Consider the following 57671-nt stretch of genomic DNA (forward strand, 5'->3'; position numbering starts at 1 on the left):
GTGGACGACGGTGCCCGCGGGTACGGTCGCGCCGGGCGGCGGGTTGTCGCTGTCGTAGGCGGCGGGGGCGCCGCCGCTCTCGACAACGAGGTCCTCGCCGAGGGTGGCGAACTGCCTCTCGACGACCAGTTCCGGACGATCGGCGGAGGTCCGGCGAGCGGCTGAGAGATCGCCGGGGACGGTCTCGTCGCCGACGTCGCCGAGAAGGTCGACGCCGTCGGCCGCTGCGATGCGGGTGTCGTAGTCGGCGCCCTCGCGGCTGGCCGCGGTGTCCACCTCGTACCAGGTCGTGATCTCGTCGAGAAGCGAGGTGAAGATGGCCTGGATCTCTGGCGACTTCGAGTCGACATCGGCGTTGGTGGCTACCGGGGTCTGTTCGCGGGGGTCTTCGAGCAGGTCGTAGAGCTCCCATTCCCGGCCGCTGGTCACCGAGATCAGCTTGTAGCGGTCGTCGAGGATGGAGCGCCCGCCGCCCACCGTCATTAGTCCCCGGCCGCCGCGGCCCCGGCCGGCGCTGTCGCAGTCCTCGGGCTCGCCGGCGGCGCGTTCCGGAACCGGGTCGTCGCAGTCGTCGAAACGGAGACGGCCCAGGCGCGGCGCCGAGCGATCACCAAAGATGACTTCGGACATCGACTCGCCGTCGAGCGGCCGCGAGTCGGGCAGGTCGACTTCCCAGATGTCGAGGAGCGTCGGCAGGTAGTCGCTCGTGATCATCGGGGTGGAGGTCTCGCCGGGAGCGATCCGCCCCGGCCACTCGACGATGCCCGGTACCCGGACCCCGCCCTCCCATATGGAGCCCTTGAATCCGCGCAGACCGGCCTTCGCCTCGTCCCGGTCGTCGAGTCTCACGGACCCCGAAAGCCCGTTGTCGGAGGTGAAGGCCACCAGCGTGTCGTCTTCGATGCCGAGCGTTCGCAGGTGGGCGCGCAGGCGGCCGATCTCCCTGTCCATCGCCGTGATGCCGGAGTAGTAGGCCTTCTCGTAGTCGTTCATCTGGCTCTGCTCTTCGGAGGAGTAGAACTGGTCGAGAGTCGCCTGGTCGAGGCGATGCGGGCTGTGCGGCGGATGGAACCAGACGACGGCGAAGAAGGGGCGCTCGGCGGCAACGGCGTCGTCGATGAACCGCATCGTCTCCCGGACCAGGATCGCGGAGGCGTCGCCGGCGAGGGTGGGGGAGTCGATGTCGATGTGCTGCTCGTGGCCGGTCCAGTAGTGCGCCCCGATGTGGTTGCCTTCGCTGGGGAGAGGCCCCGCGGGGTCGATGCGCATCGGCTCGAAGGTCGGCAGCGCCTGCGGGGACGCCCAGGTCCGCTCGTAGCCGTGATGCCACGGCGCCGAATAGAAGTCGCCGCCGCTCCGGCCGAAGCAACGGCCGCCGCAGCGCGCGAGATCGTCCGCGTCGGGTTCGGGTGTCCGGTTCAGGTTGCCGATGTGCCACTTGCCGAAGTGTCCGGTCATGTAGCCCTGGGTCTGGGCCAGTTCGGCGATCGTCAGTTCCAGGTTGCGGAGACCGTCGTTGTAGGCCATGTCGACGTGGTTGCGCCGCGGCGAGCGGCCGGTGACGAAGGACGACCGGGTCGGACTGCAGTTCGAACCGTGCGAGTACATGCGGTGAAACTGGAGGCCGGCCGCCGCCATCGCGCGCAGCTCGGGCGTCTTGACCTCGCTGTGGCCCGGAAAGACGTCGCCGGGGGCGAGCTGCTGGGAGTACTCGACGTCGCCCCAGCCTTGGTCGTCGCTCATCATGAGAATGATGTTCGGCCGCGGCGGAGTCGGCGCCGGTCCTGCCTCCTCGCCCGAGGGAGCGGCGCAACCGCAGGCTGCGAGGCCGAGGACGAGCGCGCCCGGCCGGTGGGAGAAGGAGCGTGCGACGTTCCTGATCATCTCGCGGACCTCCTTATCCCGCCGCGTGCGGTCGTCAGTCCTCTCGGGGCAGGGCGAAGGCCACCAGCTCCGCCGTCGCCGCCTGGACGTTCGCGTTCCTGCCGACGGCCCGGCCGCCCGGCCTGCCGCCTGCCGGGACCACGATGTACTGGCGCCCCTGGTGGCGGTAGGTGATCGGCACCCCGTGCAGTGCGGTGTCGGTCTCGACCTGGGCAAGCACCTTGCCGGTGGCCTTGTCGTAGGCGGTGAGGTAGCTGGCTGTCGCCGTCGGAGCGTCCCAGCTCTCCCGCTTCGGTGAATGGGTGATCAGCAGCGTCCTGGTGACCAGAAGCCCGCCTTCGCGGGTGCCGCTCGAAGGGCGGCTGCCCAGTGGGCCGAGGTCGAGATGGTGGATCGCGGGGTGATCCGTCGGGCCTTCTCCCAGCGGCACCTGCCAGGCGTGCTCGCCGGTCTTCAGATCGATCGCCGTGATGCGCCGGTAGGGCGGCTTCGTCAGGGGCAGCCCCTGGGGGATCTTGAGTCCTCCCGCTCCTCCCGTCGACTTCTTCACGTAGCGGAACTCGCTGCGGGCGGGGTCCGGCTTCGCCAGTCCCCAGGCGCCGAGCTGGGTCGTCGACTGGACGTAGACGATTCCGGTCAGGGGATCGAACGAGGCGCCGGGATGATTGGCCCCGCCGCCTGGGCCTGGCGAAACGATCGTGCCGAGCTTGCCTCCTTCGCCGGCGACGATGGAGGGCGTGAAGATCGGTCCGGTGACAAACGACTCGATGACCTCGACCGCCTCCTGGCGCAGCTCCGGCGTGAAGTCGACCAGATCGTCGACGGTCAGGCCCTGAAGATCGAATGCCGGCGGTTTGGTCGGAAACGGCTGGGTCGGCGAGAGTCGCTCGCCGGGCACCGTGGACGCGGGAACCGGCCGCTCCTCGATCGGCCACAGCGGCTCGCCGGTGACCCGATCGAAGACGTAGATGAAGGCGGTCTTCGACGCCATGGCCACGGCCTTGCGCAGCCGGCCTTCGACGACCACGTCGACCAGGTTCGGGGCCGAGGCGTTGTCGTAGTCCCAGATGCCGTGATGCACGGTCTGGAAATGCCAGACGCGTTCGCCGGTCTCGATGTCCACGCATACCAGGCTCTCGCCGTACACGTTGTCGCCGTGGCGGTCGCCGCCGTAGTAGTCGCTCGACGGTGTCGAGGTGGCGAAGTAGACGTAGCCGAGCTCCTCGTCGGCGGCGAGCGGCGCCCACACGTTCGTGTTGCCCATCCACTCCCAGGAGTCGTTTTCCCAGGTCTCGGTGAAGTCGTCGCCTTCCTGCGGGATCGTGTGGAAGCGCCACTTCTGCTCGCCGGTGCGCACGTCGTAGGCGCGTACGTGGCCCGGCGGAATGCCCGTCTTCTTCGACGGTACGTCGAAGATCCGCGAGCCGACGATGTACGTGTTGCCGACGACGATCCCGGGCGAGCCGGCGCTGATGTCGCGCAGCCGGATCCCCGGGCGGCCGAGGTCGTCGAGGGCCATGTGGACGAAGCCCTCCTCGCCGAAGTCGGGATCGGGTTGGCCGGTCGCAAGGTCGATCGAGATCAGCAGCTTGCCCGAGGTGGCGAACAGGATGCGCTCCTCCTCGCCGTCGGTCCAGTACTCGATTCCCCTGGGACCCGAGTACGCGGCTCTGGGTGCCTCGTACGCCTCGGAGTCGAACACCCAGATCTCTTCGCCGGTGGCGGCATCGAGTGCCGCAAGTTGCCACAGCGTGGTCATCATGTAGACCCGGCCGCCGATCATGAGCGCCGAGCCGGAGAAGGCGCCCGGTACCTCTCTCACGCGGTGGTCGGCGGACTTCCAGCGCCAGGCCACCTCAAGCTGGGAGAAGTTCTCGCCGTCGATGTCCGCTAGCGGCGAGTAGCGGCTGAAAGCGTGGTCGCGGCCGTGATGCCGCCACTCGACGTCCGGGGCGCCGGACTCGGCGAAGGCGATGGGGCCTGCCAGGGGGGCCGCCACTGCCGCCAGTAGCGTGTACGCAGCCCTCATCGGTTCGACGGCTCCGACGGGTCGGCCGAATCTCTCGGCGCGCCGGTGCCGGAAGAGCCCAGGAACAGCCTCTCGCCGTTGGTGTAGGTCACGGTGCGTCCCGCACACTTGTTCGAGCGGTCCTTGGCCTGGAAGCCGTCGACGACGATCTCGGTGCCCGGCATCAGCGAGTCCTTGGTGAAGCCCCGGCGAAACAGGCTCGGGGGACTGCCGCTCTCGACCATCCAGATCTCGGTCGAGCCATCTTCCTTCGCGACCTCCATGTGGATCCACGCATGCGGGTTGATCCACTCCATCCGGGTCACCTTCCCGGTGAGCTTGACCGGACTGTCGGCATCGAACTCGGCAGCGAAGGCGTGGTGCCCCATCGCCGGTGCGGCGCCCACGGCGAGAGTGAACGCGACTGCGGCCATGAGGACTTTGGTGGGCACCATGTTGACCTCCTTCCGGGTCATTCGGGCTCTTCGGCCTTCCAGACACCCTTGCTCAGGTGGCGGTACATCAGCTCTTCCGCGAACACCACGCACTTGAAGTCGAGGAGCTGCATGTTCGTCTCGATCCGTCGATAGAGGGGAAAGCTCACTTTCCACGGGCGGGTGTAGGTCCTGGGGTCGGTGATCGTCGCCTCGTAGTGGAGATGGTCCGGTCCGGTCGCCGTGTAGCGCTCGAGGACGTGGATCTCCCCGCTGTGGTGATTACCGGAACTGTCGAGCCACGTGTCGGGAACCTGGGCCGAGACATCGATCACCAGGGTCTCACCCTCCCAGTGTCCGCGGGAGTGCCCCATCCAGTTGTCGCCGGGACTGTCGAAGTCGGGCCGGTTCATGTAGACGATCCGGCTCGCGCTGGCGAACTCGTAGGCGAAGATGACGTTCTCGGGAGTCTGGATGATCTGGAAGGGGAAGGGCATGTAGTTGGCGCGGGGGATGCCGGGCATGAAGCACTTGATCGCCGGGTCCAGCTCCCACCACCGCGCGAGGTTCTCCTCCTGCTTCGCCCTCGCCGCCTGGGTGTAGGGGATCTCGCCGCCTTCGACGATGCCCAGGCCGCCCGGAACGGCGCCGAGCGCACCGAGTTCGACGATCGGGCCGCTGCGGGCGGCGTGGGCCTCGATGTCCCAGTGCGCCGTGGTCAGGGCCTGCCAGATGCCGTTCAGATCCGGCTCGCCATCGCTGGTGCGCGGGGCTAGGTAGTCCTGCCCATGGACCGGCGCTGCCGCCGACACTGCAACGACTGCCGCGACGATGGCGGAAAGCCCTGCGCGCCGCATTCGGTTTCGCACGCTCCCGCCTCTCACTCGGGGTCCGCCGCGGCGGCCGCCGCGGCCTCCTCCTCGCTGACGCGAGCGCCGCGCAGGATGTTCGCCATGTTGTAGTTGCCCTCGTGGCAGGCGAACTCGAAGAGCGGCTCGTTGCGCTTGCCCATCGGCATCCTCACCGTCCACGGCCTGACCCAGATCGGTGGATCGTCGATCGTCACCTCGTAGAGCATCACCTCAGGGCCGACTCGGGTGAAGCGCTCGGTCACCACCAGCTCTTCCGAGTTGAGGGAGTGAAACCAGGTCTGCGGGGTCCCTCGCTGGTGGGTGCCGGCGTACCCCTTGGGCAGGTAGTTCGCCGTTTCGACCACCAGGGAGTCGCCGTCCCAGCGGCCGCGCGAGTCGCCGAGCCATAGTCCGATCCGGCGATCCGGGTGGGGTGAACCGTCTAGGGGAATGACGCGCGCCTCGTGGTACCACTCCATGACGATGACGACGTGGTCCCGGTTCTGGACGAACTTGTAGTACTGGTTGAAGTTCGCGCGCACGGGCACGCCCAGGGTCACGCAGCGCTCGCCCAGGGAGCGGTCCTTCCAGGTGTCGGCCGGATGCTCCTCAAGGTACTGCTGGAGTTCGTCCCAGTCCTTCTGCGCCTGCTCGGTCAGAGCCGGAATCCCGCCTTCGGGCGGGTCGATGACCAAGTCGGACAGCCTCGCGCCGCCGCGGGTGCCGCCGATCTCCACCCACACCCCGCGCAGGTCGGGGTGGCCGTCCACGGTGCGGGGAACGGTCCAGCCCGCTGGTGTTTCGGGAACCTCCACGGGCCCGCGAGCTCTCCTTTGAGCCGCACCGAGGCCTGGCAACAGCAGCGCTAGCACGACTCCAGCCGCCAGGCGTCGCGAAGACGATCTGCGCATCAGTAGCCTCCTGCGGGTTCTCGGCCGGTGCTGCCCGTTGTAGGCGCACTCGAAGAACGGCGGTTCGGTTCCGCGGAGCTGCGCCCTGGCAGTGCGCCCTTGGTGCAGCCGACCAGCTATTGGATGGCGGTGGTTCTGCCCTTGAGGCTATGGGAAGTTCCGGTATTTTGTCAAACGCCGTGTGGAGAACGTCAGGTTTCGTTCTGCGACGTCAGTTCGATCTGCTTGTAGCCGCCTGCCCGCCTGAAGTGAATGATCAGGTAGAGGAAGCCGAGCGCCATGAACACCGGTATCGCCGCGGTGATCTTCAGAGCGGTCTGGCCGCCGTGGAACGACGCGTCGCGCACCGCCTGTTCGTCCGCGGGCAGTTCAATGCTGAAGTCCTTGGCCTTTTCCATGACCGGGCCGGCCTTGGAGCCGTCGAGGCCCTGGACGGGGGCGAAGAACAGGAAGCTGTTCGTGCCCTGGGCCTTGTACTCCTCGTAGACGTCGGCGTGGTCTGTCTGCAGGTCATGCGAGGCGTGCCGATCCTGCAGGTAGCCGATGCCCGGGCCGCCGAGCAATCCGGCCGAGAGCATGCCGACGCCTCCGACGGCGCCCAGCGTCAGGGCGCCGCCGCGCGGGAAGCGCTCCGAGACGACGGCCAGCATCGTCGGCCAGAAGAAGGCCTTGCCGGCGCCGTAGATCGTGGCGGCGATCATGACGGTCACCGCGCCGGCCAAGGAGCCTAGCGAGTAGAGGCCGATGGCCGCGACGGCAGAGCTGACGAAGAGCAGGCCCAGCGGGTTGATCCGGTGGACGATCGGCCCGGCGAAGAAGCGCAGCACGAACATCAGGATGGATGTGTAGAGCAGGATGAACAGTCCCTTGCCGCCGAGCACGGTGTCCATGATGTTGACGATCCAGCTGTCCGTTCCGAGCTCGACGTAGCCGATGCAGACGTGGAGCACGAGCAGGAAGAGCAGCATCGGCGCGGCGAATTCCTTGACCATGTCGACGAACTTGACGCCGGCGGCGGCCGCTTCGGACGTGGGGAACTTCTCCTTGACCATCATCAGGACGTAGATGAGGGTCGGAATGAGGTAGAGCGCGAGGACGATCTCCCAGCGCACGCGGCCGATCAGGCCGATACCCAGAAGAGAGCCGCAGATCAGGCCGGCGGGCCAGCCGGCGTGCAGGATGTTCAGGTAGTGGGTCTTCTCCTTGCGGTACAGGGTCGCGACCAGCGGGTTGATGACCGCTTCGCAGATGCCGTTCGCGACCGCGAAGATGAAGACGCCCCAGAACAGGCAGAAGTAGGCCCCGGCGCGGGCGAAGTCCGGGTTCGTGTCGATCGATCCGTTGTAGATGACGGTGGCTGCAACAGCCACGATGACGGAGAGCACGTGCAGGACGCCCGCGCCCATCAGGAACGGCTTGTAGCCGTAGCGGTCGAGGAAGGCGCTGGCCACGAGGATGACGAGTCCGAAGCCGACGAAGCCGCCGCCGGTGATCTGTCCGAGTTCCGTCTGCGTGAAGCCGAACGCCGTGCCCCACTCCAGGAGAAGGCCGCCGCGGACCGCCGTGCCAAGGCCGGCAACCAGGATGGTGAGGAAGCTCGCGATCAGTAGCTTGGTCTTGTTCATTGGCCCTCCTGAAGCCGGGGTTATGGAGTCGGGTCCTACGTTCTGAGCGTGAAGCCGGGCAGATGGACGATCTCGCCGCCGTTCAGGGCGGATTCGTGGGCGCAGATGCCGACGCACGTCCAGTTGGCGCTCGTGACCGCGTTCGGCCAGGGATCGCGGTCGTCCTGCAGTGCGCTCAGGAACTCGTGCACGAGGTGGGGGTGGGAGCCGCCGTGGCCGCCGCCCTGGATGAAGGAGAGGTGCTCCGCGTCATGGATCTCCTGGGGCAGGGTGAAGTGGCGGATCGCTTCCGGCAGCAGGTGCGCATAGTCCGGCACCTCGATCTTCTCCGGGATCTCGTGCTCGGGCTTCTTCGCCGTGTGCAGGACGTGGGGCTCGTCCTCGATCAGGGTCCACTCGAAGCTCTTCTTCGTGCCGTAGACGTCGAAGCTTTCGCGGTACTGCCGTGCGACGTCGTAGAGGAAGCGCCAGATGTGGGCGACCAGGTCGCTGTCTTTGACCTTGATGTGGCAGGTCTCGACGGCGAAGCGGTTGCCGGACTTCTCGGCGATGTCGTCGCGGACGACGCCTGAACCGAAGCAGCTCACGTACTCAGCCAGCCCGTCGACCAGGCCCAGGCAGGGACTGACGACGTGGGTCGCGTAGTGCATCGGGATCATGCGCTCCCAGTAGGACGGCCAGCCGTCCATGTCCTGGGGGTGCGAGGCCGCCAGGTGCTGGATGTCGCCGAGCTCGCCCTTGTCGTAGAGCTCCTTGATGAACAGGAACTCGCGGCTGTAGACGACCGTCTCGGCCATCATGTACCTGAGGCCCGTCTCCGCGACCTTCTCGACGATCTTGCGGCAGTCGTCTACGGTCGTCGCCATCGGCACGGTGCACATGACGTGCTTGCCGGCGTCGAGCGCGGCGAGCGACATCCAGGCGTGGTCCGGGATCGGCGTGTTGATGTGGACGTAGTCGACGTCCGGATCGGCGAGCACGTCGTCGTAGTCCGTGTAGCGCCGCTCGATCCCGAACTGGTCGCCGACCTTGTTCAGTTCCGCTTCGTCGCGGCGGCAGATCGCGTGGACGTTGGCGCCGGGACAGGCCTGGTAGATGGGGATGAACTCGGCGCCGAAGCCGAGGCCGATCATGGCGACGTTCGTCATGCGCCTTGATTCCTACGAGCCCTGTGAGCCCGCCTCGTCGGCGGTCATCAGATACGCGACCAGGTCCGCCACCTCGTCGTCTCCGTACCCATCGAGCAGCCCCTCCGGCATCATCGAGAGCGGGAAGTAGTCGAACGACTGAATGTCCGACTGCGGGATGACGACCTCGTCCTGACCGACGACCCGGAGCGTCATGGAGCGGGGACTCTTGGTGGCCACGGTGCCCGAGTAGGTGCGGCCGTCCCGGGTGGTCACCATCAAGGTCTGGTAGACGTCCTGGATGTCGCCGCTCGGGTCGATGATGTTCGTCAGCAGGTAGTCCAGCTCCGTTCGGTTGGAACCGGTGAGGTCGGGGCCGATGAGGCCGCCCTCGCCGAACATCTGATGGCAGACGCCGCAGAGCTCGGTGAACATCTGCTCGCCGTGGGCGGCGTCGGCCGCCGCGATCGCGTCGTCGCTCAGGATCGTCGTGTACTTCGCGATCGCTGCGGTCTTCTCGCTCGAGACCCGCGTGATGGGCCCCCAGACCTCGAGGAAGCCGCTGCCGACGACCCGGTGGAGCTGGCGGGCGACGTAGGCCGGCACGTCGCGCCGCGGCACGCTTCCCTCCTTGATCGCGCCCATCAGCACTCGCCCGTAGATGGGGCGGGACGCGAGCGTCTGGACGGCGGCGAGCTTCTCGTCCGCGTTGAAGGAGTCGTAGCGCCCGAGCAGCAGGAATCCCGTTTGCCAGCGGCCGTCGAACGCGGCGTAGGCGCGGAGCGCGGCGATCCGCACCTCGGGTTCGTCGAGCAGGGCCGGAAGCCGCTCGAAGAGGGCCTGGTGCTGCTGATCGGCGAGGCCCCGGATGGCCCGCCGCCGGTCTTCGGCCGGTGCGCTCTCGTCGTCGAGGGTTGCGAGGAACTGCCGCGCGACCTCGACGCCGCCGAACTGCTGTTCGACCTCGAGAGCGAGGTCGGCGACGCTGCGGTCGCGCTTCAGCCGGGCGTAGACCCGATCCCAGTTCTCCGGGGGCTCGGCGAAGACGTGCCCCTCGAGTCCGGCGCGCATTCCCCGGAGCAGGGCCGGACGGGCCTCTGACCGGTCGTCGAGCGAGGTGACGAGGAACTCGAGCTCGTTCGCGTCGACGGCTCGGCGCGCGATGTTCTCCGTGAGCATCGGGATTCGGGAGGTCCTGGCCAGTCGGAGCGCTCGCATCGGATCCTCGGGAACCAGCGGCTCGATACCGAACCAGATCATCTTCGGGATGTTGTGGTCGTCCGCGTCGTCGCCTTTCAACACCAGGTGCTCGGCGATCGACCAGCGGACGTCGTGCTCGACGCGCTGGAGAGCCGCCGCGAGGTAGAGGCGCACGACCGGCGAGGTGTCGCGGTCCGCCAACTGGATGAACTTCTCCGTTGCGGCAGCCGGCGCGTCGTGGTCCTCCGTGAGGAGTTGGATCGCCCAGGCGCGGACGTGCTCGTCCTCGTCGTCCAGAGCGGTCATGAACTCGTCGGACGTGAAGCCGCCGGTGACGTGGAGCGCCCACATGGCCCGCAGGCGCAGGTCGCCGTCCGGGTTCGACGCGAACATCTCGTGCAGCGCCTCGTGCACCGAAGCGTCGACTTCGCCCTTCGCCGCCCGGCCCTGCAGGACGACCCGGGCCCGGCGCGCGTGCCAGGCGCTCTTCGAGAGTTGCAGCTCGACGAGTTTCTCGTTCGACATCGACTTGACGTCGTCGTAGCGGCCCTCCCAGTCGTCCGCCAGGGACTGCTCGGGCGTGATGCGGAAGATACGCCCGGTCTCCTTGTGCTGGACGTCGTTGCCGCAGATGTCGGCGTCGTGCCAGTCGAGGACGTAGACGTCGCCGCCCGGTCCGATCTCCATGCTGAAGCCGACCCACTGCTTGTTGTTGGCGAGCAGGAAGTCCTCGCCGTGGTGGGCGACGAAGCTGGATCCCTTCGGTTCGAGTTCGTCGGTCAGCACCGCGTGCTCGTGGATGTTCGCCATGAACAGCCGGCCGTGCTGCTCCTCGGGGAACGCGTCCGACAGGTAGACGCGGGCGCCGCCGTGTGCGGAGCGGTGCCGGTGGTTGACGATCGTGCGGATGTCGCCGTAGACGTACGGATTGAAGTGCGAGCCGCCCTGGCGGTGGTAGATGCCGCCGGGGACGACGTGGAACAGGTGGGGGATCACGCAGGCGGTGATGAAGATCTGTCCCTTCGCGTCGTAGTCGATGCCCCAGGGGTTGCTGAAGCCGTGGGCCACGACCTCGAAGCGGTCCTTCGTCGGGTGGTAGCGCCAGACGCCGCCGTTGATGTCGACCCCATCCGCTTCGAGCAGGTCCGCGGGGAAGGGATCGTTGTGGCCGTAGATCGTCTCTTCCGGGCCCGGCTTGCGGATCACGGAGGGCGTCGCGAAGCCTTCGAGACCGTAGAGCCAGCCGTCGGGCCCCCAGTGGAAGCTGTTGATCGTCTCGTGACGGTCGCGGATGCCCCAGCCGGTCAGCAGGATCTCGGCGTCGTCCATGTCGGCAACGTCGTCGCCGTCGCGGTCGGGGAGGTAGAGGAGGTGGGGCGGCGCGCCGACGAAGACGCCGTCGAAGCCGACCGCCAGCGCCGCCGGGAACGGGATGCCCTCAGCGAAGACCTTCCTGCTGTCGGCCGTGCCGTCGCGATCCGTGTCCTCAAGGATCAGGATCTTGCTGTCGCCCGAGCCGGAGAAGCCGCGGCCGCGGGTCTCGTAGTCGCGGTTCTCGGCGATCCACATGCGGCCGCGGTCGTCCCAGGCGAAGGCCATGGGCTGGGTGATCATCGGCTCCGAGGCCCAGGCGTTCACCTTGAATCCCTCGCGCACGGTCATCGCATCGACCGCCTCTTCCGGGGTCAGGAACTTCTCCTGCTTCGCTTCCCGCTGGGCGATGCCCCATAGCGATGACGTCGAGTAGGAGCCCTCGGCAGCCCCGGTGTACTCCTCCCAGTCCTCCGTCAGTTCGAGGTCGTTCAGCTCGCCGGTGTAGACGATGAGCCGGTGTCGTATGACCTCGGTGGCGCCCTCCGGGATGTGCCAGTCGCCCATACGCGCCCGCGTGGGTCCGACACCGAGCTGGCCGTCGACACGCCAGGTCTGGGGGTAGCCGGCATTCATCGGGTGATCGAAGATCGCGACGTGCAGGAAGTCGTCGCGGCCCTCGACCTGCATGCCGACATCGACCCACATCGCCCGCTGGCCCTCGGCTTGCCGGTTGCGCTGCCGCGCCGCGTTGACCGCCTCGCCGGGGATGTCCCTGGTCCAGGGCATGCGCAGGAACATGCCGCCGTAGGACATCTCGTTGATCGAGACGTCGGTGTGCGCCTCGCCGGCCCATTCGAGATCGAGGATGAAGCGGTCTTCCTCGGCCCGCATGGACCAGTTCTGGGTCTCGGTCATGAAGGCCTTGCCTTCGGCGTCCAGCATGCCGTAGACCGTCTGCCACTGCACCTCGGTCCCGGCCTCCGTCACCACGGAGGACGACTCGCGGCGCCAGTAGTCGCCGCCCGGGTTGTGGAAGTAGTCGCGGCCGACGGCCTTGGCGATCTCCTCTGGCTTGTCGCGGCGGTAGAACCACTGCCGGAGCGTGTCTTCGTCCATCGGCTCGCCGTTGACCCGGGTGAAGCCCCAGTAGAGCCCGGTCTGGTGAGGGTGATGGCCTGGGCTGTACTGCGTCGCCAGGCCCTTGCCGTCCGGAGCGACGATCGGGTGCAGGAACGGCCGGTGCTCCGCGCCGGCGTTCTGGGTGACGATCGGTTCCTCTTCTCCCTCCCGGTAGATCGAGATCGAGCCGGTTTCTTCGTCCTGAACTGCTCGTAGCGGAACAGCTTGCACCGCTTCCTCCGCGGTCGCTTCCCCGGCGCCGGTGCCCCGCGTGCAGCCGGCGACGAGCGCCGCCAGAATCAGTAGAACGATCGGTACCCATGCCGGCGCGGCCGGAACTCTCATCCGCCTTCCTCCCTCGATCCCTGAAACCCGTCTTGGAGACAAGGGCGCATCCTATCGTCCCGCCAGGAGGTGGCGCCGTGCGAAGCACAGCGGGGGCAGTTCGCAAGATCGGTCAGGTCCGGCCGCAGCTTCGGTCAGGCGCGGACGCTCCATCGGTTCCAGACTTCAGGTGTGGGGACCACACCTGACCGGGTAAATCCGGCCATCCGGCTCTTGCAGCACCGGCGGTTGCCGGTGGCGGCAGGAGTGCTGGCCGCTCTGCTGTTGCTGCCCGCGCTCTGGGGCGGCTTCCAGCTCGACGACCACCTCCAGCGCTTCCGGCTCCTGGGGCTCGGCGACCCGTCGATCCAGCTCTTCGTCTTTTACGACGGCGATGTGGCGGCCAATCGAGGCCAGATGGAAGAGGGCACGCTGCCGTGGTGGGCTAGTCCCGATCTACGGCATGCGAACTTCCGCTATCTGAGCGTGCTTTCAATGCAGCTCGACTACCTGCTGTGGCCGAACTCGCCGGCACTCATGCACCTGCACAGCCTGGTGTGGCTGGGGCTCTGCGTGGGAGTTGCGGCGGCGCTCTACCGCCGCCTGTTCCGGCGGGAGGCTTCTCGCGCGATATGGGCGGCCGGCCTGGCCGCCCTTCTCTACGCATTGGACGACGCCCACTCCCTGCCCGCGGCGTACATCGCCAACCGGAACGCCCTGCTGGCCACGTTCTTCGGTCTCCTGTGCCTGGAGTGCCATGCGAGATGGCGGGATGATGGGTGGCAAGCCGGTGGCGTGCTGGCCCCGTTCTGTCTCGCCCTCTCGCTGCTGTCCGCCGAGCTCGGTGTGTCGACGCTTGCGCTTCTCGGCGCCTGGGCACTGGTCCTCGACCGTGGCCCGTGGCGGGTGCGGCTCCTTTCCCTGCTGCCGCATGCCGGCGTGGCGTTCGGCTGGTTCCTTTCCTACCGAATCGGCGGTTTCGGCGCGCAGGGATCGGGCGTCTACGTCGATCCTCTTGGCGATCCGGCGCGCTTTGTCGCCCTTCTCGCCGATCGGACCTCGGCGCTGATTCTGGGGCAGTGGACTCCCTTCCCCGCGGATTGGGCGTTTGTCATCGACTCCGGAACGAGTGCGGCGTGGGGCCTTCGGTTCGCGACGCTGACCCTGGTCGTCGGTATCGGCTGGCTCTTCTTCAAGATCCTGCGCCGGAGCCCCCTTGCTCGCTTCTTCCTGGTCGGGGCGGTCCTATCGCTGGTCCCGATCAGCGCGGTTGGTCCACAGAACCGCCTTCTGTTTTTCGTCGGCTTCTGCTCGATGGGGCTTCTGGGTTGCCTTGCCGCTGGTCCTCTCGACGCGTCGCGGCGGCTGGCCTTCGGTGGGCTCCTGGTGTTTCATCTCTTGGCGGCGCCGGTGGCGGCTTACGTGTTTCTGGACGTCCAGAATCGGGCGGCAAGGCGGATGGAGGCCGCGTCGGAGAGCGTGCCGGACGATGTCGGGCTCGACCGGCACGACGTGATCCTGGTCAATCCGACGGACTCCGTGTACCTCACGACTTCGATCGTCACCATGCGCTGGGCCGATGGGCGCGCGGCGCCGCGCCGGCTCCGGGTGCTGTCGAACGGCTTGACCGATGTGCGGGTCGTGCGGGTGGGTGAGACGGAGCTTCTCGTCGAACCCGCGGCGGGTCTGTTTCCCGACCCCTTCAGCCGCTATCACCGGTCGAGCGAACGGCCTTTCCGGGCAGGAGACGTGAAGGAACTGAGCGACCTCCGGGTCGAAGTCCTCGAAGTGGATCCGGAGGGCGGAGGACCGTCGTCGATCCGGTACGACTTCGCCGAGCCACTGGAGGTTGAGCGCTACCTCTGGATGGTCTGGAACGGCGATCGCTACGAGGAATGGTCGCCGCCGGCCGTCGGTAAGGAGGTCGTCCTGCGTTCACGGCCGGGTATCTTCGAATGACGCGAGATGAGAGCTTCCACGGACAGCCGACATCGTCTCTTCGTCCAGGCGGCGATCGACTACATCGCGGATCGTCCGGCCGAAACGGTTCGGCTTGAGGACCTGGCCCGCCATATCGGGCTGTCCCCGGCCTACTTGCAGCGACTATTCGTCACGCACGTGGGGGAGTCGCCGGCCCAGTACGCACGGCGCCTGCGGCTCGAGCGGGCCGCATGGCTGTTGCGCCGGCCAGGTGCGACCGTCACGGAGGTGGCGCTCGAATCGGGCTGGGGAGCGCCCGAGGCGTTCACTCGCGCTTTTCGCTCGCGGTTCGGCGTCTCACCCAGCGGGTACCGCCAGGGCTTGAGGGCGCGGATGCGCGAGCGCACCGAGCCCTTGGACGTGGTGCGACGGCCACCCTCCCGGGTTGCCTGCGTCCGCGTCGTGGGGCACTACGACGAAGCGGACGACGCCTACGACCATCTTAGGCACTGGGCTGAGCCACTCGGCCTTCTCAAGCGCGGGAACTTCCTGGGCATCTACTGGGACGACCAGACGATCACCGATTCGGGGAACACGCGGTGGGACGCGGCGATCGAAGTGCCGGACGAGCTGGGGCGAGTGGTCGGCCCGGGCATCCAGGAGCGCCACCTTCCCGGTGGCGCCTATGCCGTGGTGCACCACCGCGGCCCGGCCTCGGTGCGAGAGACCTACGAGGCACACTTTCGCGACTGGTTTCCCCGCTATGGCTGGAAGCCGGACGCCCGACCGATGATTGTCGAGTTCAGCCGCGCAGGAGACTCTTCGGAGGCGTCTCTCTACGTCGCCGTGACGCGGTAGGCGTTGTCGGATCGTCTAAAGCCGCCGTCCGGGTTGTACGATTGGGGGCCTATGGAGAAACACCGACTCGCCAGTGGAGAGTCCACCTACACGGCCGTCGTAGAACGCTGTCCCGAGACCGGTCTCTACGTTGGCTACGTGCCTGGCCTGTCCGGGGCCCACAGTCAGGCCGAGACCCTTGAGGAACTCAACGCGAATCTGCGCGAGGTCATCAGTTTGATCCTCGAGGACGGACCTCCTCCCATCACGGGCGAGTTTGTCGGGACGCAGGTGGTCGTGGTCGCGTAAGAGCTGCGTGCCGTCGATCCCCGTACTGAAGGCGCGCGAGACAATCCGTATCGCTGCTACTCGGCGCTAGGGCGCCGTTCGGCCTTGCTTAGCAGCTTCTACGAGCCCTCGCCGGGGAAGTAGTACTTCATCCTGTCGAAGTCGATCGTCCACGACCCCTTCGGCCAGAGGTACTGGTGCGAGATCAGGACGTCCGCCATGAAGCCGAACCGCCAGAAGAAGTCGTTTTCGACGAAGACGTTGCCCAATGCTTGCGCCGGACCGCTGGGCAGACCGTCCAGGCCGTGGGACTCGATCGGGGACCAGTAGTAGGGCGTTCCCTCGATCTCGGTCTTCTCTAGCTCGAGGAACTCGACGGTTTCCTCGACGATGACGAGGGGCATGCTCGCGGCCAGGCCGGAATCCAGGAAGTAGTTCATTCCCGGGTGGCCGTTCAGGCTGCCTCTCGCGAACATCAGGTGGGTGCTGGTCATGTAGAAGGGAACTTCGACGGGCGGCATGTCGCCGAAGGTCTCCATCACTTCGGCAAGGGTCTCGGCGTTTCGCTCGCGGAAGGTGATGCGGCGGTTGTCGTAGTCGACGGTGGTCAGGAACTGCTTGATGATCTGCGTGGTGAGGACGCCGTCGGAGGTCTGGCCGAGGGCCTTCCAGGTCGCGCCGATAACCGGCACGTTCGAGAGCGTCACATCGCCCATCGTGACGGTCGCGGCGACGCCCAACGGTTCCTCGACCGTTTCGCCCCCTGTGTAGGCGTAGCGGGCTTCGCGGTTGGCGAGGGTCGGAAGGCCGATGCGCTCGTAGATGCCCTTGTCGAGGTAGAGCCGGTCGCCGCCCGTGTCGAGGATCAGGTTGACCGCCTCGCCGTTGATCTCGAGGGTCACCTGGGGCAGGGCCCCGGGCTGGGTGATGTCGTTCGTCATCGGCAGGTGGGCGATTCGCTCGTCGCCGGTCCATTCGATGGCGTACGGCTCGCCCTCGAAGGCCTTCATGAACGTGAGCAGGCTTGCCGACGCTTCCGCCGTGTCCGGTGCGGGCAGCTCCCGGGCCCTCGCGAAGTCGTTGGTCTGGTAGTGCGCCAGGGTCAGTCCGCGGAGGGCCTGGGCATGGAGGTCCGAGCCGTTGTCGGCGAGTTCGAGAAGCGGTTTGTACAGCCTCACGGCCCGTTCGTAGTCACCCAGCAGGTATGCCGTTCCGGCCGCGAGCCGCAGGTCGCCCGCGTGGCACGTCGCTGCTGTGCCCAGGGGTGCGATGACGTCGTCGGCTTCCCAGATGTCGCCCAGCTTGAACAGGACCTCGGCGTAGGCACGGCGGGCTTCGTCGTTGTCGGGTTCGGCCTCGAGGGCCTGGCGCCGTGCTTCCAGGGCCGCTTCGACGTCGCCCCGGAGCCTCGGGTTCCACTCCTCCGCTTCGGTACCTGTCAGCTCGCCGCAGGGAGCGGAGTCGCCGCGACAGCTCCAGGTGGTCAACCCGATGGCCAACGCGACCAGCGTGACGACGAGCGGCGTAACGTTCCTCATGGGCTACATTCTCCCGGTCGGTGTCGTCCCGATTCTACGAACCGTCCCAACCAGGGGAGCCGCGCATGACCGACGTCGCCATAGCCGATCCGGAGTTGCACACGGGCGAGGAGCCGATCCTCCGCGAGGCGACCTTCAACCCGAAGGTGCGCAACTACTGGTTGCTGACGGGCGCGTTCGTGCTGACCGTCAGCATCGTCGGGATCCCCCTTCTCATCTTCTGGTTTCCCATCGGCTACGTCCTGACGGGTCGTTACCTGGAGCGCGTTCGCTGCGTGCTGACCGAGAAGAACCTCCACGTCGCGAGGGGCGTCCTGGTGCGGCAAGAGAAGACGGTTCCGCTCGACAAGATCACGGACCTGGCGATGTCGCACGGCCCGATCATGCGGCAGCTCGGCCTGCGCGGTCTGTCGGTGGAGACGGCGGGCCAGTCCGGTCCCGGCAGTCTGATCAAGCTGGTCGGCATCGAGGGGACCGAGGAGTTCCGTGCGGCCGTGCTGGCCCAGCGCGAGCGGGTCGGGGCAGCAGGCGGAAGGTCGACCGCACTCGGGGTAGCCGTAGGCGGAGAGGGTGATGCGAGCGCGGAATCGACGGAGCTGCTGAGCGAGATCAGGGACTCGCTGCTGCGGATCGAGAAGCGGTTGGGCGACGGCGGCGGAGGATAGGGTGCCGCGACCGGCGCGCGGCCGGTGCAACCCACGATCCCCCGGAGCCAGCCATGACCGAGAACCGCCAGATCATCATCGACTCCTTGCCGATGGACCGGCTAGAGCCCGGCAACTACGCGCTGCGGACCGTCGAGGCGCCCGCGCCGGGCGACGGGGAAGTGCTGTGCCGTACTCTGGCGATCACGATCGGCGCCGGTCAACGGGCGGGTCTCCAGGGCAGCGCGAGCTACGCCGGCGCGCCTCGTGCGGGCATCGTGATGAGCGGCACCGCAGTGGCTCGCGTCGAGGCGTCCAGCGACGATGCGGTTCCTGTCGGCTCGCTCGTCGTCTGTCGGGCCGGCTGGCAGGACTACTCGGTGCACGCGGCGTCGAAGGTGCGCGTCGTCGATGATGGCAGCAGCGGCGGCGATCCGGCGCACCATCTCGGTGTCTACGGCACGAACGGGCTGACGGCGTACTTCGGGCTTTTCGACGTCGGCGAGCCGAAGGAAGGGCAGACCGTCCTCGTCTCGGCAGCCGCCGGTTCGGTCGGCCACCTGGTCGGGCAGATGGCGAAGATCGTCGGCTGCCGCGTCGTCGGCGTTGCCGGCGGCGAGGCGAAGTGCCGGCTTCTCACGGAGGAACTCGGCTTCGACGCCGCCGTCGATTACAAGAGCCCGAGCTTCCGGAACGACTTCAAGGAGGCGACGCCCGATCGCATCGACATCTACTTCGACAACACCGGCGGCGAGGTCCTTGGCAGCGCGCTGCGGCGGATGAAGGTCGGCGGCCGCATCGTCTGCTGCGGCGTCGTCTCCCAGTACGACACCTCGAAGCCGGCGCCGGGGCCGTTCGGCGTCCCTGGTCTGCTGATCAACTTCCGCGTCCGCATGGAGGGCTTCCTCGTCTTCGACTACGCGAAGCGCTATCCCGAGGCCTGGACCCGGATGCGCGAGTGGGTCGAGGCCGGCAAACTGGTCCCGAGGCAGGATGTCTTCGAAGGTCTGGAGAGAGCGCCGGAGGCGTTCGTCGACCTGCTGGCGGGCGGCAACGTGGGGACGCGGATCGTGCGTGTCGCGTCGTGATGGGAGGAAGGAAAACCATGGATCCAAGGGCACTCCTGACCGTCGCGCTCGTCGGTGCTCTGGCGCTCGGGTGCGCCGCCGGTCCTCCAGGTGAGAACGGTGTGGACGCCGACCCATCGACCGAGGCGCTTCTCGAGCAGGCTCGCGCCATTCATGACCGCGTGCTGGTCCTCGACGCCCATGCGGACACCGAGCTTCCGGACGCGCCGTCTCCCTACGTTGGCGACGATGGACTGTCTCAGGTCGATCCGGCCAAGCTCCACGCGGGCGGCGTCGACGCGGTCGTCATGTCCGTCGCGGTCGGTTCGGGACCTCGCACGGCGGACGGCTACGCCGCGGCCCGGTCGAGAGCCGTCGAGGAGGTCGTGGCCGTTCTCGAGCTGGCGGCGGACCCGGCGAACAACGCGACAGTTGTCCGGTCGGCCGACGAGATCGTCGCTGCCCATGAGCAGGGCAAGGCGGCGCTCATTCTCGGCTTCCAGAACGCCATGATCCTCGGCACGGAAGTCTCGGCGCTGGACGACTTCTACGACGCCGGAGCGCGCGTGTTTGCGCTCACGCATCTGGGGAACAACGACTTCGCCGACTCGTCGCGGCCGGTCTTCAACGCGGCGACGGGGACGCACGAAGGGGCCGAGCACGGCGGGTTGTCCGACCTTGGAGTTGCGGCCATCGAGCGGATCAACGCTCTCGGCGGAGTCGTCGACGTGTCCCAGTTGTCCCGGGACGCGGTGCTGCAGGTGCTGGAGGTCTCGAACGCTCCCGTGATTGCCAGTCACTCGAACGCCAGGCAGCTCACCGACGTCAGTCGCAACCTGAGCGACGAGGAGATCGACGGAATCGGCGCGATCGGCGGTGTCATCCACGTCTGCCCGTTCCGGGGCTACCTCTACGATTCGAACGATGCTGCGCTGGACGAGGCGATCCGGGAGGCGCGGCGCGGTGCCGGGGTGCTCGAGGACTACCTCTATCCCTTCGAGCTGTACTGGGAGATCGACGATCCCGCTGCCAGGTCCGCCTTCACGCAGTCGATCAGCGACCTCCTTGGTCCGGGCAGCGTCGACTCCATGCTCGACCACCTCGATTACATCGTCGACCGCATCGGCGTGGACCACGTCGGCATCGGAACGGATTTCAACCACGGTGGCGGCGTCGAAGGCTTCGCCGATGCCAGCGAGGCCCTGGGCGTGACGGTCGGGCTGCTCGAGCGCGGCTACAGCGAGGAGGACATCGGGAAGATCTGGGGCGGCAACTTCCTGCGGGTCCTGCGGGCGGCGGAGGCTGCGAAGAGATCGGTTGAGTAGGTGGCCGTGCCGCCGGGTGTGGCGTACACTAGAGACATCGATCTCAATCTGAATCGGAGGTCCTGAGAATGAAGCGCACCGCGAGCTTGCTGTCGGCAGCCGTCCTCCTTCTCGTCCTTGTCCCGGCCCTTGCGGCCCAGGACGACGGGATTCCACGAACGGCGAGCGGCCGGCCGGATCTGAACGGAACCTACGACGCCGCCACGCTGACACCGCTCGAGCGGCCGGTGCATCTCGGCGAGCGGGCGTACCTGACGCCGGAGGAAGCCGCGGAGATCGCCGAGGAGGAGCGCGCGATCCAGGAAGGCGCGGTGGCGAGGTCGGACGCGAACCGCGAGGCGCCGCCCGAGGGTGGCGCCAAGGTGGTCGGTCTGGAACACACCGCCGGTGGCGGCAACGAGTTCGGCGCAGGCAACGTGGGCGGCTACAACCTGTTCTGGATCGACCGGGGAACCGACACCTACCGCGTGGACGGCCAGATCCCGACCTCGATCATCATCGATCCGCCGAACGGTCGGATGCCTCCCATGACGGAGGCGGCACAGGCGCAGTTGAGGGCGGCTCTCGCCGGCATCATTCGCGCCAATGACGGCACCGCCTGGTGGGTAGAGCACGACGGCCCCGGCCCCTACGACGACCCCGAGTCGCTGCCGACGAGTGAGCGCTGCCTCGCCGGCTTCACCGGCGCCGCACCGACGCTCCCGAGCCTGTACAACAACTACAAGCGAATCGCGCAGACCGAGACGCACGTCGTCATCCTTCTCGAGATGATCCATGACGCCCGCATCGTCCGCCTCGACTCCGAGCATCCGGGCCCCGAGGTCACCAAGTGGCTCGGCGACTCGATCGGCTGGTGGGAAGGCGACACCCTCGTCGTCGACACGACGAACTTCCGTGTCGGCGGCCGCGGATTCCGCGGCGGCTCGGAGAACACCCACGTCGTCGAGCGCTTCTCCGTGCAGCACGATGGCAACGTCATCTACAACTTCACCGTCGAGGACGACACGGTCTGGACCGCCCCGTGGACCGGCGAGTACCTGTGGAAGGCCGCTGATGGCCTCGTCTACGAGTACGCCTGCCACGAAGGCAACTACTCGATGGGCGGCACCCTCCGCGGGGCGCGACTCCTCGAGTCGGAGGCCCTGAGCGGAGCGAGCACCGGCGCCGAGTAGGCGCAGCTTCAGGCTGCGCCGCGTCGCGTCGCGTCACCCTGGGGTCCCACCCGCCTGCGTCGCTGCCGGAGGGGAGGGTCCCAGGGGACGCTCGCGCCTTCTTGGTTGAAGGGGAGGTAGGGCGCTCGCTGTTGTCGGCTGCGCTCCGCTACGGAGTCGGTGGAGGGAGCGGCGTCGGAAGTCGCTGGCCTCCGACCCCCTGGGACCCTCCCCTCCGGCACCGCCGCAGGCTGGACGACGCCGTGTCGCGGCACGATGGCGTCGCTCTGGGTGCGCGGGTCTTCCGACCCGCACGCGGCGGCTACTTCGCCTCGATTTCGACACATGGTCCGCCGGACCGAGCTGTCGGTGCGCCGGCCTTCTGGCCGGCATCAAGTGAGTCGCAAGAGCAGCGAAGCCTAAGTTGACGGCTGGACCAACTGGCTTGGACCAAGGGAGACGATGACTCTGCGCGTGCATCGCGGAGGGACCGTGACCAAGGGAGGAGAAGGCGATGGCGAAGTCCACACTAGAGAAGTTCGCCGCAAGACAGCGGCACTCGACGTGTTCATGGCTGGTTGACGATGAGTGTGGCTACGACGGGAAGCCTGCGTGCCCGTGTCACTCGGAAGGGGCTGCAGGTGACGGCCTCATGGACGGCCCGCTCGGATCGAAGATCAAGCCCAACAAGAAGGTTCTGAAGACGCTCGACGAATTCGGCCGGATTCGCCTCTCTGAGCACTACTTCATGCGGGACTTCCTGCACTCCGAGATCGCTGCGATTCACGGCATTGCCAACGTGCCGTGCGACGTCGGACTTGCCGTCGAAGCCGGCAAGGGACTATGCGAGAACCTGCTTGAACCGCTCCACAGCATCTTCGGGCACATCACGATCCGCTCGGCCTTCCGGAGCGTGAGTGTGAACGGCTTCGGCAACTGCCACAAGATGAACTGTTCTTCCAACAAGGCGAGCTACGCAAACCACATCTGGGACCACGAGGACAAGCACGGCTACATCGGCGCCACGGCCTGCATCGTCATTCCGTGGTTCGTGGACTGGCTGGAAAGGCACCCGGGCTACGACTGGCGTTCCCTAGCCTGGTTCATCCACGACCATCTGCCGTACTCGGAGATGGTCTTCTTTCCCGGGAACGCGGCCTGCAATCTCACTTGGCGCTGCAACCCCCAAGAGCCCGGTGGCTCGAGGTCTGAAGATCCCAGACACAAGCTCAAGAGCTTCTCGGCACCGCAGGGAATCCTGACAGCACCGGGCATGTGCAACTACACCGGGAGACACGATTGCTGGTACCCGGACTTCCCCGACCTGACTTCGGCTCGGGAGCGTGCGCGGACGTCTCGGCCGACTCCGCGGCGCCACATGTGGCCCGACTACCTTCAGCGAGCTTGCGAGCTCAAGTCGAACGAGGACATGCAGTTCGAGGAACTGTGTCGCCAGAAGAAGGCGGGAGAAAAGAACCCCGCCTTCGCCGTCTGGCGGAGCCACTGGGTTCGAGAAGTCAACAAGGCGTGGGAGGGGGAGGGCGGCAAGGGCAAGGGAAAGGGTACTTTCGGCGAAAGGGAGACTTGGTACGAGCAGGAGCTTGCCGCTTCACGGGGTTCCGGGAGCAGATGACCAACTCCTGGACTCTTCAATGGAGCTGAGGATGCGTCGCCGGTGCTTGAGACAGGCGTGGAGGGGATCAACGTGAATCCTGTGGACCGCTGCCGCGGTCTCATGGTCGGCCTAGGCGTTGGCAACGCCCTTGGCGTTCCACAAGAAGGCTGGCCACGTCACACGGTCGCGGCTTCCTACCCGAACGGAATCCGAGAGATCGAACTGGAACCCGGCGAGCCCGACGACGACGACCTCGCCCAGGCGATCATCCTTGCCGAGGCTGCGATCGAGGCTGGGTTCGGCGATCTCGACACCGACGAGATCGGTCGGCGGTTCTGGGTGTGGGCAGAGGAGAACGGCCGCGGTCTCGGGATTCAGACCGCGGACGTCCTGTCGCTGATCGGCGGTGCCAGGCCGCGTTGCGGCCTCGGGTTTGGACTTCAGGCGCGGGAACCGACGGGGCTACCGGCAGTGGAGGCGGCGCGGCAGGTCTGGGAGGAGTCAGGCCGACACTCCGCGGGCAACGGTGCCGTGATGCGGTGCGCGCCGCTCGCCATCCGGTGGTTGCGGGATGACGTTGCCCTTGTCAGGAACACCGCGCTGAGCGCTGTCACGACTCATGCGGACCCGCGCTGCGTCTGGTCCGCCGTTCTGGTCAACGTCGCGGTTGCCATGTTGGTCAGCGGCGAGGATGTTGCCGTCTCGGAGGCCTTGAAGCGCACGCGCCGCGCTGCAGCGGAACTGGGAGACTCCCTCGCGGGCCTCGGGGTCGCAGGGACAGTGCCGGAAAGCGTCGTGGATGCGTGCTCGATCGCCGCTGGCATAGCACCCGCGGATCTGGCCCTTGACGGCCTCGACATGGGCTACACCCTGAAGGCGATGCAGGTCGCTCTTTGGTGCGCGACGCAGGCCACCGACTTCGAGGAGGCGCTGGTGGCGGTCGTCAGTGCCGGCGGAGACACGGATACGAACGGCGCGGTGGCCGGCGCGGTGCTCGGTGCCCGATTCGGGTTTAAGGCGATACCAAGCCGTTGGCGCTGGCGGCTGGCGGAGATCCGACCGCGTAGCGAGGCGCTCGAAGTGCTCGCTGACCGGTGCGTTGCAGCTAGCGCGTGAGGGCGGTCAGGTCCGGCGGGCGGGGCCGAAGAAACGGCGCCAGCTCATCGCGAGACCGGTCCAGACCAGGACGGCGACGGCGAGGGACACGACGCCGGCGATCGTCTGTCCGACCACGCCATACACCTCGCCGGTGTGGGCAAACCGTAACCAGCGGCGGATCTTGAAGCCGCGCGTGAAGGTCGGATAGCCGGCGCGCCCGACCAGCTCGCCCGTCGCCCGGTCGAACAGCAGGTCCTCGCGCTTCGACGGCTGGCGCCCCGTCCCGCGGTCGACCGTGACCACGACGGGATCGTGAATCGACTCGGGAAGGTCGATCGTGAGCGTCCGCCATTCGGGCGTCCCGGCGCCGGCCTTCGCGGCCAGTACCTGCAGCTCGACAAACGCTGACCTGCCCCTGATCGAACCGAGCTCCCGCGCGAACACCCCGGGCGTGGCCGGGGACGAGGTCGCCGGGTCCGGCGCGACGGATGGGGTCTCCCGCGTCTCCGACTGCCACGGCCGCGGCGACTGCTGGAACGGTGGCGTATCGCCCGCCAGCCGATGGACGAAGTCGGCGGCCCATTGATACGAGATGGTGGCCCCGCTGAAGACGATGATGACGAGCGGCACGGCCGACCAGAAGCCGATCACCTTGTGCCAGTTGTAGTCGCGCGCCCGTCCCCTGAGGCGGGGGCGAAACCACAGGGCGTGTTTCCAGGCGGCGCGGCTGCCGGCCGACGGCCACCAGAGGTAGATCCCGCTGACGAGCAGAAACAGGAACCCGAGGTTGGCGATCGCCACCACCGTCCGACCGATGATCCGGTACTCCCCGTCGAGGGCGAACCAACGGTGCCAGTACATGACGCTGCGGAGGAAGCGTCGCATCCGCGTGTCGCCGTTGCCCAGCCGCTCGCCGGTGAAGCGGTCGACATAGACGGTGGTTCCATCGTCGAGCCCGAGGACCGCTGGCTTTCGCGGATCCCTGCGCAAAGCAGCGGAAGTGACGAGACCGGCGGGCGTCCCGCCGGAGACGCGAGCGATCAAGTCGTCGAGCCCGAGCGGCGCGACGCCCGGGGAAGGCGGGTCGGCGCGATAGTCGCGCAGCGCCCACTCGTTGAGCTGCGCCTCGTAGGTGAGGATCACGCCGGTCACCGCCAGCATGAGGACAACGACGGCGGCGGTGACGCCGACCGCCAGATGGATCCAGAAGATCGCCCTGCGCAGGGACAGTGCCGCGAACGCTTCTACTGCTGGTCGGAGTCGGTTGCCTGGCCGGATTCGGCCGGGGCACCAGCGTCGCCCTCGCCGTCGGAGTCGGTCCCGCCGGGGCAGGCCGTCGTCAGGGCGGCGGCCGCCGCGAGCGATCCGACCGCGACCGCGCGAGAAAGGAACGAGCGGCGATCGACCCGGACAGTCGTGATGTCTTCGTCCGTCAGCGACATCGGCGTGCCGGGGCGATTGGCTCCAGGCTCGCTGTTCTCCGTTCTACCCATGACACTGCTCCTGCGCTTGGAAACTGGGACCGACTGGGTCCAGTATGGTAGAGATGCGGTCCTTGGGTGTCAAGCCGCTACCCGACTGCCGGAACCAATGCGCGAGAACGAATCACGATGGGCCACGACGCACGGAGTGCCCAAGTGACAACGGACCACACCGGGCCGGGATCGGCGAACTCTGGCGGCGCGTCCGCGCGTCACCAGCGTCACGGTCCGAGCGCCCGTCCGCGGGCGGTCGGACGTCACGACCGCGACTGGTTCGCCTGGCTCCTCGATCCGCTGCCGCCGGCGGAGTTCGAGAACGACTACTACGAGCAGGGGTTTCTTCACATCCGGCGCGACGCGCCGGCGTACTACGCCGGGCTCCTCTCGGTGAGCGACCTCGATGTCGTGCTCGGCACCCACTCGGCCGGTCATCGCGACATCAAGCTGGTTCGTGCCGATGGCGACGTTGCCTCCCGTGAGTACGCGAACGACGCCGGCAGGGTCCAGCCGCTTGAGGTCGCCAGGCACTTCGACGACGGCGCGACCATCATCTTCAACCAGCTTCAAACGCGCGTACCGACGCTGGCCCGGCTGTGCGGCGCGCTCGGACGGCGCTTCTCGTCGCGGGCCCAGACCAACGTGTATCTCACGCCGCCCGAGGCGCAGGGGTTCGCCCCGCATTGGGACACCCACGACGTCTTCGTGTTGCAGATCAGCGGCACCAAGCGCTGGTCGATCTACGACACCAAGGTGAAACTGCCACTCCGCGGCCAGGGCTTCGAACGCGGTATGCCTCCCGGCGACGTCACCGACGAGCTCGAACTCGGCCCGGGCAGCGCCCTTTACATCCCACGAGGTCTGATGCACTCGGCCCGTTCGACAGGGCAGACGTCGTTGCACATCACGCTCGGACTCACGGCGTTCACATGGGCCGAGTTCCTCGTCGAAAGTGTCACCGCGGCGGCGCTCGAGGAAGAATCGCTGCGGCGGAATCTCCCTCGCGAGTTCGCTCGTGAGGAATTCCCCCTGGCCGAGCGAGAGCGCCTGTTCGGCGAGAAGCTGGCGTTCGTGCAGTCGCGATTCGATGCCGAGGTCGTGTGGCGCCGCTTCGCGGACGAGGTCCTGGCCGCCGACGTCCCCCTGTTCACCGACCTGCTCAGCCAGCGGCTCCACGGAGACCGGCTGACGCCCCGCTCGCGGGTAAGGCGCCGAGCCGGGCTGCTCACCGAAGCCGTGACGGACAGGGAGTCGTGCCTCCTCCGGTTCGGTGGCCGTGAGATCAGGCTGCCGGCCGGCGTGTGGCCGGCGCTTCAGTTCGCGACGACGGCTGACGAGTTCGCCATCGAGGACCTGCCCGACTGCCTGGATGCCGAGGGAAAGCTGACCCTGGTGGCGCGACTCGTCAGGGAGGGGGTTCTCCAGAGCGCCTGCTAGCGGATGAGTTGCGCTGAACCGGCTAGTCCCGCGGCCGTCATGGCCTGGGCGAGCGTCCTGTCCGCAGTTGCTAGCGGGCAGTCGAGTTGTTGGGCCAGCGCCGCGTAGACGGCGTCGTACACGGTCAGATCCAGCGCGAAAGCCAAGCTACGGGCCGGTCGAACGAGTTCGGCGAGCGGTGTCAGAGCCATCGGTACGGCGGCCAGCGTCCGAAAGGCGGCGTCGGCGTCGGATCGTGACAGAGCGCCCCGGCGGACCTTCGTTCGGAGGACGTTCGCGACTTCCAGCAGCAGGAAGTCCGGGGCGTGAAGGACATCCCGGCCCAGCAGCTCGAGGGCGTCAGGGCTGCCTTCCTCTTCGAGAACCCACTTCAGGGCGGCACTGGCGTCAACGACGACGCGTTGGAGCGGCAAGACGGGTCAGCCCGAGATGTCGTGGGCTCTTCCGTCCCGCAGTTTCCGAACCAGTTGCTCGACGGGTTCATCGTCTTCGTGCGCTATCGCTGCACGGACTGCGTCGAGGCGAGCCCGTGCCGCTTCGCGGTCGACCCCGACGGCCATCGCGAGTGAGCGGCGGGCTTCTTCCTCGGTTGATCGGCCGGCAGCCGCGGCGCGACGTCGCAATGCCTGCACGACCGCTTCGTCGACGTTGCGGATAGTAAGCTGGGCCATGTGGGAAGGCTACAATGACAGCGCCTACATTGCAATCACTGGTGGTAGTTCACCGGATCCACGTTGATCCGGTTTGGCCGCGGGCAGCAGGGATCGGAGTGCAGCAATGAGAGTCCTGAAGATCATCGCGATCGCCGCGCTCGGCTTGATTCTGATGCTGGCCTGCGCGGTCGGCCTGTTCCTGGCTACTGCCGGCGTCGATACGCCGGAGGGCCAGGCGAGCCGTGAGGTCCTCGCGCGGGGGTCCTACCAGGTCAAGAGGCTGGACACGACGTTCGTCGACCGGAGCCGCCCGACGCAGGCCAACAACGACTTCAGCGGCTCGGACGAGCGGCGCCTCGCGACCACGATCAACTATCCGGCGAATCCGAATGCCCGCGGAGTCGCGAGGGAAGGTCGACCGGCGAACGGCTTTCCGTTGATCGTCTACAGCCACGGCTTCATGTCCAGGCGGTCGGAGGGCGCCTACCTGGCGCGGCACTTCGCCCGGCGCGGCTACGTCTTCGTTGCTGCCGACTATCCGTTGACCAACTTCGCGAGTCCGGGCGGGCCGCGTTTCGAGGACGTGGTTCACCAGCCAGGCGACGTGCGGTTCCTGATCGACAGGGTGCTGCGCTGGAACGACGACCCGGCTCACGAGTTCTCGGGAGCCATCGATCCGGAGCGCATCGGCGTGATGGGGCTGTCTCTCGGCGGCATGACCAGCACGCTCGCCGCTTTCCATCCGGAACTCCGGGACGATCGGATCGGGGCTGCCGTATCGATCGCGGGACCCAGCGCCATGTTCACGCCCGCCTTCTTCGAGACGGACGATGTACCGTTCCTGATGATCGCCGGCGATGCCGATGCCATCGTGCCGTACCCGGAGAACGCGGCCTCGCTGCAGGAGCGCGCGCCGCGCAGTGGGCTGGTCACGTTGCGGGATGGCTCGCATGTAGGTTTCGCCGACATCGCCCGCTACACCTCCCGTTGGTCCAGGCACGGCGACACGTTCGCGTGTGGCGCCCTCATGGGCGCCGTGGCGGAAGACGCCGACCTGGGCGATGTACCCGGGCTCGGAGGCCTCGACCAGGGGGTGGCCCGAGATCAGGGCGGCAGGCTGTGCGATCCCCTTCCGAGCGTGCGGTCGATGCGGCCGGCACGCCAGCAGATGCTGACGATTCTCGCCGCCTTCTCGTTCTTCGAGAGCCGGTTCGCCGAGGAGGCCGTCGACCGCAAAGGGGCGGCCGACTATCTCGCTACGGGACTGGCCGCGGAGAACGACGACGTGACGGTGCGACTGCCGGGCGCCCATGACGGCGCGTCGCGAACGGCTGCTATCTGGACGAGCCCACGAGGGCCAGCAGAGCGTCGACTTCCTTCGGCACGGCCGCACTCAGGATCTCCGGCTCGCCTTCGGTGATCAGAACGGTGTCCTCGATGCGGATGTGGATGTTCCGTTCGGGGATCTCGAGGATCGGCTCTACGGCGATCACCATGCCCGGCTCGAAGGGCAGGGAGCTGTCGCCGACGTCGTGGACCGAGAGGCCGACGAAATGGCCGGCGCCGTGGGCGGGCTTGTCCTCGAAGCCCCAGCGGTCGTAGATCTCGCGGCAGATCGCGGTGGTTTCCCGGCGGGTCACGCCCGGGCGCATGGCGGCGATGATCGCCTTCTGCGCTTCCAGCACGGCGCGGTAGGCGCGCTCCTGGACTTCGTCGAGTTTGCCCGTCACCGGCCAGGTGCGGGTGATGTCCATCGTCATGTAGGCGAAGGAGGCGCCGTAGTCCATGACGACCAGGTCGCCGTCCTGGAGCTGCCGGTCGTTCCTGACCCAGTGCCAGATCAGGCCGTTCGGGCCCGAGCCCACGATTGCCGGGTAGGCCTCCATCTCGGCGCCGTGCTTCAGGAACACGTGCTTGGCGGCGGCCTCCAGTTCGTACTCCCAGCCGCCGACGCGGGTGGCGCGGATGGCCGCCGCGATGCCGTCGGCGCTGACCTTGCCGGCGCGACGCAGAACTTCGATCTCCCTCGGCGTCTTGATCATCCGCAGCCGATCGAGGTGCGGCGTCAGGTCGCGCAGCTCGGCGTAGGGGTAGCGGCTGCGGATCGTCGCGATCTGGTGAGCCTGCTCGGTCGGCTGGCCGCCCCAGGGGTTCTGTTCGCGGCGGCCGAGGTAGAGGCCCTTCTCGCTGCGGGCGAGGTCGAGTTCGTCGCGTTCGCCCAGCCGCATCCAAAAGAGCTTCCCGGCCTCTCCCGGCATCCGGCCGCGGCGCCGGGCCAGGTGCTCGGGCAGGTAGGCGAGATGGTCGACCTCGAACCCGCTGCCTTCGGCCTGCTCGGGGGCGTAGAGCCAGTTCGGCCCGTCGATGAACTTCTCCCGATCGCCCTGGTGGGGCAGGTAGAGGCGGGCCTCGCAGCCGTCGACCTCGAGCAGCAGAACGGCGTTTCGGCCCTCGTACCCGGTCAGATAGAAGAAGTCGTGGTCCTGCCGGAAGCGGGCGCCGTAGCGCGGCATCGTCTCCGCGAACATGAGCACCGCGCCGCCGTCCAGGCGTTCGCAGAGGCGCGCACGTCGTTCGGCGAATTCTCCGGGCGGGTAGGTGGCTCGCTGAGCGGTCGCGACTGTGGCAGCAAAGAAAACTGCGAAAAACAGGACCACGGAAGCGAGTTTTCCGGAGATTTTGGCTGTGCGAGTCATTTTCTCGAGAGGAAACAGGGTGTTCCTCTAACTTTTTCTTCCGCCTCCGATCGCTACAGCTCGCGTTTTCTCGAACGGAGAGAAGAAATCGTTCCCCTTGTCGTCGATCACGATGAAGGCGGGGAAGTTCTCGACCTCGATCTGCCAGATGGCCTCCATGCCGAGATCCTCGAACTCGCGCAGCTCGACCTTCCGGATGCTCTGCTCGGCGAGCGCCGCCGCCGGTCCGCCGATCGAGCCGAGATGGAAGCCGCCGTGCCTCTCGCAGGCGCGGCGCACCTGTGGTGAGCGGTTGCCCTTGGCCAGCATGACCATGCTGCCGCCGTGGCTCTGGAACAGGTCGACGTAGGGATCCATCCGTCCGGCGGTTGTCGGACCGAAGGACCCGGACGCCTTGCCTTCGGGTTTCTTCGCGGGGCCGGCGTAGTACACCGGCTGGTCCTTGAAGTACTGAGGGAGATCCTGCCCCGAGTCGAGCAACTCCTTGAGCCGGGCGTGGGCGATGTCGCGGGCGACGACCATCGGACCCGTGAGCGCCAGCCGCGTGGCGACCGGGTACTTCGAGAGCTCGGCGCGAATCTCGTCCATCGGCCGGTTCAGGTCGATGGCGACGACCTGGCCGCTGAGTTCGTCCTCGTCGATTTCGGGCAGGTACCTGGCCGGGTTCTCCTCGAGCTGCTCCAGGAAGATCCCGTCGCGGTTGATCCGGCCCAGGATCTGGCGGTCGGCCGAACAGGACACGCCGAGGCCGACGGGCAGCGAGGCGCCGTGGCGCGGCAGGCGGATGACCCGCACGTCGTGGGCGAAGTACTTGCCGCCGAACTGGGCGCCGATGCCGATCCGGGTGCAGAGCTCGAAGATCTGCTGCTCCATCTCCAGGTCGCGGAAGGCGCGGCCACGTTCGTTGCCGCTGGTCGGGAGATCGTCCAGGGCGTGGCAGGTCGCGAGCTTGAGCGTCTTCATCGTCGCCTCGGCCGACGTTCCGCCGACGACCAGGGCGATGTGGTAGGGCGGGCAGGCCGATGTGCCGAGGGTACGGAGCTTCTCGTCGACGAAGTTCATCAGCGAGATCGGGTTCAGGATCGCCCTCGTCTCCTGATACAGGAAGCACTTGTTCGCCGAGCCGCCGCCCTTGGCGACAAACAGGAACCGGTACTCGTCGCCGCGCGCCGCGTAGAGGTCGACCTGGGCGGGCAGGTTCGTGCCCGTGTTCTTCTCCTCGTACATCGACAGCGGCGCCATCTGGGAGTAGCGGAGGTTGCGCTCCTGGTAGGCGTCGAAGATGCCCCGGCAGAGTTCCTCCTCGTCGTCGAAGTCCGTGTACACGTCCTGGCCCTTGTAGCCGAGGACGATCGCGGTGCCGGTGTCCTGGCAACCGGGCAGGACGCGACCGGCCGCGATGTTCGCGTTCTTCAGAAGCTCCATCGCCACGAAGCGGTCGTTGGCCGACGACTCCGGATCGTCCAGGACGCGGCGCAACTGCTCCAGGTGGCTGGCGCGCAGCAGGTGGGCGATGTCGTCCATCGCGTCGCGGGCGATCAGCCGCAGCGCCTCTGGATCGATGTGCAGGGTCTCGCGGCCGCCGGCGGACTCGACGCGGACGTGGTCGGACGTCAACCGACGGTACTCCGGCTCGTCGCCGGCGTGTTCGAACAGGTGCTGGTGCTGGAAGTCGGTCATGGCTGCCTGCGAGTCTGCGTGACGGAGCGCCGCGAAGCAAGTTGGTCAAGGCGAGCCGCTGCTAGTCTGCCCGCTTGATCGTGCGGTTCCCCGTACCCATCCTTCTCCTGGCCGGTGTCGGCGCGGGGGCCTGTGGGTATACGTATCCTCCGCCCGAGATGCCCGAAGAGATGGCCGCCCTGCTTGAGATTGTGCAAGTGACTCGGCGCCCCTGGGGCGAAGTCGACGGCAGGGAGGTCGAGATCTTCCGTCTTGCATCGCAAACGGGGCTCCAGGCCGAGATCGCCGAACTTGGCGGCGCGATCGTGTCCCTGACGGCCCAGGGCCGCGATGGCGAGTTCGCCGACGTTGTGCTCGGCTTCGACGACCTCGCTTCGTATCTCGCCGACACGAACCCCTACTTCGGTGTTGTCGTCGGGCGCTATGCGAATCGCATCGCCGGGGGCCGCTTCACTCTCGACGGCGAGACCTACGTCCTGCCCCGGAACGACGGCAAGAACAGCCTCCACGGCGGCATCCGAGGGCTCAGTCGCGTGGTCTGGGAGGGTGAACCGTTCGAGGACCGAAACGGAGCGGGCGTGGTGCTCCGGTACCGGAGTCCCGATGGCGAGGAAGGCTACCCGGGCAACGTGGACTTCCAAGTGCGCTACCTGTTGACGTCGGCCGGCGACTTTCGCATCGAAGCGGAGGCAGTGACGGACGAGCCCACCGTCGTCAACCTGTCCTTCCACTCCTACTTCAACCTCCAGGGGGAGGGCGAGGGCGACATTCTGGACCACGAGCTGCTGCTCAACAGCGAGCAGTACACGCCCGTCAACGACACGTTGATTCCGACTGGCGAGATCGCGTCCACCGAGGGCACGCCGATGGACTTCCGGACCGCGGCGTTGATCGGTGACCGGATCGACAACGACTTCGAGCAGCTTCGCTTCGGCGGCGGCTACGACCACAACTGGGTGCTGCGGCCGGCGGAGAAGGAGGGCGAGATGCGTATGGCGGCCATCGTCGTCGAACCGACGAGTGGCAGAAAGCTGGTCGTGAGGACGACGGCCCCGGGGCTGCAGCTCTACACCGGTAACTTCCTCGACGGCACGCTGGTCGGAAAGAGCGGTCGCCCGTACGTTCATCGAGGCGGCCTGTGCCTCGAGACCCAGCACTTTCCCGACGCTCCGAACCAGCCGACGTTTCCCAGCACGGTGCTGCGGCCGGGCGAGACCTACCGGCAGGTGACGGAGTACCAGTTCTACACGGACTCCGTACGTCGCCAGGATCGCTAGCGGCACGGCGAAGGTGCGCGGAGCGGCATCGCCACGGTGCCGGCCGGGATTCCTGTTGTCTTTGACCTTGCTTCCGTCAACTCATACACTGCGCATCATGAAGACCACTGTGGATATTCCAGAACGTGAACTGGAAGATGCAATCAGGTTCACGAACGCGAAGACGAAGCGCGAGGCGATCGTCGGGGCGATCACAGACTTCAACCGCCGGATGCGCATGGCGGAGCTGGTTCGCTACGCGGACACGTGCGACGACCTGATGACGCCCGAGGAACTCCAGGCGCTTCGCCGTCGGGGCTAGGGCGGGTGATTCTCGTCGACACGTCGTCCTGGATTCACCTGCTGCGTCCGGACGGCGACTCGACCGTCCACGCGCGAGTCGAAGAGGCCCTCACGACCGGAACGGCCTGCTGGTGTCCGGTCGTTCAACTCGAGCTATGGAACGGCGCCCGTGGCGACCGCGAGCGCAGGGCGCTTCGCGGCCTTGCCGAGGCACTGCCGGAACTTCCCATCGACGAAGAGGTTTGGCGGACGGCGTACGACCTGGCGCAACGGGCTCGCAGTCAAGGCGTCACGGTGCCTGCGACCGACGTACTCATTGCCGCGTGTGCCGCGCGTCACGACGCTGCGCTTGAGTCCGCGGATAGCGACTTCGACCTTCTGGCCTCGCTGGACGTCCGGACCAGCTAGCGCTTGCCCCCACCCGTTGGCCCGAAGCTCGGCCAGGCCGAAACCAACGCGCCCACGCCGCGTAAACCAGAACCATAGAATGCGCGGCATGGAACGATCGGCCGGCGGCGCCAGTCCGCCGAAGCCAGCGGTGCGCCGGTGAGCGCTCCGGCAAGTCAGGGCGATGGTCCCCAGAACCCGCCGCCGCGGCCGGATCTGTCCATCCTGCGCGACGACGACGAGTACGAGTACCGGCCCCGGCGCGGACGCTTCATCAAGTGGGGGATCGTGCTGCTGCTCGTGGCGGCCGCGGTCTTCGCCTTCTATCGGGTGCCGCCCGACCAGTACGTGCCCTTCCTCATGCCCGAGGTCGAGACGACGACGGTCCAGCGCCTGACCCCGGAGCAGGCGTCGACGGTGCTGACCGCGACGGGCTACACGTACGCCCGAGTGAGGGCCGCGGTCGGCGCGAAGATCATCGGCCGGATCACGGAGCTCCATGTCGATGAGGGCGACGCGGTGGCGGCCGGCGACGTGATCGCGGTGCTCGACAGCGATGATCTCGAAGCGGCGGTGCGCCGCGCCCAGGCGTCCCTGATCGAGGCGACCGCGCGGCTTGCCGATGCGAGGCGGGAGGAGGCCCGCCAGCGGCGCATCGTCGAGGCGGGTGTGGCGCCTTCCGCCGATCTGGACGCGGCGGTCACGCAACTTCAGGTCACGCGAGCCCAGCTCGGCACGGCGCGGGCGAACCTGGAGTCGATCGAGGCCCAGCTCGCCTACACGGTCATTCATGCCCCGGTGGACGGGGTGGTCATCGAGCGGACGGTCGAGGTGGGGGAGATGGTCGCGCCGGGAGGCTTCACCAGCCAGCAGGCTACCGGCGCGCTCGTGCGGATCGCCGATCCGACCTCGCTCGAGGTCGAGGCGGACATCAACGAGAGTTTCATCGCCCGGATCCAGCTCGGCCAGCCGGCCACGATCAAGGTCGACGCCGTGCCGGACCACGAGTACCACGGCACGTTGCGGCAGATCGTGCCGACCGCCGACCGGCAGCGCGCAGTGGTCCAGGTCAAGGTGACGATCGACGACCGGGACGCTCGCCTGGTGCCGGACATGAGCTGCAGCGTCACCTTTCTGCAGGAGGGAGTCGACGAGACCGTGCTCCAGGCGGATCCGAAGATCCTGGTCGCGGCCGAAGCGGTGGCGAGCGACGACGGCGGCGACTACGTCTTGCTCCTGCGCGACGGCCAACTGGAGCGGGCGCCGATCGAACTCGGCCTGGAGCAGGACGGCAACCAGTTCGAGGTGTTGTCCGGCCTCCGCGGCGGCGAGGTGGTCGTTCGCCAGCCGACTCCGGAGTTGACACCGGGCCTGCGCGTACGCGAGGCCTCCTGAGATAGCGGACACAGAGAGTCCAACGAAGGAGTTGATTGATGGCTGAAACCGTCGTCCAGATGCGCGACGTGACGAAGAACTACCGGCGCGACGCTTTCGAGCTGAAGGTGCTCCAGGGCATCACCCTGGACGTCGAGGCAGGCGACTTCGTCGCCCTGATGGGGCCGTCCGGTTCCGGCAAGAGCACGTTGCTCAATCTGCTCGCCGGGATCGACCAGCCGAGCAGCGGGGACCTCGTCGTCGCCGGCGAACAGGTGAGCCGGATGAACGAAAGCAAGCTCGCCAAGTGGCGCCAGCGGCACATCGGCTTCATCTTCCAGTTCTACAACCTGATCCCGGTGCTGACGGCCTACGAGAACGTTGAGCTGCCGCTGACGCTCCGGCGCGGGTCGCGCGCGGCGCGCAAGCGGCGCGTCGAGACGGCGCTCTCCGTGGTCGGCCTGCAGAACCGGATGAAGCACTACCCGCGACAGCTCTCGGGAGGCCAGGAACAGCGGGTGGCGATCGCTCGCGCGATCGTCACCGATCCGACCCTGCTGCTCGCCGACGAGCCGACCGGCGATCTCGACGCCGACTCGGGGCGGGAGATCCTCGACCTCCTCGGTCAACTGAACGAGCAGTTCAACAAGACGATTCTCATGGTGACCCACGACCCGAACGCGGCGGCGAGGGCGAAACGCCTGGTGCGGCTCGACAAGGGACAGTTGGTGTCGGGCGACGCGGGAGCTGGTTCATGATCAAGCTGATTCGACGCAACCTGCTTCGCAACAAGCGACGCACCTTCCTGACCATGGCCAGTCTGGCGATGGCGCTGTTCATCCTCTCGTTGCTGGGCGTGGTCAACGACGCGATGAGCTTTGCCGACGAGTCCGAGATCCCCGACCGGCTGGTCGTGCGCAACGCGATCTCGCTGACGTTCCCGTTGCCCGAGGCGTACGAGCAACGGCTTCGGACCATCGACAACGTGGTCGCGGTAACGCCCCAGAACTGGTTCCAGGGCGTCTACAAGGACCAGAGACCCGAGAACTTCTTCCCGCGCTTTACCGTCGATCCCGAGACGTTTCGGAGCGTCTTCTACGACTACACGTGGAACGAGGAGGAGTGGGAGGCGTTCGCGGAGCAGCGCACCGCCTTCGCCGCAGGCCGCGAGCTGACCGAGATCCAGGGGTGGTCGATCGGCGACATCATCACGATCAAGGGGGACATCTTCCCGATCGACGTGGAACTCCAGTTGCGCGCGATCTTCGACTACGACGAGCCGGGCCAGGAGCGGCAGATCTTCTTCCACCGTCGCTACGTCGAGGAGGCGATGGGGAATCCGGGCCAGAACGGCACCTACTGGCTGCTTCTCGATGACCCGGAGGCGGCCCCAGCCGTAATCGCGGCCGCCGAGGCGATGTTCGAGAACTCGGACAACCAGGTGCGAGCCGAAACCGCCGAGGCGTTCGCGGCCTCGTTCACGGAGATGCTGGGCAACATCCAGTTCTTCTTCACCATGATTGGACTCGCGATCGTCATTTCCATCTTCCTGATCACCGCGAACACGATGGCGATGGCGGCGCGCGAGCGGACCACCGAGGTTTCCGTGCTCCGTACCCTGGGCTTCCGGCGCAACCAGGTGCTCGGCATGGTGATCGGCGAGTCCCTGGCGGTCGGCGTGCTGGGTTCTCTGCTCGGCGTCGGCTTCACAGCAGTTGCCATTCAGGGCGCGACGCCGTTCCTGGAGCAAATGGGTTTCGGCTTCGGCGGCTTCGCGCTCGATTCCCAGGTGCTGGTGACCGCGGTCACGATCGGCATCTCGGTCGGGCTGCTGAGCGGCGTCTTCCCTGCGGTTGCGGCGGCGCGGCTCAAGATCGTCGACGGACTGAGGCGGCTCTGACGATGGCCGGAACGCGCGAGGAGACAGCATGATCCCGATCAAGTACACCTACCGCAACCTGTTCGAGCGCCGTGGCGTGGCGTTCATGACGCTGGCCTCGATCGGCTTCGTCGTCCTGGTCTACATCGGCGTGCTCGCCCTCGCCGGCGGCCTGCGGGCCGCCTTCGCGGACACCGGAGACCCCTCGGTCGTCATCGTGATGCGGGACGGCACACGCGCCGAGATGGAGAGCTCCTACGCGCAGGAGAGCCACCGCCTGCTGACCGCGATGCCCGGCGTTGAGCGAACGGCCGACGGCGCGGTGATGGCTTCCGGCGAAACGGTCACGATCCAGATCTTCAAGCGGGTCGACGGAAGCGAGACGAACGTGATGGTCCGCGGCGTCGAGCCCGGAGCGTTCGCCATCCGGCCGGGTTTCGAGGTCACCGAGGGCCGGGTCTTCGAGCCCGGCCGCGGCGAGATCATCGTCGGCCGCAGCCTGGCCGGCCGGCTCGGCCTGCGGGTCGGCGACGAGCGCAAGATGGGCCGGAACACGTTCCGGGTCGTCGGCACGTTCGCCGGCGTAGGCGCCCACGGCTCCGAGATCTGGGGGGACTACCGCGACCTGGGCGATTCGTTCCGCCGCAGCGGCTACTACTCGTCGACCCGGCTCCAGGCCGCGTCGCCGGGCGCGGCGCGCAGCCTGATCGACACGGTCAAGGCCGACCAGCGGCTCCAGGTGCAGGCCCTGACGGAACCCGAGTACTACGAGCTCCAGTCGGACACGTCATCGGGCCAGTTCATCATCCTCGGCAACGTGCTCGCCGTTCTGATGGCGATCGGCGCCTGCTTCGCCGCCGCGAACACGATGTACGCGCAGGTCGCCGCCCGCGCCCGCGAGATCGGCACCCTGCGCGCCCTCGGTTTCAAGCGGCGCTCGATCATGGGCAGCTTCTTCCTGGAAGCGGTGCTGCTCGGGGTGGTCGCGGGCGGCTTCGGCGCCCTGCTGTCGCTTCCCCTCAACGCGATCCAGACTGGCACGATGAACCAGGTGACGTTCAGCGAGATCACGTTCCAGTTGCGCACGACGCCGTTCGCCCTCTTCTCGGGCATCTTCCTGGCCACCGTGACGGGCGTCCTCGGCGGCCTGCTGCCCGCTTTCGGCGCCTCGCGCCAGAAGATCACCGACCTTCTCCGCGAAGCGTAAACACTGGGTGCGCCGGCGTCCCCGCCGGCATCCGGGCGAGCCGCGAAGCGCGAGCGCGAGTGGCCGTGTAGCCTAGAAAGACGGTGTCCAGCTCTTCGGTCCGTCTTTGCCGGGCGTTCCTGTTGGTCGCCGCGGCGCTCCTTGTCGCCGCGTGCGGCGCCTCACCATCGCCGGCCGTCCCGGTTTCAGCGCCGCTCCCCAACATCGTCCTCATCGTCCCCGACGATCTCGGCCGGCACGACGTCAGCTTCCACGGCGGCGAGATCGCGACCCCGAACATCGACCGGATCGCTGCCGAAGGGGTGCAACTAGAGCGCTTCTACAGCGCCCCGGTCTGTTCACCGACGCGAGCGGGCTTGATGACGGGCCGCTATCCGATCCGCTTCGGCCTGATGCGGGCGGTGATCGCGCCCTGGCGCGACTACGGGATGGACACCTCGGAGGTGACTCTGCCGGAGGTTCTGGCCAAGGCCGGCTACGAGCACCGCGGCATCTTCGGCAAGTGGCACCTTGGCCACTTCGACCGCAAGTACCACCCGCTACGCCGCGGCTTCACCGAGTTCGTGGGCCACAACACGGCCGTCGACTACTTCACGAAGGAACGGGAGGGCGAGCGGGACTGGAGCCACGGCTACGAGTCGGTCGACGAGGAGGGTTACGTCACGGACTTGCTGGCCGAGCACGCGGTGCGGTTCATCGATCGCCACGCGGGCGAGGAGGCGCCGTTCTTCCTCTACGTTCCGTTCAGCGCGCCGCACTCGCCACTGCAGGCGAAGGAGGAAGACCTGCCGCGCTACGCCGATCTGGAGCCGCTCGAACCTCCGCGCGGCTGGGAGGAGTCGACCGCCGGCCGGCCGCTTGCCGCCGACGAGCGGCGCCGCAACGGGCGTCGGGTTCATGCGGCGATGGTCCATTCCCTCGACGAGGGCGTCGGCCGCATCCTCGACGCGATCGACGGTCACGGCATCGCCGACAACACGCTCGTCCTGTTCTTCAGCGACAACGGCGGCTCGGTCGGCATTGGCGACAACGGCCCCTACCGTGGCGCCAAGGGCAGCGTGTTCGAGGGCGGCACCCGGGTGGCCGCGGCCGCCCGCTGGCCGGCCGGAAACGTCGAGGGCGGCGGCCGGATCGAGGCGCCGGTGTCCTACATCGACGTGCTGCCGACGCTGATGGGAATCGCGGGCATCGAGGATCACGGGGGCAAGCCGCTCGACGGTGTTGACGTCGGCGACGTGCTGACGGGTGAGTCCGATACCGGGCCGGAGCGTGATCTCTACTCCTTTATCGCCCAACTCGACCCTGAGCGGGAGCAGGTCTCGGTAACGGAGGGTGAGTGGAAGCTCGCGGTCGTCGGGCCGCCGCTGGTGCGCGAGGGCGCCGCCGACGTGTCGCGGACGATGCTGTTCCGGCTCGACGACGATCCATTGGAACAGAGGGATGTCGCGGCGGGACACCCCGATCTGGTGGCTCGCCTGCTCGAGAAGGCGGCCGGCTTCCGGGCATTGCAGCCGCCGAATCCGGTGGCGCCGTTCTTCGCGGGCCGCGAGAACTTCCAGCCGCCGCCGAACTGGCAGTTCGCGCAGAAGCGGCCCAACATCCTCCTCATCCTGATCGACGACCTTGGCTTCGAAGCGGTCGGTGCGTACGGCGGCGCGTCCTACGACACGCCGAACATCGACCGTCTGGCCGCGGAGGGAGTCCGCTTCACCCATGCCTACTCGACGCCGCTGTGCGCGCCCTCGCGGCTCAAGTTGGTGACCGGGCGCTACAACAGCCGCAACTACACGGAGTGGGGCGTCCTGCCGCCCGAAGAGGTGACCTTCGCCAACCTCCTGCAGGACGCGGGCTACTCGACCTTCCTGGCCGGCAAGTGGCAGATGTCGGGCTTCAAACAGGCGTGGGCACCGGAGAAGGACTGCTGCGAGGGCTTGGGGCAGACGCCGGAGGAAGCCGGTTTCGACGATTATCTGGTCTGGCACTACCACGAGAAGGGCGAGCGCTATGCGGATCCGCTGTTGTGGGGGCCGGCTGGGGAAGGCGGGACCCACGAGGGTCACTACGGTCCCGATCTGTTCGTGGACTTCCTGCTCGGCCGAATCGAGTCGCAGGTCGCCGAGGACTCCGACCGGCCGTTCTTCGCCTACCACTCGATGGCGCTGGTCCACGCCCCGTTCGTGCCCACCCCGGACAGTGAGGACTGGGCCGCGGACCGTGGTGCCCAGGACCCGGCCTTCTTCGTCGACATGGTGGCCTACACGGACAAGCTGGTCGGCCGAATGCTCGACGGTCTGGAGGAACTGGGCGTTCTGGACAACACGCTGATCCTGCTGACCGCCGACAACGGCACCCCCAGGCAGATCACCAGTACTCTGCAGGACGGCACGGTGATCCCCGGCGGCAAGGGCGGGACGATCGACTACGGCATGCATGTCCCTTTCATCGCCTCCTGGCCGGCCGGCTTCGAGGGAGGTCGCGTGTCGGACGCGATGATCGACTTGAGCGACTTCCTGCCCTCGATGGTGGAGGCGGCGGGAGCCACGCTGCCGGGGGATCGGGTCATCGACGGCCGCAGCTTCATGCCTGTACTCCGCGGCGAAACGGACTCCGCCCGCGACTGGATCTTCACCGACTTCCGGCCGCGCTTCCTGAACATCCCGGAAGTGACCTTCGTCCACGATCGCCGCTACAAGCTGTACGACGACGGCCGCTTCTTCGACTTCGAGAACGATGTGCGGGAACAGAGCCCCCTGGACGTCGACGACCTGACGGAAGAGGCAGCCTCGGCCATGGCCAGACTGCGCGCCGCGATGGCGGAGGGCCTTGGCGGGTAGCCACAGCCGGCGACGACCGGCTTTCCGGCGGCTCCGTGCGGGTCCGGCGGGCGCGGTGATCCTGCTGGCGGCCTGCGGGGGGCATCTCGGGCGGCCGCCGGGTGAAGCCACCGGTCGCCTACATCGACGTCCTGCCGACCCTGATGGGCATCGCCGGCCTGAACGACCACGGCGGCAAGGAGCTCGACGGCCGGGACGTCCGCGACGTGCTCGCTGGCGCGGACGTGGAGGGACCGGCGCGCGAGCTGTACTCCTTCGTCGGCCAGAAGAACCCGGAGCGGGAGCAGGTGTCGGTGATGTCGGGCGGCTGGAAGCTCGTCGTCATCGGCCCGCCGCTCGACCGACCCGGATCGGCGGCGGCGTCCGAGCAGCTGCTGTACCGGATCGAGGAGGATCCCTTCGAAGAACGGAACCTGGCTACGGACCGTCCGCACGTGGCCGAGCGTCTCCTCGAAAAGGCCCATGAGTTCCGCGCCCTGCAACCGCCGAACCCGGTGGGGTCCTTCGGCGTGGGTATGGAAGGGTTCGAGCCGCCGCCGAACTGGCGGTTCCCTGAAGCCGATACCACCGAATCAGGAGGATCCTGACCATGCGTTCGAGTTACTGTGCCCTCGTCGGCGTCGCCCTGCTACTTGGTGGCTGCGCTGGTCCCACCGCCGACCAGTCGTCCGCCCCGGCCGCGCCCGGCGACCCGGGCGCGCCGTTTCACGGCGCCTGGGAGTTGGCTTCGGTCGTTCGCTACTCGGGCGACGGCGAGGAGTTGTCGCGCAACGAGTCGTCGACCGGCTTCATCATGTACGACCCGGCGGGCACGATGGGAGTGGTCATCCAGGGCGCCGATCGGGCGCCATATGCGGGTGACGAGGCGACACCCGAGGAGATCCTGGCGGCCTACCGGTCGTACACGTCCTACTTCGGCGGCTTCACGGTGGACCCGGAGGCGGGCACCGTCACCCACCACCTGCGGGCGAGCATGAACCCGCGCGGCGCCGGCTCGGACTACCTCCGTCACTACGAATTCGAGGAGGACAGCCTGACGCTGCAGCCACCTGCCGGCGCCGACGGCGGCGTCGTGCGGCTGACCTGGAGGCGGCAGTCCGACCTGGCCGAACTCACGGACGAGCACCGCCGCTTCATCGGCTTCTGGGAGTTCGCGCGGCTGGACCGCACCGACGACTCGGGCACAGCGCTGCCGGTGCAGCGGACCTACGAGGACGGCTTCATCATCTACACGGCCTCCGGCCACATGGCGGTTCACCTGGTTCGTCCGGGCCGGGAACTCTCCGCCGCCGGCCGCCTGACGGCGGAGGAGGCCGCCGCCGCGATGAGCACCTACGTCAGCTACTTCGGGCCGTACACGATCCACGAGGAAGAGGGATTCGTCGTCCACCAGCGGCCCGGCTGCTGGTTCCCGGGCTGTATCGGATCGGACGCCCGGCGCGGCTACGAGTTCGGGGACGGCACCCTGACCCTCAAGCCGCCGTCGCGGGAAGTCGACGGTGGCTCGGTCCAGGACGCTTTGACGTGGGAGCGAATCAGTGACTAGGCGGTCTTCGCGATCTTCCGTCGCAGCCAGTCGATCAGCACCCGGTTCGTCTCGTCCGGTTTCTCCTGCTGCGTCCAGTGACCGCAGTCGGCGACGGTGTACTTCTCGAAGTCGTCGATGAAGTCCTCCATGCCGTCGGCGGAGGAGGGCCGGAGGATGACGTCGTTCTCGGCGCCGATGTAGAGGCACGGCACCTCGATCTCCCACTTCGCGTTCTCGATTCCCGGGAACGGTCGACCTGCCATGCGGTACCAGTTGAGCCCGCCGGTGAAGCCGGTGGCTTCGAAGGTCTCCGTGAAGTAGTCCAGGGCCTCCTCGGACAGGAACACCTCGCCGGGGTAGTCCTCGCGGTCCAGCATCCGTAGCAGGTCCATCTGCCGTTCCGGCGAGTCCTCCGGCATCGCCTTGAACGCCTCGACGTCCCAGATGTAGCCCCGGCGCAGCATCATCTGGAAGGTCTTGCGTACGTCGGCGGACAGCACCTTCTCGGCCCGGCCGGGCTCCTGGAACTGGACCGTGTAGTAGTTCTCGGACCGGACGATCAGCGACTCCTCGGTCGGCTGCCGGCGCGGCATGCCGGGAGGCCGTCCGCCTGGCGTGTTGACGCCGACGATGCCGAGGCAGCGGTCCGGGTGCAGCCGCGCCATCATCCACACGACTCCGCCGCCCCAGTCGTGGCCGACAAACACGGCCTTGTCGATCTCGAGCGCATCGAGCATTCCCGCCATGTCGTCGCAGAGGTGCCGCAGGCTGTACTTCGCCACATCGTCCGGCCGGTCGGTCAGGCCGTATCCGCGCTGATCGGGCGCAATGGCGCGGAATCCGGCGTCGGCGAGCGCCGGGAGCTGGAACCGCCAGGAGAAGGCGAGTTCCGGGAAGCCGTGGCAGAGGACGACGGGGATGCCTGTTCCCTGCTCGTAGACCGCCATGCGGATGCCGTTCGTCTGCATGAACCGGGGCGCCGGCATGCCGGGGGCCGGCCGGACCTCGGCGCCGCGTGCGAGTCCGGGCAGCGCCAGAGCGCCGGCCAGGGCGCCCGTGGTCTGCAGAAAGCTACGACGGGTCAGGGCGGCGGGGATCGAGGCGTGAGAGGGGATCATCGGGACCTCCGGAATCGGGGACGGGGTGATGTGCGTTACGTGGAATGGCCGGAGTATCTCAGGCCACTCCGAGAGAAAGGCGTACAATAGTCGCGATGCGCATCGCGTTTCGGTTTGCGGGTTCGTTCCTGGCGCTTGCCGTCCTGGCGGCGCCGGTGGCCGGAATGTGCGCCTCGCTCGGCGCGTCCGAGGACCCCTGCGCCATGCAGACGGTCCATGAGGCGGCGTCCTGCGAGCACACCGAGATGGTGATGACGGGGTGCTGCGCCGCGGAGTCCGTCGATCCCGCTACGGCCGGGATTCTCCCCGGCTCCGCCGGCGACATCGACCCGCCCGCCCTGGCCGGGACCGGGCCGGACGCGCCCGAGAGCTATGGCCTCGAGGCCGCGGTACTCGCCTGCGACGGAGACCCGCCGCCCGCTGTTCCGCGCTACAGGCTGTACTCGGCCCTGTTGCTCTGATCCTTCGCTGAAGCGAGTCGGAGCGGTCGCCCCCGAAAGCGGGCGGCCGCGGAGAACACGTTTCCGCGGAGGAGTCAGATGCATCACTCGCTCAAGCGTCATTGCGGCGGCAACACCCGTAAGCACAAACGCGGGTTTGATCGACATACGCCTTGCCTGCTCGCCGCCGTCCTGCTGGCGGTCGCCTGGGCAGGAACATCGATGGCCGAGACAGGCCAACCGGACGGGCTGAGCGTCCTTCCGGATCGGGCGCCGGCTGACAGGGTCGCCCGGGGAATCGCCGACGAGGCGCTCCGCGCCCTCGTCGAGGAGGCGCTGGAGCGGAATCCGGATCTCAGGGCCGGCTTCGCCAAGGCGCGGGCGGCGGCGCAGAAGGCGCCGCAAGTGGCATCCCTGCCGGATCCGACGGCGGAGGCGACTGCCTTTCTGGCCCCGCCGGAAACGCGGGTCGGGGCGCAGCGGCTCATGCTGGGTTACAGCCAGCCGCTGCCGTGGCTTGCCAAGCTCGACCTGCGGGAAGAAGCGGCGGTTCACGGAGCGGCCGCCCTGGAGCACGGCGTGCAGGCCGAACGGCTGCGGCTGGTCACGGAGGTCAGGCGGCTTTACCACGAGTTGGCCTTCCTCGACCGTTCGAGAGAAACGGCCGAGACCTTCCTGGAGCATCTCATCCAGCACGAAGAGGTCGCCCAGGCCCGGTACGCGACCGGCGTGGGATCGACTCAGGCCGTGCTCAAGCTGCAGGCTGAGATCACCCGCGCCGAGCGGGCGCTGGTCGACCTGGACCTAGGCGAGGTCTCGCTGCGCGCGCGGCTCAATTCGCTGAGGGACCGGCCGGCCGCCACGCCAGTCGACAGAGGTTCGCTCCCGGCTGCGATCGAGGAAGCCGCGCTGGAGGCTGGGAACCTCGCGGCTCTGGCGCGATCGTCGCGGCCGGAGCTGCGCGCGGCGGAAGCCGGACTTTCCCGGACCGAAGCCCTGGAGGGCCTGGCCCGGATGGCCGACAAGCCCGACTTCAACGTTGGCGTGACGTACACGCTGGTGACCCCGCGCGACGACGAGGCCGCCCGTCTCCTGGCCCCGGCCGGCAACGGGAACGACGTGTTCGGCCTACGCGGCGGCATCACGCTGCCTCTGCGCCGGCGCAGCCGCGCGGCGGCCGTACAGGAGGCGCTCGACCTGCGCTCCCATGCGGTCGATGAGCGTCGCGCCGCGGAACTGGTCGTCGAGTCGGAGGTGGGCGACCTCACCCAGCGGTTGCCGCTGGCCTGGAGGCGACTCCGGCTGTTGGAGGACCTGCTGGTCGTGCAGGCGGAGGAATCGCTGGAGTCGGCCGAGGCGGGGTACATCGCGGGCTCACTCAACACGCTCGACCTGTTCGACGCTGAGCACGTCCTGTTCGAGGCGCAGACGGCTGCGGATCGGGCGAGGGCGGACTACCTGATCGGTCTCGCGGAACTGGAAGGGGCGGTCGGCAGACCGTTGGCGGTGGCAGCGGAGAGGGGAGGTGCGCAGCAATGACGGACAACACGAACGGATTCGGCGGGCCGCTTGGGACCTGGTTGCGCGGTGTGGCCTGGGTGGTCGGGAGCTTCGCCGTCTTTTTCCTCCTGTTCTTCGATCCCCTGGGTCTGCATCCGGTCGATTCCTGGCTGCAACGCACCGTCGGCTACCACGCGGGACCGATGACGGCTGCCGCTGGGGACGGTGAGGCTGACGCCGTGGCTGGCGAACGGGAAGTTCTCTTCTACCGGAATCCAATGGACCCGACGATCACGTCGCCCGTGCCGGCGAAGGACGAGATGGGAATGGACTACGTGCCGGTCTACGCGGACGAGGCGGCGCGGGTGGTCGGCGCCGGCTCAACGGTCGCGATCGATCCGGCCGTGGTCCAGAACATGAACGTCCGCACGGAAACGGCTACCCGGCGCGACCTGCGCCACGAGATCCGGACGGTCGGCTACCTGGAGTACGACCAGGAACGGATGGTCACCGTGACGACGAAGTACGACGGCTGGGTGGAGAAGGTTCACGTGAACTACGTGGGCGAGCCGGTGGCCGAGGGCGCGGGCCTGTTCGAGGTCTACTCTCCTGAACTGGTCCAGACGGAGCAGGAACTCCTCTCGGCGATCCGCTACGCGGCCCGGTTCAAGGACGCGCCGGACGACGCCCGGCTGCGAGCCGAGGCCCTGGTCGACGCGGCACGGGCCCGGCTCGCGTTCTGGGACATCTCTCCGGAGCAGATCGCGCGTCTCGAGGAAACGGGCGAGATCTTCCGCACGCTGACGGTTACGGCGCCGGCCGGCGGCCTGGTCATGAAGCGGATGCCGGGTCTGGAGGGAATGGCGGTGACGCCCGGAATGGAGGCGTACCACATCGCCGACATCACCTCGCTGTGGCTTTCGGCCGAGGTGTTCGAGGACCAGGTGGTCTGGATCCGGCCCGGCGCAGAAGCGGAGGTGACGTTCAGCTACTTCCCGGGCGAGACGATCCGGGGCACGGTCGAGTTCATCGAGCCGGAACTCTCGGAGCGCACCCGCACGCTGACGGTGAAGATCGCGGTGCCGAATCCGGACGGCCGGCTGCGCAAGGGAATGTTCGCCACGGTCGTCTTCGATCCGGTCCTCGTTCCGGGAGCCTTGACCATTCCGACCGAGTCCGTGCTGCGGACGGGGCGGCGGAGCGTGGTCATCGTGGCCCAGGGCGGCGGCCGCTTCGAACCCCGCGAAGTGGAGCTGGGCCAGACGTCCGGCGGTCTGGCCGAGGTCCGCTCGGGCCTCGCTGCGGGGGAGGACGTCGTCACGTCGTCGCAGTTCCTGCTCGACTCCGAGTCAAGGCTGCGGGCGGCGGTCCAGCAGATGCTGGACGCGGCCTCGGCGCCGGAGGGCGCGGCCCAGGGGCACGAAGGCCACGACATGGGCCACGAGGGCCACGACATGGACGAGATGGATCACGACATGGACCACGGGGATCATGCGGCGGCCGAGCCGGAGGAAGCGGCCGATCCGCACGAAGCCCACGGCAACCACGGACGATGATCCGATGCTGAACCGGATCATCGAATGGTCGCTCCGCAACCAGTTGCTGGTTGCCGGGGGACTGGTCGTGGCGGTGGCGGCCGGTGTCTGGTCGGTGCGGACGACCCGCATCGACGCGATACCGGACCTCTCGGACGTGCAGGTCATCCTGTTCACCGAGTTCTCGGGGCAGGCGCCGCAGGTGGTCGAAGACCAGGTGACCTACCCGATCACCTCGACGATGCTCTCGGTGCCCTACGCCAAGGTGGTCCGCGGTTACTCCTTCTTCGGCTTCTCCTTCGTCTACGTCATCTTCGAGGACGGCACGGATCTCTACTGGGCGCGTTCCCGGGTGCTCGAATCCGTGGCGGGGCTCGAAGGAAGGCTGCCCCCGGGCGTCTCGCCGCAGCTCGGACCGGACGCCACCGGCGTCGGCTGGGCCTTCATGTACGTGCTGAACTCGGATTCGCGGTCCCTGGCGGAGCTTCGCTCGCTCCAGGACTGGTACCTGAAGTACGGCCTGCTGACGGTCGAGGGGGTCTCGGAGGTCGCCTCGATCGGCGGCTTCGTGCGCCAGTACCAGGTCGAGGTGGACCCGGTCCGGCTGCGGGCCTACGGCCTTTCGCTGCCCGTCGTCCGGCAGGCGATCGGGCAGTCGAACGCCGACGTGGGCGGCCGGCTGATCGAGATGGCGGAGCGGGAGTACATGGTCCGCGGGCGAGGCTACGTCCAGGAGTTGCGGGACCTTGAGACGATCGTCCTCGCATCCGGTCCGGGAGGGGTACCGGTACTGCTTCGGGACGTCGCGAATGTGACGATCGGGCCGGAGATTCGCCGGGGTTTGGCCGACTGGAATGGCGAGGGCGAGACGGTCGGCGGCATCGTCGTCGTCCGCTCGGGTGCCGATACCCGGACCACGATCGAGCGCGTGAAGGAACGCCTGGACGAACTCGCCGGCGGCATGCCGGACGACGTGGAGATCTCGGTCGCCTACGACCGCAGCGGCCTGATCGAGCGGTCCATCGCGACGCTGACGGACACGCTGATCGTGGAGACCATCGTCGTGGCCGTCGTGTGTCTGCTCTTCCTGTTCCACTTCCGATCGGCGCTGGTGGCGATCCTGCCGATTCCCATCTCCGTGCTGCTGGCCTTCGTCGTCATGAGAGCCCAGGGACTCGGTATGAACATCATGTCGCTGGGCGGCATAGCGATCTCGATCGGCGTGCTGGTCGACGCTTCCATCGTCATGGTCGAGAACGTGCATCGTCACATCGAGGAGGACGTCGAGGCGGGAGGCAAGCGGTCCCGCTTCGACCTCGTGCTGCGCGCGGCCCAGGAGGTCGGGCCGACCCTGTTCTTCTCGTTGCTGGTCGTCACCGTGTCCTTCCTGCCCGTGTTCACGCTCGAGGCCCAGGAAGGCCGGCTGTTCAAGCCGCTCGCCCTGACCAAGACCTACTCGATGGCGATGGCCTCGGTGGTCGCGGTGACCGTGGTGCCGGTGCTCATGTTCTGGCTCGTGCGCGGACGGATCGTCCGGGCTCGTCACATGGGCCGCTTCGAGCGAGTCGCCGATCTCCCTATCCACGTCTTGTTGCCCCGGCTCCTTCGCTTCGTCTATCGGCCGCTGGTGGCGGGAGCCGTGCGGCGGCGGTGGCTGGTCATCGTCCTGATGGTTGGGGCGCTGGCCTCGAGCCTCCTACCGCTCAAGCGGATCGGCTCCGAGTTCATGCCGCCGCTGTGGGAGGGCGATCTGCTCTACATGCCGACGACCCTGCCCGGCGTGTCGATCACGAAGGCCAGGGAGATTGTCCAGCAGACGGACCGGATCATCCGCAGCTTCCCGGAGGTGGAGACCGTGTTCGGCAAGGTGGGCCGGGCGGAAACCGCGACCGATCCGGCGCCGCTCTCGATGCTGGAGACGACGATCGTGCTGAAGGACCAGGAGGAGTGGCGTCCCGGCCTGACTCCGGACGAACTGATTGCCGAACTCGACCGGGCGCTCCAGTTCCCGGGCGTGACGAACTCCTGGACGATGCCGATCAAGACCCGGATCGACATGCTGTCCACAGGGATCAAGACGCCGGTGGGAATCAAGCTCGGCGGCCCGGATCTTCAGACGCTGGAACAACTCGCGGAGCAGGTGGAGGCGGTCGTGAAGCCGCTCCCGGGCACGCTGACGGCCTACGCTGAACGGGTGATGGGCGGCGCCTACCTCGACTTCGACATCGACCGGGAGGCGGCCGCGCGCTTCGGCCTGCGGATCGCCGACATCCAGGACACGATCCAGTCGGCGGTCGGGGGTATGAACGTCTCCTGGACCGTCGAGGGCCTGGAGCGCTACCCGATCAACCTGCGCTACCCGCGGGAACTGCGGGACGATCCGGAGGCCCTGGAGCAGATCCTCGTGACCGCGCCGGGCGGCGTCCAGGTGCCCCTGGGCCAGGTGGCGGCCATCGAGTTCCGGGACGGACCACCGGGAATCAAGTCGGAGGGCGCCAGGCCGAACGCCTGGGTGTACGTCGACCTGGAAAGCAGCGACATCGGCGGCTGGATCCGCCGCGCCCGCGAGGAGGTCGCGGACAAGGTGGCCCTTCCTCCGGGCTACACGCTCCTCTGGTCTGGGCAGTACGAGTACATGGAGCGGGCTCGCGACCGGTTCCTGCTCATCGTGCCGCTCACCTTCGTGTTGACCTTCGCGCTGCTGTATCTGAGCACCCGCTCGGTGATCAAGACCGCGTTCATCGTTTCGGCGGTGCCGTTCTCGCTGGTCGGCTCGGTCTGGCTAGTCGATCAGCTCAACTACAACTGGTCGGTCGCCGTGTGGGTCGGCATGATCGCCTTGGCGGGACTGGCGGCGGAGACGGGAGCCGTGATGCTGCTCTATCTCGACCTGGTCTATGGCGAACGAAGGGGCGCAGGCACGATGAACACGTTGCGTGATCTTCGGGAAGCCGTGACCGAGGCGGCCGTTCGGCGGGTGCGTCCGATCACGATGACGGTGCTGACGACCTTCGTCGCCTTGGTGCCCATCCTGTGGTCGACGGGCACCGGCGCCGACGTGATGAAGCGGATCGCGGCGCCCATGGTCGGTGGTCTGGTGACGGTCTTCCTCGGGGTTCTGTTCGTGTTCCCGGCGATGTACTTCGTCTGGAGGTCGTTCGGTCTGGCTCAGACCGGATCGACCAGGGACGCGTCGTCGTTGCGGTAGTTCCCGACCCGGTTCGAGACGGGAAAGAACTCGAGTTCGCCGGTGTAGGTTTCGAGTTGTTCGCCCAGGGTGTCCGGGTTCTGGAGCGTGCCGTCCAGCCACTGCTCGTACGGCGGCTGGGCGATGACCGGCATCCGGTCGTGAATCGGTGCGATCGACTCGCTGGCAGGGCAGGTCATGATCGTGCAGGCCAGGCCGTCGGGAGTGCGGTTCCAGACGCCGGAAAAACCGAAAGGCCCGCCGCCGGGCAGCCGAATGTAGTGAGGGAGCCGGGAGCCGTTTGGCTGGGGCTGCCACTCGTACCAGCCATCGGCGACGACGAGGCAGCGCCTGCGGCTCAGGAGGGTCCGGAACCTGGGCGCTTCGACGGCGGTGTCGTTGCGGAGGTTGATCTGGGGCCCGCCGCGCTTTCTCGGGAAGCCCCAGCGCATGGTCCCCAGGGCGCGTTGGCCTTCGCGGTTCAGTGCGACCACGAAAACGTCCTGGGTCGGCGCGATGTTGTAGCGGGGTTCCAGGTCCGGCAGCTCATCCAGCTCGAAATGCGCGGCTACGGATCGAGCCTTCGAGCGGAGCGTGTAGCGGCCGCACATGGGATCAGATGATACGGATCAAAGCTCCGCGGCGTGCGTATAGCAGTATGGCCGGGCTGGCGAGTTCCACTCCGCGCCACCAGACAGGGGAGATTCCGGATGACCAGACGATTCAACGCCTTCTTCTTCGGACTCCTTACGGTGTCCGCGGTCTGCTTCGCGGTTCAGGACGGAGCGGCGATCCCAGACGACGACGAGATTCGCCAGATCCTGGTGAACCGGATCGACGAGCAGAAACGGAGCGTCGGCATCGTGGTCGGTGTTGTCGAACCAGGAGGCCGGCGGGTGGTCGCCCATGGTCAGCTTGCGACTGACGACCCGACCGAAGTGGACGGCGACACGGTCTACGAGATCGGATCGATCACGAAGGTCTTCACCGCGATCCTGCTGGCGGACCTGGCGGGGGAGGGCGCCCTCGAGCTCGAGACGCCGGTGCAGCGGCTGCTCGGGCCGGACGTCACCGTGCCGACCCGGAACGGCGCAGAGATCACGTTGCTGCACCTGACGACGCACAGCTCGGGATTGCCTCGTATGCCGAACAACTTCCGGCCGGCCGATGCGGGAAACCCCTACGCCGACTACACGGTCGCCCAGCTCTACGAGTTCCTCGCGTCTCACGAGCTGGGGCGCGACATCGGCGAGATGGTCGAGTACTCGAATCTCGGCACCGGTCTCCTGGGACACGCCCTCGCTCTGAGCCAGGAAATGGGCTACGAGAGGCTAATCTCCGAACGGCTTCTCGAACCTCTCCGGATGTCCGATACGTCGATCACCCTTTCGCCGTCTCAACGGGAACGGCTGGCCATCGGCCACAGCGTGCAGCTCAGGAGGGTCGCGAACTGGGATCTTCCAACCCTCGCGGGCGCTGGTGCCCTGCGCTCCACGGTGAACGACATGCTGACCTTCGCCGAGGCCAATCTCGGTCTGCGCGAGTCGCCGTTGCAGGAGGAGATGGCAGAAACCCATCAGTCACGCCGTGACTTTCCGGCGCCCGGTATGCGCATCGGACTCGGGTGGGTCATTCGCACCGGGCACTGGCGTGACCTCCACTGGCACAACGGCGGCACCGGCGGCTACCGCTCGTTTCTCGGGTTCGACCTCGAATCACAGACCGGCGTGGTCGTGCTGTCGAACTCCGGCGACAGCGTCGACGACCTCGGATTCCATCTCCTGGACTCTCGCTATCGCTTGGTCGTGCCTCCGGCGCTCCGGACGGCTGTCGAGGTTGATCCGGCGGTCTACGACGACTACGTCGGCCGCTATCAGCTCGCCGAGAATGTCGTCTTCACGGTGACCCGCGAGGGCGACCGGCTGTTCGTCCAGCTCACCGGGCAGCCGCGCTTCGAGGTGTTTCCCGAATCCGGGACGAAGTACTTCTACCGCGTTGTGGACGCGCAGATTACGTTCGGGCGAGGCGAAGACGGTGCCGTCGACCATCTGGTGCTGCACCAGAACGACATGGATCAGCGGGCCGACCGGCTTGCCGGCCCGGACTGAGTGAGGCCTCGGGCTCGCCGCTCCGAGACATCGCGCCTGGTGCCGGCGAGGAAGCCGGCGCACCCAGTAGCTAGTACGCCAGCACCGCCTCCACGATCAACTCCCTGACCGCGTCGACGTCGGTGTCCCAGACGATGTCGCTGGCGGCGACCCGTGCCGGGCCGATCGCCTCGATCAGCGCTGGCGGCCGAAGGTCGGCCACGGTCATGCCGCGGGTGTGCTCGCCACGCACCTCGACCGCGACCGGATGGCGCGAACGCTCGAACAGATGGGGATGGGTCGCCGCAATGACGGCGGTCGCGTCGTGCAGGGGAACGACGGACTGTCCGACGTACTGCCGGAAGCGGTCGCGCAGGAAGTCGGTCACATCGGCGGCGAGGTCGGCTGCCGGCGTTCCAGCGGCGCGCATGCGCGCGGTCTCCCCAGCGCCGAAGGCGACCTGATTCGTCACGTCGAGACCGACCATCGTGACCGGTGCGGCCTTCTCGAAGACGACGGCCGCGGCCTCCGGGTCGGCCCAGATGTTGAACTCGGCGACGGACGTGATGTTGCCGGCGCTTGCGCTTCCGCCCATGATCGTCAGACCGGCGAGATGGCGCCGGAGATCGGGATCGCGTCGCAGGGCCACGGCGACGTTGGTCAACGGGCCGATGGCCAGAAGATGCAGGTCGTTGACTGAGCGGGCGGCGTCGCAGAGGTAGGCGACGGCATCGTCCGAGGCTTCGGGCCGGTCCAGGTCCGGCAGAACAGCGTTACCCAGTCCGGTCTCGCCATGGATGCGGCTGCCGTCGACCGGCTCTCCGGCGAGCGGCCGCCCGGCACCCCGGTGGACCGGTACGTCGAGACCGGCAATCTGTGCGACGGCCAGCGCGTTCCGGGTCGTGCGGTTGATCCCGACGTTGCCGGCGACGGTCGTGATCCCGATCAGGTCGGCATGGTGAGCCGCGACGAGAATCGCGACCGCGTCGTCGAGGCCGGGATCGCAATCGAGGACGAGCTTCATTGGACCTGAGCGTACGGCTTGCCGCTTGGCGGCTCGCCCGGATGCCGGCGAGGACGCCGGCGCACCCAGTGGCCGGCCGGGCTACTGGGCGTCCCGCAGCTCCATCGCCTTCGAGATGACGAACTGGTGGATCGCGGTCGTCGCTTCCTCGTCGAAGAGCTCGGCGTAGCCGGGCATCCCGAGCGGCAGCAGACCGTCCTGGACGATGGGCATGAAGTCGTCGTGGACTTCGGGAGACATGCGCCGCAGGTCGGGCGAGGCCGCGGCGACGATCGACGTCTGACCGAGGCCGCGGTGGCAGAGCGCGCAGTGCTCGTGGTAGAGCGTGTTGCCGAGTGCGATCGTCTCCTGGTCGGCGGTCAAGGGCGGTAGCTCGGGGATCGAGTAGTCGCGCTCCGGCGGTACGTTCAGGGTCGCCTCTCCGTCCAGCGAAAAGACGAGCAGCTCGCCCGGCCGGTCGTAGCGGGTGCTGCCGCCGACCATCGTGGCGACGTACTGCGTGCCGCCTTCCATGTAGGTGATGATCGACGACGAGAACGAACCGTAGGCGTCGAACTCCCAGATCTTCTCGCCCGTGTCCCTGTCGTAGGCGTTGAAGTCGCCTCCGCCGCCGCAGTGGAACAACACGCCGGTGGCCGTCGCCAGTACGCCGCCGTTGAAGGCCGAGGACAGCCGGTTCTCCCAGATCTTCTCGCCCGAGAGAGGATCGAAGGCGACGAGGAAGCCCCTATCCTCGGGGCGCGGGCCGGCCTGGTCCTGGAGCTTCTGGCGGTAGGCGCCGCTGGCTACGCCGAGGCTGAGTCCCCACGGCCGGATCGTGTACGTGCCCGTCTCCACGAACTCCTCGGGCAGGGCGTAGAAGTTCGCGTAGTCGTGGTAGTAGAAGTACATGATGCCCTTGTCCTCGTCCCAGGACATGGGCTCCCAGTTGTGGGCGCCTGCGTTCGCGGGCGTGATCCACTGCGGCTTCTCTTCGAAGACCACATCCATGTTCTCGATCGGACGCCCGGTCTCCATGTCGACGTGGGTCGCCCAGTCGATCCTGTCGGTGTAGGGGTGAGCGCGGAGGAGTTCGCCGGTCTCGCGGTCGATCACGTAGAAGAAGCCGTTCTTGGGCGCCTGGAGCAGGACCTTTCGTTCCACGCCGTCGACGGTCATTTCACCGAGGGCGATGTCCATCGCCGAGCTGTAGTCCCAGTTGTCTCCGGGAACCGTCTGGTAGTACCACTTCATCTCGGCGGTGTCCGCGTCGACCGCGACGATCGCGGTCAGGAAGAGGTCGTCGCCGCCTCCGGGTGAGCGGACCTGGCGCGACCAGGGCGCGCCGTTGCCGACGCCTATGTAGAGCAGGTTGAGCTCCTCGTCGTAAACGAGCGAGTTCCAGGCGGTGCCGCCACCGCCCATCTTCCACCACTCGCCACCCCAGGTCTTGGCCGCCATCTCCATCTCCGGGTGCTCGAAGGGCTGGGACGGGTCGCCCGGCACGAGGTAGAAGCGCCAGGCGAGTTCGCCGGTCTCGGCGTCGTAGGCGGAGACGTAGCCGCGCCGCTTGCCGCTCTCGGAGCTGCCCTGGCCGATGAACACCTTGCCGGCTGCTGCGCGCGGGGCGCCGGTGATGTTGAAGCGGCCGAGCGCCGAGGGATGCCACGTGTCGACGTCCCAGACCTCCTCGCCGGTCGCCGCGTCGACGGCCACCAGGCGGCCGTCGAACAGGGCGACGTAGACCTTGCCCCTGTAGACCGCGACGCCGCGGTTCGCCACGCCGCCGCAGCAGGAGTACTTGACGTAGGTGCGGTCGGTCTGCGGGTCGTGGGTCCAGATCTCCTCGCCGGTGGCGGGGTCGAGCGCATAGATCACCCCCCAGCCGTTCGTCGCGTACATCACTCCGTCGACGATCAGCGGTGTGCCTTGCATCCGCTCCGAGGGACCGCCGATCGGCTTGGACCAGGCGAGCTTCAGGTCCGCGACGTTCTCGCGCGTGATCTGGTCGAGGGTGGAGAAACGCTGTTCCTTGTAGGTCTGGCCGTAGGTGAGCCAACTCCCGGGCTCTGCCTCGGCGGCGCGGATGATCCGCTCGTCGTCGACGTTGCCGGCGGTGGGGGTTGACCACGGCGAATCGCCGTCGCCGCCGCAGGCTGCGGCCACCAGGAGGGGTAGAGCGGTGGCGCAGGCTGCCCACCGTGACGTTGCGGTCGGTTCGCTCATCTTGAAGATCCTCGCAGGTTCGCCGGGCAACCTAAGCGCCTGAGGGCGGTGTGTCAACGGTGCAGCGAGACGGTCACGTTCGAGTTTGCCGAGACCGTCAGTACGCGTTGCCACGAGGGACGATCGCGTAGGCATGGAGCACCATGGCTTCCCGGTCGGGCCTCAGGAGGATCCGCCAGTTGCCGACCCGTACGCGGTAGCGCCCCTCGAGCCTCCCCGTCAGAGGACGCACACGCGCGTGCGCCAGTGGCCGTTCGGAGTGCTCGATCTCGCGGAGGCTTTCCCTGATTCGGCGCCGGGTCGTTCGGTCGAGCTTCAAGTAGCGCTTGTGCGCTGCGGGCTTGACCTCAATCCTCCAACTCATCGAGCCTCTTGCCCGGGACGCCGGAGTCCACTTCGGCTTCTCCCTGGGCGATCGCCTCGACCCATTCGGGGCGCGAGAGCAGATCCAGGGTTTCCTTGTGACGTTCGATGTACTCGTCGATCAGGTCGGAGAGAATCATCTTCATTTCCGTCTTCTCGATGGCTGCGATCGTCTTCAGGGTGTCTCGTTTCTCGGCCGGAATTCGCACTGTTGCCGTGGCCATTGAAGATCCTCCAGCGGTTCACTGTTAGCTTAAGCGCCTGAGCGCCTGAGTACAACGTGACCCGCGTGGGCCGTGCGATCGGCTACTGACCGTCGCCGCCCTTGATCAGCGCCTTGTCGACCTCGTAGTGGTCGGCCTCGGTGAGGTTGGCCTTCATTGGGGCGAGCCGCTGACGGGAGCGTTCGGCTGCCGGGTCGGGTTCGGGGTCGACGAGGGTGCTGGCCAGGAACAGGTAGGCCTCCTCGGTCCGGGGACCGAGGGTTCGACCGACGTGATCGGCGCCGTAGTAGAGGCGGTACTCGTGGCGGATCTTCTGGTCCCATAGCACCTGGTGCATGAACTCGGTGCCCTCGTAGAGCCAGAGTGCATCCTCGTCTCCCGCTTCCAGGAAGATCCTGATGCCGGATTCGCGGATGGCGTCGGCCCTCGCCTGGGCGATCGTCGCCGGGTTGTTCGCGTTCCAGTACTCGCGGTCGATCGGACTACCGTAGATCGTCTCCATCAGGGCGTCGGCGCGCCAGAAGCGGTGCTTGGGCCGCATGTCGGCCCAGTCGTCGATCGGCGAGATGCCGGGTTCCATCGAGGCGACGGCGCCGAACGTCTCGGGGTACTTGAAGGCCAGTCTGAGCGAGCCCATGCCGCCCATCGAGATGCCGGTGACCAGCGTGCCGCGGCGATCCGTGCGGACGTTGAGGGTCTCCCGCAGGTGGGCGAGGAACGGCCCGATCAGGAAGGACTCCCACTTCTCGGAGCCGTCCTTGAAATCCATGTAGAAGCAGCGGGGCGTGACGCTTGGGGTGACGATCACCATCGGGGGCAGCGTGCCCGCCTCCCACATGGCGGTGAAGATCGGCCGCTGGCGCACTCCCAGCACGTCGCGGCTGCCCCCGCCGCCGTGGAGATTGAGGACCAGCGGGAGCGGCTCGTCCGTCTCGTCGTAGCCGGGCGGCAGCAGGGCGTAGTACTCGATCGGCGACGGAACAAGGTCGGCGTCGA

General features: G+C 67.5%; 47 protein-coding genes and 1 pseudogene (2 of these 48 cut by a window edge). 27 read left to right on the forward strand and 21 right to left on the reverse strand.

Going from position 1 to position 57671, the window contains the following annotated elements; all coding sequences use genetic code 11:
• From OXI49_06890 to OXI49_06925, 8 genes are all read right to left on the reverse strand, one after another.
• Window positions 1–1884, reverse strand: the 5' portion of a protein-coding gene (locus OXI49_06890) for a sulfatase-like hydrolase/transferase (protein ID MDE2690227.1). 306 nt of this gene lie to the left of the window's left edge; 1884 of the gene's 2190 nt are visible here — the first part of the coding sequence; its start codon is at window positions 1882–1884; its stop codon lies beyond the left edge, outside the window.
• Between the two features lie 34 nt (window positions 1885–1918).
• Complete coding sequence (locus OXI49_06895; protein MDE2690228.1) at window positions 1919–3913, reverse strand: PQQ-binding-like beta-propeller repeat protein; 1995 nt, start codon at window positions 3911–3913, stop codon at window positions 1919–1921.
• Window positions 3910–4368, reverse strand: coding sequence for a DUF6152 family protein (locus tag OXI49_06900; GenBank protein MDE2690229.1), 459 nt, complete (start codon window positions 4366–4368; stop codon window positions 3910–3912). Before OXI49_06900 ends, OXI49_06895 begins: the two co-directional genes overlap by 4 nt.
• On the reverse strand, window positions 4365–5195 hold the full coding sequence (locus OXI49_06905; GenBank protein ID MDE2690230.1) for a hypothetical protein: 831 nt from the start codon (window positions 5193–5195) through the stop codon (window positions 4365–4367). Before OXI49_06905 ends, OXI49_06900 begins: the two co-directional genes overlap by 4 nt.
• Before the next feature lie 11 nt (window positions 5196–5206).
• Window positions 5207–5947 (reverse strand): hypothetical protein, encoded by a 741-nt coding sequence (locus tag OXI49_06910; protein MDE2690231.1) that lies wholly within the window; start codon window positions 5945–5947, stop codon window positions 5207–5209.
• Window positions 5948–6279: 332 nt separating this feature from the next.
• Entirely contained in the window at window positions 6280–7713 is a 1434-nt protein-coding gene (locus OXI49_06915; GenBank protein MDE2690232.1) for an MFS transporter, read from the reverse strand.
• Window positions 7714–7748: 35 nt separating this feature from the next.
• Window positions 7749–8861: a Gfo/Idh/MocA family oxidoreductase gene (locus OXI49_06920; GenBank protein ID MDE2690233.1), complete on the reverse strand. Its 1113-nt coding sequence runs from the start codon at window positions 8859–8861 to the stop codon at window positions 7749–7751.
• A gap of 12 nt (window positions 8862–8873) precedes the next feature.
• Window positions 8874–12818: a PmoA family protein gene (locus tag OXI49_06925; GenBank protein ID MDE2690234.1), complete on the reverse strand. Its 3945-nt coding sequence runs from the start codon at window positions 12816–12818 to the stop codon at window positions 8874–8876.
• A gap of 171 nt (window positions 12819–12989) precedes the next feature.
• Between OXI49_06925 and OXI49_06930 the strand changes: the two genes are divergently transcribed.
• Genes OXI49_06930 through OXI49_06940 form a run of 3 tightly spaced genes read left to right on the forward strand, consistent with a single transcriptional unit; the run spans window position 12990 to window position 15863 of the window.
• A complete protein-coding gene (locus OXI49_06930) occupies window positions 12990–14756 on the forward strand; it encodes a hypothetical protein (protein MDE2690235.1) in 1767 nt (588 codons plus the stop codon).
• A gap of 6 nt (window positions 14757–14762) precedes the next feature.
• Window positions 14763–15575 carry an AraC family transcriptional regulator gene (locus OXI49_06935; GenBank protein MDE2690236.1) on the forward strand — a complete coding sequence of 271 codons (813 nt, stop codon included), beginning with the start codon at window positions 14763–14765 and terminating at the stop codon, window positions 15573–15575.
• Window positions 15576–15626: 51 nt separating this feature from the next.
• Complete coding sequence (locus OXI49_06940) at window positions 15627–15863, forward strand: type II toxin-antitoxin system HicB family antitoxin (GenBank protein MDE2690237.1); 237 nt, start codon at window positions 15627–15629, stop codon at window positions 15861–15863.
• Window positions 15864–15961: 98 nt separating this feature from the next.
• Here OXI49_06940 and OXI49_06945 read toward each other — a convergent pair whose 3' ends face one another.
• Window positions 15962–17380 carry an aspartyl protease family protein gene (locus OXI49_06945; protein ID MDE2690238.1) on the reverse strand — a complete coding sequence of 473 codons (1419 nt, stop codon included), beginning with the start codon at window positions 17378–17380 and terminating at the stop codon, window positions 15962–15964.
• 65 nt (window positions 17381–17445) lie between these two features.
• Between OXI49_06945 and OXI49_06950 the strand changes: the two genes are divergently transcribed.
• The 6 genes and pseudogenes from OXI49_06950 to OXI49_06975 all read left to right on the forward strand — a co-directional run bounded on the left by OXI49_06950 (window position 17446) and on the right by OXI49_06975 (window position 24298).
• A complete protein-coding gene (locus OXI49_06950) occupies window positions 17446–18045 on the forward strand; it encodes a PH domain-containing protein (GenBank protein MDE2690239.1) in 600 nt (199 codons plus the stop codon).
• Between the two features lie 53 nt (window positions 18046–18098).
• A complete protein-coding gene (locus OXI49_06955) occupies window positions 18099–19112 on the forward strand; it encodes an NADP-dependent oxidoreductase (GenBank protein ID MDE2690240.1) in 1014 nt (337 codons plus the stop codon).
• Between the two features lie 17 nt (window positions 19113–19129).
• Window positions 19130–20416 (forward strand): membrane dipeptidase, encoded by a 1287-nt coding sequence (locus tag OXI49_06960; GenBank protein MDE2690241.1) that lies wholly within the window; start codon window positions 19130–19132, stop codon window positions 20414–20416.
• 68 nt (window positions 20417–20484) lie between these two features.
• Entirely contained in the window at window positions 20485–21588 is a 1104-nt protein-coding gene (locus OXI49_06965; GenBank protein ID MDE2690242.1) for a hypothetical protein, read from the forward strand.
• Between the two features lie 631 nt (window positions 21589–22219).
• Window positions 22220–22894: pseudogene (locus tag OXI49_06970) on the forward strand (hypothetical protein).
• 348 nt (window positions 22895–23242) lie between these two features.
• Window positions 23243–24298, forward strand: coding sequence for an ADP-ribosylglycohydrolase family protein (locus tag OXI49_06975; GenBank protein MDE2690243.1), 1056 nt, complete (start codon window positions 23243–23245; stop codon window positions 24296–24298).
• Between the two features lie 6 nt (window positions 24299–24304).
• Here the strand turns inward: OXI49_06975 and OXI49_06980 are convergent, their stop codons facing one another.
• Both OXI49_06980 and OXI49_06985 read right to left on the reverse strand, forming a co-directional pair.
• Window positions 24305–25477: a PepSY-associated TM helix domain-containing protein gene (locus OXI49_06980; protein ID MDE2690244.1), complete on the reverse strand. Its 1173-nt coding sequence runs from the start codon at window positions 25475–25477 to the stop codon at window positions 24305–24307.
• Window positions 25478–25524: 47 nt separating this feature from the next.
• Window positions 25525–25773: a hypothetical protein gene (locus tag OXI49_06985; protein ID MDE2690245.1), complete on the reverse strand. Its 249-nt coding sequence runs from the start codon at window positions 25771–25773 to the stop codon at window positions 25525–25527.
• 144 nt (window positions 25774–25917) lie between these two features.
• Between OXI49_06985 and OXI49_06990 the strand changes: the two genes are divergently transcribed.
• Window positions 25918–27195 (forward strand): hypothetical protein, encoded by a 1278-nt coding sequence (locus OXI49_06990; protein MDE2690246.1) that lies wholly within the window; start codon window positions 25918–25920, stop codon window positions 27193–27195.
• Here OXI49_06990 and OXI49_06995 read toward each other — a convergent pair.
• Window positions 27192–27608 (reverse strand): type II toxin-antitoxin system VapC family toxin, encoded by a 417-nt coding sequence (locus tag OXI49_06995; protein ID MDE2690247.1) that lies wholly within the window; start codon window positions 27606–27608, stop codon window positions 27192–27194. The two genes, OXI49_06990 and OXI49_06995, sit on opposite strands and share 4 nt — an antisense overlap.
• A gap of 21 nt (window positions 27609–27629) precedes the next feature.
• Between OXI49_06995 and OXI49_07000 the strand changes: the two genes are divergently transcribed.
• Together OXI49_07000 and OXI49_07005 are read left to right on the forward strand one after the other, a co-directional pair.
• On the forward strand, window positions 27630–27764 hold the full coding sequence (locus OXI49_07000; GenBank protein MDE2690248.1) for a hypothetical protein: 135 nt from the start codon (window positions 27630–27632) through the stop codon (window positions 27762–27764).
• A 208-nt stretch (window positions 27765–27972) separates the two neighbouring features.
• Window positions 27973–29268, forward strand: a complete 1296-nt coding sequence (locus OXI49_07005) for a hypothetical protein (protein ID MDE2690249.1) — start codon at window positions 27973–27975, stop codon at window positions 29266–29268.
• Here OXI49_07005 and OXI49_07010 read toward each other — a convergent pair.
• Both OXI49_07010 and OXI49_07015 read right to left on the reverse strand, forming a co-directional pair.
• On the reverse strand, window positions 29183–30544 hold the full coding sequence (locus OXI49_07010) for a Xaa-Pro peptidase family protein (GenBank protein ID MDE2690250.1): 1362 nt from the start codon (window positions 30542–30544) through the stop codon (window positions 29183–29185). The two genes, OXI49_07005 and OXI49_07010, sit on opposite strands and share 86 nt — an antisense overlap.
• A gap of 27 nt (window positions 30545–30571) precedes the next feature.
• The gene (locus OXI49_07015; GenBank protein ID MDE2690251.1) at window positions 30572–32224 is read right to left on the reverse strand and encodes a fumarate hydratase; all 1653 of its coding nucleotides are present in this window, start codon (window positions 32222–32224) and stop codon (window positions 30572–30574) included.
• Between the two features lie 197 nt (window positions 32225–32421).
• Between OXI49_07015 and OXI49_07020 the strand changes: the two genes are divergently transcribed.
• The 10 genes from OXI49_07020 to OXI49_07065 all read left to right on the forward strand — a co-directional run bounded on the left by OXI49_07020 (window position 32422) and on the right by OXI49_07065 (window position 43010).
• Window positions 32422–33501 (forward strand): galactose mutarotase, encoded by a 1080-nt coding sequence (locus OXI49_07020; GenBank protein ID MDE2690252.1) that lies wholly within the window; start codon window positions 32422–32424, stop codon window positions 33499–33501.
• Between the two features lie 97 nt (window positions 33502–33598).
• Complete coding sequence (locus tag OXI49_07025; protein ID MDE2690253.1) at window positions 33599–33802, forward strand: type II toxin-antitoxin system VapB family antitoxin; 204 nt, start codon at window positions 33599–33601, stop codon at window positions 33800–33802.
• A 5-nt stretch (window positions 33803–33807) separates the two neighbouring features.
• Window positions 33808–34191: a PIN domain-containing protein gene (locus OXI49_07030; GenBank protein MDE2690254.1), complete on the forward strand. Its 384-nt coding sequence runs from the start codon at window positions 33808–33810 to the stop codon at window positions 34189–34191.
• Window positions 34192–34329: 138 nt separating this feature from the next.
• Window positions 34330–35565, forward strand: coding sequence for an efflux RND transporter periplasmic adaptor subunit (locus tag OXI49_07035; GenBank protein MDE2690255.1), 1236 nt, complete (start codon window positions 34330–34332; stop codon window positions 35563–35565).
• Window positions 35566–35603: 38 nt separating this feature from the next.
• Complete coding sequence (locus OXI49_07040; GenBank protein ID MDE2690256.1) at window positions 35604–36302, forward strand: ABC transporter ATP-binding protein; 699 nt, start codon at window positions 35604–35606, stop codon at window positions 36300–36302.
• Complete coding sequence (locus tag OXI49_07045) at window positions 36299–37444, forward strand: FtsX-like permease family protein (protein ID MDE2690257.1); 1146 nt, start codon at window positions 36299–36301, stop codon at window positions 37442–37444. Before OXI49_07040 ends, OXI49_07045 begins: the two co-directional genes overlap by 4 nt.
• A gap of 28 nt (window positions 37445–37472) precedes the next feature.
• Entirely contained in the window at window positions 37473–38630 is a 1158-nt protein-coding gene (locus tag OXI49_07050; protein MDE2690258.1) for an FtsX-like permease family protein, read from the forward strand.
• An 83-nt stretch (window positions 38631–38713) separates the two neighbouring features.
• Complete coding sequence (locus tag OXI49_07055) at window positions 38714–41464, forward strand: sulfatase-like hydrolase/transferase (protein ID MDE2690259.1); 2751 nt, start codon at window positions 38714–38716, stop codon at window positions 41462–41464.
• A 101-nt stretch (window positions 41465–41565) separates the two neighbouring features.
• A complete protein-coding gene (locus OXI49_07060; GenBank protein ID MDE2690260.1) occupies window positions 41566–42051 on the forward strand; it encodes a hypothetical protein in 486 nt (161 codons plus the stop codon).
• A gap of 2 nt (window positions 42052–42053) precedes the next feature.
• On the forward strand, window positions 42054–43010 hold the full coding sequence (locus OXI49_07065; GenBank protein MDE2690261.1) for a lipocalin-like domain-containing protein: 957 nt from the start codon (window positions 42054–42056) through the stop codon (window positions 43008–43010).
• Here the strand turns inward: OXI49_07065 and OXI49_07070 are convergent.
• The gene (locus OXI49_07070) at window positions 43007–44110 is read right to left on the reverse strand and encodes an alpha/beta fold hydrolase (protein MDE2690262.1); all 1104 of its coding nucleotides are present in this window, start codon (window positions 44108–44110) and stop codon (window positions 43007–43009) included. The genes OXI49_07065 and OXI49_07070 overlap by 4 nt on opposite strands.
• Before the next feature lie 95 nt (window positions 44111–44205).
• On the opposite strand from OXI49_07070, the gene OXI49_07075 reads away from it, so the two are divergent.
• The 4 genes from OXI49_07075 (at window position 44206) to OXI49_07090 (ending at window position 50793) form a co-directional block, all read left to right on the forward strand.
• Window positions 44206–44571 (forward strand): hypothetical protein, encoded by a 366-nt coding sequence (locus OXI49_07075; protein MDE2690263.1) that lies wholly within the window; start codon window positions 44206–44208, stop codon window positions 44569–44571.
• A 201-nt stretch (window positions 44572–44772) separates the two neighbouring features.
• A complete protein-coding gene (locus OXI49_07080; protein ID MDE2690264.1) occupies window positions 44773–46089 on the forward strand; it encodes a TolC family protein in 1317 nt (438 codons plus the stop codon).
• A complete protein-coding gene (locus OXI49_07085; GenBank protein ID MDE2690265.1) occupies window positions 46086–47606 on the forward strand; it encodes an efflux RND transporter periplasmic adaptor subunit in 1521 nt (506 codons plus the stop codon). Before OXI49_07080 ends, OXI49_07085 begins: the two co-directional genes overlap by 4 nt.
• Before the next feature lie 4 nt (window positions 47607–47610).
• Entirely contained in the window at window positions 47611–50793 is a 3183-nt protein-coding gene (locus OXI49_07090) for a CusA/CzcA family heavy metal efflux RND transporter (GenBank protein ID MDE2690266.1), read from the forward strand.
• On the opposite strand, the gene OXI49_07095 is transcribed toward OXI49_07090, so the two are convergent.
• Entirely contained in the window at window positions 50754–51383 is a 630-nt protein-coding gene (locus tag OXI49_07095) for an SOS response-associated peptidase (protein MDE2690267.1), read from the reverse strand. The genes OXI49_07090 and OXI49_07095 overlap by 40 nt on opposite strands.
• A gap of 99 nt (window positions 51384–51482) precedes the next feature.
• On the opposite strand from OXI49_07095, the gene OXI49_07100 reads away from it, so the two are divergent.
• Window positions 51483–52880: a serine hydrolase gene (locus OXI49_07100; protein MDE2690268.1), complete on the forward strand. Its 1398-nt coding sequence runs from the start codon at window positions 51483–51485 to the stop codon at window positions 52878–52880.
• A 70-nt stretch (window positions 52881–52950) separates the two neighbouring features.
• On the opposite strand, the gene OXI49_07105 is transcribed toward OXI49_07100, so the two are convergent.
• The 5 genes from OXI49_07105 to OXI49_07125 form a co-directional block, all read right to left on the reverse strand.
• A complete protein-coding gene (locus OXI49_07105; GenBank protein ID MDE2690269.1) occupies window positions 52951–53883 on the reverse strand; it encodes a nucleoside hydrolase in 933 nt (310 codons plus the stop codon).
• 81 nt (window positions 53884–53964) lie between these two features.
• On the reverse strand, window positions 53965–56088 hold the full coding sequence (locus OXI49_07110; GenBank protein MDE2690270.1) for a PQQ-dependent dehydrogenase, methanol/ethanol family: 2124 nt from the start codon (window positions 56086–56088) through the stop codon (window positions 53965–53967).
• Between the two features lie 97 nt (window positions 56089–56185).
• Window positions 56186–56407: a hypothetical protein gene (locus OXI49_07115; GenBank protein ID MDE2690271.1), complete on the reverse strand. Its 222-nt coding sequence runs from the start codon at window positions 56405–56407 to the stop codon at window positions 56186–56188.
• Window positions 56408–56435: 28 nt separating this feature from the next.
• Window positions 56436–56675, reverse strand: a complete 240-nt coding sequence (locus OXI49_07120; protein MDE2690272.1) for a hypothetical protein — start codon at window positions 56673–56675, stop codon at window positions 56436–56438.
• A gap of 82 nt (window positions 56676–56757) precedes the next feature.
• Window positions 56758–57671, reverse strand: the 3' portion of a protein-coding gene (locus OXI49_07125; GenBank protein ID MDE2690273.1) for an alpha/beta hydrolase-fold protein. The gene runs 94 nt beyond the window's last position; only the last 914 of its 1008 coding nucleotides appear in the window; the start codon falls outside the window, past its right edge; it ends in the stop codon at window positions 56758–56760.

The organism is Acidobacteriota bacterium, from assembly GCA_028875725.1.
Lineage (GTDB): Bacteria > Acidobacteriota > Thermoanaerobaculia > Multivoradales > Multivoraceae > Multivorans.

Bases quoted from the DNA above. Each gene is read 5' to 3' on its own strand.
- OXI49_06895 (MDE2690228.1), bottom strand. From the start codon at position 3,913: ATGAGGGCTGCGTACACGCTACTGGCGGCAGTGGCGGCCCCCCTGGCA.
- OXI49_06900 (MDE2690229.1), bottom strand. From the start codon at position 4,368: ATGACCCGGAAGGAGGTCAACATGGTGCCCACCAAAGTCCTCATGGCC.
- OXI49_06915 (MDE2690232.1), bottom strand. From the start codon at position 7,713: ATGAACAAGACCAAGCTACTGATCGCGAGCTTCCTCACCATCCTGGTT.
- OXI49_06920 (MDE2690233.1), bottom strand. From the start codon at position 8,861: ATGACGAACGTCGCCATGATCGGCCTCGGCTTCGGCGCCGAGTTCATC.
- OXI49_06925 (MDE2690234.1), bottom strand. From the start codon at position 12,818: ATGAGAGTTCCGGCCGCGCCGGCATGGGTACCGATCGTTCTACTGATT.
- OXI49_06935 (MDE2690236.1), top strand. From the start codon at position 14,763: ATGAGAGCTTCCACGGACAGCCGACATCGTCTCTTCGTCCAGGCGGCG.
- OXI49_06940 (MDE2690237.1), top strand. From the start codon at position 15,627: ATGGAGAAACACCGACTCGCCAGTGGAGAGTCCACCTACACGGCCGTC.
- OXI49_06945 (MDE2690238.1), bottom strand. From the start codon at position 17,380: ATGAGGAACGTTACGCCGCTCGTCGTCACGCTGGTCGCGTTGGCCATC.
- OXI49_06950 (MDE2690239.1), top strand. From the start codon at position 17,446: ATGACCGACGTCGCCATAGCCGATCCGGAGTTGCACACGGGCGAGGAG.
- OXI49_06955 (MDE2690240.1), top strand. From the start codon at position 18,099: ATGACCGAGAACCGCCAGATCATCATCGACTCCTTGCCGATGGACCGG.
- OXI49_06960 (MDE2690241.1), top strand. From the start codon at position 19,130: ATGGATCCAAGGGCACTCCTGACCGTCGCGCTCGTCGGTGCTCTGGCG.
- OXI49_06965 (MDE2690242.1), top strand. From the start codon at position 20,485: ATGAAGCGCACCGCGAGCTTGCTGTCGGCAGCCGTCCTCCTTCTCGTC.
- OXI49_06985 (MDE2690245.1), bottom strand. From the start codon at position 25,773: ATGGGTAGAACGGAGAACAGCGAGCCTGGAGCCAATCGCCCCGGCACG.
- OXI49_07005 (MDE2690249.1), top strand. From the start codon at position 27,973: ATGAGAGTCCTGAAGATCATCGCGATCGCCGCGCTCGGCTTGATTCTG.
- OXI49_07010 (MDE2690250.1), bottom strand. From the start codon at position 30,544: ATGACTCGCACAGCCAAAATCTCCGGAAAACTCGCTTCCGTGGTCCTG.
- OXI49_07015 (MDE2690251.1), bottom strand. From the start codon at position 32,224: ATGACCGACTTCCAGCACCAGCACCTGTTCGAACACGCCGGCGACGAG.
- OXI49_07025 (MDE2690253.1), top strand. From the start codon at position 33,599: ATGAAGACCACTGTGGATATTCCAGAACGTGAACTGGAAGATGCAATC.
- OXI49_07040 (MDE2690256.1), top strand. From the start codon at position 35,604: ATGGCTGAAACCGTCGTCCAGATGCGCGACGTGACGAAGAACTACCGG.
- OXI49_07045 (MDE2690257.1), top strand. From the start codon at position 36,299: ATGATCAAGCTGATTCGACGCAACCTGCTTCGCAACAAGCGACGCACC.
- OXI49_07050 (MDE2690258.1), top strand. From the start codon at position 37,473: ATGATCCCGATCAAGTACACCTACCGCAACCTGTTCGAGCGCCGTGGC.
- OXI49_07065 (MDE2690261.1), top strand. From the start codon at position 42,054: ATGCGTTCGAGTTACTGTGCCCTCGTCGGCGTCGCCCTGCTACTTGGT.
- OXI49_07070 (MDE2690262.1), bottom strand. From the start codon at position 44,110: ATGATCCCCTCTCACGCCTCGATCCCCGCCGCCCTGACCCGTCGTAGC.
- OXI49_07075 (MDE2690263.1), top strand. From the start codon at position 44,206: ATGCGCATCGCGTTTCGGTTTGCGGGTTCGTTCCTGGCGCTTGCCGTC.
- OXI49_07080 (MDE2690264.1), top strand. From the start codon at position 44,773: ATGGCCGAGACAGGCCAACCGGACGGGCTGAGCGTCCTTCCGGATCGG.
- OXI49_07085 (MDE2690265.1), top strand. From the start codon at position 46,086: ATGACGGACAACACGAACGGATTCGGCGGGCCGCTTGGGACCTGGTTG.
- OXI49_07090 (MDE2690266.1), top strand. From the start codon at position 47,611: ATGCTGAACCGGATCATCGAATGGTCGCTCCGCAACCAGTTGCTGGTT.
- OXI49_07095 (MDE2690267.1), bottom strand. From the start codon at position 51,383: ATGTGCGGCCGCTACACGCTCCGCTCGAAGGCTCGATCCGTAGCCGCG.
- OXI49_07100 (MDE2690268.1), top strand. From the start codon at position 51,483: ATGACCAGACGATTCAACGCCTTCTTCTTCGGACTCCTTACGGTGTCC.
- OXI49_07105 (MDE2690269.1), bottom strand. From the start codon at position 53,883: ATGAAGCTCGTCCTCGATTGCGATCCCGGCCTCGACGACGCGGTCGCG.
- OXI49_07110 (MDE2690270.1), bottom strand. From the start codon at position 56,088: ATGAGCGAACCGACCGCAACGTCACGGTGGGCAGCCTGCGCCACCGCT.
- OXI49_07120 (MDE2690272.1), bottom strand. From the start codon at position 56,675: ATGGCCACGGCAACAGTGCGAATTCCGGCCGAGAAACGAGACACCCTG.